Origin of the sequence: Nocardia inohanensis NBRC 100128 (assembly GCF_001612945.1) — a bacterium.
Classification (GTDB): Bacteria; Actinomycetota; Actinomycetes; order Mycobacteriales; family Mycobacteriaceae; genus Nocardia; species Nocardia inohanensis.
On record NZ_BDBK01000010.1, the window covers coordinates 286,620 to 344,290 of the forward strand.

The window sequence follows — 57,671 nt, forward strand, 5'->3', positions numbered from 1 at the left end:
TCCGGCCAGCAGCCCCAGCGCACCACCTATGCTCAGCGCCAGCAACGTCTCCGTGAGGGTGGCCGACAGATGGGTCCAGACGGTGCCGGACCCGAACCAGTCGGTCAGCCGGAGTGCGATCTCACTCGGTTGCGAGAAGAAGAACGGATCGAGAATTCCCTTCCGGGACAACCACTCCCAGGCAGCGATGGTGCCGACCGCCACCACGACTCTGCCGACCAGCACCCGATAACGGCGCGCGCGAATGCTATCGCCGGCCATAGCTCTTCAGCACCTCGAGACGCAGCGTCCGCCAGATTTCGCGGTGAATGGCGGCAAAGGCCGGATCGGTCCGGATCTCCGGCAATGCGCGCGGGCGCGCCAGATCCACCGGGAATCGGCCCCGGAAGCTGCTCTCCGGCCCGGCCGAGAGCAGCACCACCTCGTCCGCCAGCGCGATGGCCTCGTCGAGATCATGGGTCACGAACACGACGGTCATCGCGCTGCCGGCCCAGAGGGCGAGCAATTCCAGGTGCATCATTGCCCGCATCTGCGCATCGAGCGCGGCGAAGGGCTCGTCCATGAGCAACAACTGAGGTTCGCGAATCCAGTTCTGCGCCAAAGCGACCCGCTTGCGCATACCGCCGGACAGCTGGCGTGGATAACGATCCTCGAAACCACTCAGCCCCACCCTCGCAAGCCAGTCCCGCGCGCGCTCCCGCCGTTCCCGACGCGGCACGCCGCGCACTCGCAGGGGCAGTTCGACATTCGCCTGCACCGTCGCCCACGGCAGCAGCGTGTCCTGTTGGAACAAATAGCCGGTCCGGCTGTTGAGACCCCGCAGGACGGTACCGTCGATGGTCACGGTGCCCGCCGTCGGCGCGGTCCGGCCGGCGATCAGGTCCAGCACGGTGGACTTCCCCGATCCGGTCGGGCCGACGATAGCGGTGAAACTCCCCCTGCGGACCCGCAGATCCAATCCGCTCAGCGCCGGGTAGCCGCCGTCGGATGTAGGGAAAACCTTTGTCACGCCTAGTAATTCGATGATGGGACGATCGGCGACGAAGCGGTTGCCATCGAGTGGGAGGTGAGGCGATTCCGCTTGCCCCCGGGCCGCCGTCACGACGGGTCGATGCTTCGGTTCAGCCGCCATGGCTCCACCATGCCGGGCAGAGCCGGCCGAATACCCCGTGCGTCGACAATTTGTCCGGTGCTGCCCCCGCACCGCCGCGGCGCGGTCATGCCGGCGCACGACATTCGCCGCTCTTGTCGCAGGGCACTTTCGGTCACCTCGGGTTGACTTCGGCCAACTTTTCCGCCGCCGTCCCAATGCGATTCCCGTCGCGACACTCTCGTCCCAGAGACCTCTCGCGCAATGGAAGTGGGACTGCATGACCGAACCGATCGTCACCCAAGCCACCGAGAAATTCCCGACCCGCTACGAGATCAGCATGAACGGCATCCTCGCCGGACACACCGACTACGTGGACAGCGGCGCACAGCGCATCTTCTTCCACACCGAGATCGACGACAGCTTCGCCGGAAAGGGATTGGCGAGCAAGCTGATTCGCGCCGCGCTCGACAGCACCCGCGCGCAGGGCAAGCGCATCGTGCCGGTCTGCGCGTTCGTGAAAGCGTTCGTGGCGGAACATCACGAATTCGATGACATTCTCGACAAGGTGACGCGCCAAACCGTCGCGACCCTCCGGGCGGCACTGAACTGAACGGAGAGCCTGTCCGGGTCCTTTTCGCCACCGTTGTCGTTCAACGTGGCGGCGAGCGGGACCCGGACCCGGCTATCGTGTCGTGTAGCCGCCGTTGGCGAAGATCGTCTGGCCGTTGATCCACCAGCCGTCGCCGATGAGAAATTCCACCAGCGGAGCGATGTCTTCGATGCGTGTGAGCTGATTGCCCATCGCCTGGGATTTGTGGAACTCCACCCGTTCGGGTGTTTCTTGCGGGTAGAAGAACGCGGTATCCATCGGTCCCGGCGCCACACTGTTGACCGAGATTCCGCGGTCGCCGAACTCCTTGGCCGCGGCACGAGTGAAATGCTCGACCGGGCTCTTGGCGCCGGCATAGGTGGAATACCCGTCGGTGAACGCCGCCAGGAGCGAGGTCACCAAGGTGACGATCCGGCCGTTGTCGTTGAGCCGCTTGCCCGCCTCCTGGATAAAGAAGTAAGCCGCCTTCGCGTTGATGTCGAACATCGCGTCGTACTCGGCTTCGGTGGTCTCCACGATCGGTTTGCGCAATACCTTGCCCACCGTATTGACCGCGATGTCCACGCCACCGAACGCGTCCGCCGCCGCGTCGAAAAGCCTGACGACGTTGGCTGGTTCGGTCAGGTCGGCCTGAAACTTGATGGCCCTGGCCCCGGCCGCCTCGATCGCGGCGACCGTTCTGTCGGCGTCGGGCTCGGTGCTGTCGCTGTTGTAGTGCACGGCGATATCGACTCCACGCCCGGCCAGGCTCGTGCTGATCAAGCCGCCCAGGTTCTTTGCTCCGCCGGCGACGACCGCCGATCTTCCCTCGAAACGCGTCATGGCACTTTCCTCGGTTCGGGTGTTCGGTCTCGGCTCGCGAGTCGGTGCGTGGCTCAGTCGGTGAGGCGGGGGTAGTCGGTGTAGCCGTGTTCGTCGCCGCCGTAGAACGTCGCGGGGTCTGGCGTGTTGAACGGGCCGCCAGCGGCAAGCCGGACGGGCAGGTCGGGGTTGGCCAGGAACAGCGCGCCGAAGGAAAGCATGTCGGCGATACCGTCTTCGATCAGCGGCAGTTGCTCGGGTCCGGTCATCGCCCCGGGGGTGGCCGGATTGAGGATGAGCGTGCCGGTGAAGAGTTTGTGCAGCTCTACACTGAGATCCCGGTCGGCAGCCGAGCCCATCTCGATGACGTGCAGATACGCCAGACCCAGCGGTTCGATCGACTGGACGAGAGCGCGGTAGGTGTCGCGGGGGTCGTTTTCGACGATGTCGTTGTACGGGTTGGACGGGGAGATCCGCAGTCCGACGCGGTGGGCTCCGATCGCGTCGGCGACCGCACCGACCACCTCGACCGGGAACCGGATACGCGCGTCGATGGAGCCACCCCAACTGTCGGTGCGCTGGTTGGCGTTGGTGCACAGGAACTGGTGCAGCAGATAACCGTTGGCTCCGTGGATTTCCACCCCATCGAATCCGGCGTCGATGGCGTTGCGCGCGGCACGGGCGAAGTCGGCGACGGTCTCCCGGATGCCTTGCTCGGTCAACTCCTCAGGAGTGACGAAGTCCTGCAACCCGGTGAGCGTGAAGGTCTGTCCGGCGGCGGCGACCGGAGAGGGGCCGACCGGGGTGAGCCCGTCGGGCAGGAGACTGGGGTGGCCGATGCGGCCGGTGTGCATCAACTGAGCGAAGATCGTGCCGTCGGCCTCGTGGACCCCGTCGGTCACCCGCCGCCACGCGGTCACCTGCTCCGGGGAGTGCAAGCCCGGGGTGTTGGGGTAGCCCTGCCCGACCGGTGAGGGCTGAATGCCCTCGGTGATGATCAGCCCGGCACTCGCGCGCTGTGTGTAGTACTCCGCCATCGCCGCGGTCGGGCTCGCACCGGGCCCGTAGGCGCGGCTGCGGGTCATGGGAGCCATCACGATTCGGTTGGGCAGCAGGCGCCCCGCCAGCTGGATCGGATCGAATGCCGTGGTCATCGGAATGCCACCCGGGTCTTCGACATCGATGGAGCGGGGGCCTTCGCTGGGCTGTCGAACATCGTTCAATCCCTTCGGATTCGAGGACACACGACCTTTGAACATGACGATGCCGCCGCCGCGAACAGCGGTAAGCGGCGACGGCATCATGTGGCCCGGCCGGTGGGGGGTCGACCGGACCGATTGTGAGTTGGGTTGAACCGGTGGGGGTTCGACCTGTCAGCGACGCTATCGGGGCGCGTGCCCGCCGGTCGAGATCCGCCCGTGACGATGTCCGCTCATGCCATCGTTATGTCCGCAGGCAACCCATTTCGGCGTCCGCAGGCCATGCGCGCCGGTCGATGCCCCTGACCTGCGAGCATTTGCCTCTCGGACAAACGGGGCCTAGTTAGTCTGTAACACGAGTTCGCCCCGTCGCGGAGGGGCCGCAGGAGGTGTTGCGTGGTCGTGGTTTTGGATACCGGCCTGCTTCCGTTGAACGAGCGCATCGACGCGGGGCAGGATCTGCTGGACGACCACGAGATTCCGTCGATCAACCAGCTCGGTGCCTATGCCGGTCAACTGTGGCACCGCTTCACCGTGTGGGACCTGGGCCTCGGGGTTCACGTGACGCAGGTTGTCGGCACCGGCCTGCGCGTGCTGCGCGGCGATAAACAGCTGCGTGCCGCCGCACCCGAACGCGTCGGCATCGGTGTACACCTGAGGGGACCCTGCACCTTCTCGCACTGCGGCGCGGAGCAGGTCATCGGCGTCGGGGAACTCTCGCTTACCGATGGCACCAGCACCTCGGACCTCTCGATCCCCGGTATCGGCGGTGCCAAGGTGGTGATCTTCGACTACGAGCAACTCGCTTTGCCTGTCGAAACCGTCCGCAATGCGGCTCCCCGACTCAAATCGAGTCCTTTGTACGGATTGGTCGCCGCCCATATCGCCGCGCTCGGCGAGGAGGGCGCTCTGGACCCTGGCCCCGCGCGCATCATGCTCCAATCGGCTACCACCCAATTGATGCGGGCACTGATCACCACTGCCGCCGCCGACCCGCGTCAGCAGGAGGACCTGCACAACACGCTCTATCTGCGGATCGCCGCCTATATCGAGCAGCGGCTCTGGGACCCGGCTCTCAACCCCGAACACATCGCACGGGCACACAATATTTCGGTTCGGCACCTGTACAATATCTGGTCCACACGGGGAATCTCCTTGAGCCAGTGGATCATCGGCGCCCGCCTCGAGGGCGCGCGCGCCGACCTGGCTCGTCAGGGCCGCGCCGTACCGATCACCGTGGTAGCGCATCGATGGGGCTTCACCAGCCCCGCCCACTTCGCCCGCCGCTTCCGTGCCGCCTATGGCATGTCTCCCCGGGAATGGCAGCAAACCAACGATCGCCAGGCCCCTTGACAGTTTGACTGTGGCGGCACAACGCTGTTCTGTGCGTGCACGATTCGATAGCGAATGGTTTTTGCCCGCCGCACCGTCGCTCTAGTGTGAAAAACAGGCCACACGATGCGAAGGAGGCGCGATGAGCATCGCGGTCCTCGAACCAAGGCAGCGCTGATGACCGCGATCCGCGACCGATCGACCGCCCCGGATCGAGCACCGAGCGCATCCCTCGTCGGAAGGGAGGCGGAATGCCTTGTGCTGGAAACCTTTACGACCACGGTCCGATCGGGTCTGAGTGAAGCGCTGGTACTGGCCGGGCCTCCCGGTATCGGAAAGACCCGGTTGCTCGATCATCTGGCCGATACGACGCAGGACCTGCTGGTGTTGCGCACCTCGGGCATCGAATCGGAACTGCCCCTGGCGTTCGCCGCGCTGCATCGTCTGCTGCGGCCGTTCCTCGATCGTCGCGAACACCTCCCGGAACCGCAAAAGGCGGCTCTGGGTGCGGCTTTCGGATTTGTCGCGGGCCCAGCGCCCGATCGCTTCCTGGTGGGCCTCGCGACGCTGAGTCTCTTCGCGGACCTCGCGGCCGAAGGTCCGCTGCTGTGCCTGGTCGATGATGCGCAATGGCTGGATCGCGAGTCCCGCGAGGCGTTGACGTTCGTCGCACGTCGACTGCACGCCGAGGGCGTCGGATTGGTGTTCGCGGTGCGCGAATTGGGCTCCGGCAGCCAGGCTTTCGATGGTTTGCGGGTTTATCCCGTGGCCGGCCTGCCGGCGTCGGCGGCCGAGGAGCTGTTGGCCCGCACCGTCCGCGGCCCCCTCAGCGAGGGAGTCGCGCGACAACTTGCCGAGCAGACCCGGGGCAACCCGCTCGCGTTGGCAACCCTGGTTTCCGCACTGACTCCCGAACAACTGGGTGGCACGATGGCGCTGCCCGAACCGCTGCCGATCGGCGCGCGCCTCACGGCGTCCTTTCTCGCGCAAATCAGGGCGCTGGCGAAACCCACCCAGGATCTGCTCCTGCTCGCTTCGATCAGTCCGATCCGGGACGCGGCGCTGCTGTGGCGCGCAGCGGCGCTGCTCGGGTTGTCGGAGGACGACGCCTACCCCGCGATCGAGGCCGGAGTGCTGGCGCCGGGCAATGATCTTGCCTTCTCCCACCCGTTGATTCGTTCCGCCGTGTACAACGCGGCGCGCCCGAGCGGGTTGCGGCGAGCGCATCAGGCGATCTCCGCCGCCTGCGACCCGGACCACGACCCCGACATCCGAGCCTGGCATCTGGCCGCGGCCACGGCGGGACTGGACGAATCGGTAGCCCGTGATCTGGAGAACTCCGCCGCGCGCGCCCGAGCACGCGGCGGATACACGGCCGAGGCCGTGCTGTTGGCACGAGCCGCCGAGTTGACCCCCGCGGTCTCGCGCCGCGACGAGAGACGACTGGCCGCGGCCCAGGTCTATCTGATGTGCGGTGACCCCCAGTCCGCCCAGCGCCTGTTCCGCGAGTCGCAACCGGAGAGCAGGGTGCCCGCGGTGCGAGGGCGGGCCCGCTGGCTGCGGGCGGCGATCGAGGCCTACTTCTGCCGATTCGAAGACCAGCCCGCACTGATGCTGGCCGCAGCGGCGGAGCTGGGCTCGCAGGACGGAGATCTGGCCTGGCTCATGCTGTCACACGCATTGAGTTCGGCGATGCTGTCCAGAGAAGACGTCGTGGGCACGACCTTGACGGAGGTCGCCCACGCCACGCTACGTGCGCTCGAGCACAGGTCGTCGGCGCTGTCCGTGCACGACCTGTTCATCGCCGCCTTCGCCACCCGGATCAGCGCAGGCCACTCGGCGGCGCTCCCCCGGTGGCGCATCGCGCTCTCGGCCCTCTGCGAGGGCGAACTCGCCGAAGAGGGAATGCCTTTGGCGGTCTTCGCGCATTTCGCGTGCGACGAGTTGTGGGACGACAGCATCCGGCAGGTCGTGTTCGCGCGGCTGCAATCCTTCGACAGGGCCTACGGCGCGCTGGTCGGACTGCGAGTCGTGCTGGAATGTCAGGCCGCCGACGCACTGCGAGCGGGTCGGCCCGAGGAATGCGCCGGCTATTTGACGGAGTCCCAGGAGCTGCTCACGGTGATCGGGCTGCCCGACGACCACTACCTGCAACGGCTGGAGTTGCTGGTCTGGAGCGGCGCGGAAGCCGAGGCCCGCGCCCTGGCCTCGAGTGTCCAGGGAGCAGACGTCCCGTCTCGGGCCATTCTGGCCGCGCAGGCGGCACGCTATCTGATCATCCTCGAGGTGAGTCTCGGGAACGATCGGGCGGCACTCCGACACGCGCGATTCCTTTACGACGAGGACGTACCCGGTCTCAGCAACCTGATGCTCGCCGACATGGTCGAGGCGGGAGTCCGCGCACAGCACAACGAGCCGGCGTTGCTCGCCTACGCCAGGTTGGAAACACAGGCACGAGAGAGCGGAACGCCCTGGGCGCTGGGGTCTTTGGCTCGAGCGCGGGCATTGCTGACGAACGACGACTCCGCCGCTTCGGCATATCAGGAAGCGATCGACCAGCTCGGACAGACCACGATCACCGTTGATCTCGCCCGAACGCACCTGCTGTACGGCGAATGGCTCCGCCGCCGAAAACAGCGGTCGGAAGCCCGAATTCAGCTGCGGATCGCCTACGAAATGTTCACCACGGCCCGCGCGCCGCTCTTCGCCGAGCGCGCCCGCGCCGAGCTGGCCGCTACCGGCGAGAGAGTACGACGCAGCAGCCCGACGCCCGGCCCACAGCTGACACCCCAGGAATCCAAGATCGCCGCGCTGGCCGCCGAGGGGGCGACCAACACCGAGATCGCGGCTCGGCTCTACATCAGTGCCTCCACCGTCGAATACCACCTCACGAAGGTGTTCCGGAAGCTCGCGGTCACCTCCCGCAGGCAACTTCGTTCGGCACTGGGGTCGGTGGACTAGGAAACCGCTGGGGGGTTTCTCCGATTCGCCGGATGGTCGGTGCGGGTTCTCATGAACGAGTCACCTACACCGAAATCGAAGGGCGACATCATGTCCGACACCCCGGTCATCTTCATTCACGGACTCTGGCTGCACTCGACATCCTGGCAGCCCTGGCTCGACCTGTTCCGCGACCACGCCTACCCGGTTTCCGCGCCGGGCTGGCCCGGAGAACCCGATACCGTCGCGGCGGCGCGGACCGCGGCGGACGGTGTCGCCGGTCACGGCATCGACGATGTGGTCGAACACTATGCCGCGATCATCGCCGAGTTGCCGGCGCCGCCGATCCTCATCGGGCACTCCTTCGGCGGCATGATCGCCCAGAAGCTACTCGGGCAGGATCGCGCCGCCGCGGCGATCGCCATCGACGCCGCACAGATCAAAGGCGTACTGCCACTGCCACTCTCGGCACTGCGCTCGACGACGCCGGTATTCAAGAATCCCGCGAACCGCAACAGGGCGGTGTCGTTGACGTCCGCGGAATTCCGGTACGCGTTCGGCAATGCGATTCCGCCGGAAGAATCCGACGACCTCTACGAGCGGTGGGCCGTCCCGGCCCCCGGCAAACCGCTGTTCGAAGCGGCAGCCGCGAATTTCAACCCGCACTCAGCGGCCAAGGTCGACACCGCCAACGCCGGTCGCGGCCCGCTGCTGCTGATCACCGGCGGTAAGGACCATACGGTTCCCGAATCCGTCACCAGGGCAACGCTGAAGCAGTATCGCCATTCCGACGCGGTCACCGATCTGCTGGAGTTCCCGGACCGGGGACATTCGCTGGTGATCGATCACGGTTGGCGTGAGGTCGCCGATGCGTGCCTGTCGTGGTTGAAGAGCCGGGAGCTCTGAGAACGCGATGTTCGATCTCAACCTCGCGGGCAAGGTCGCCGTGGTGACCGGGGCGGGCCGGGGCATCGGCCTGTGCGTGGCGAAAGCGCTTGCCGCCGAAAGTGTCTCAGTCATAGCCGGCTCACGCACCGGGAGTCCGGATCTGACTGAATTGGCTGCGCACGATGGAGTGCGGGCGCCGTTGATCGACCTCACCACTCCCGAGGGACCCGCGGAGCTGATCGACGAAGCGGTGTCCGCGTTCGGCGGAATCGACGTCGTGGTCAACAACGTCGGCGCTGTCATCCCGCGTGTGCAGGGGTTCCTCGCCGTGACCGACGAGGACTGGCAGTGGTCGCTGACCACGAACCTGCTCGTCGCGGTCCGCACCGCCCGCGCGGCGCTGCCGTACCTGATCCAGCGCGGCGCGTCCTCGATCGTGACGATCAGCTCGGTCAACGCGTCGCTGCCCGATCCCGGCGTCATCGACTACTCCGCGGCCAAGGCCGCGCTGTCCAATTTCAGCAAATCGTTGTCGAAAGAGTTCGGCCCACAGGGCGTCCGGGCGAACACCATCTCGCCGGGACCGGTTACCACGGGGTTGTGGCTGGGCGATCAGGGCGTCGCCGCCGTGGTCAGCGCCGCCGCGTCCGCAGATCCCGACGAGGTGGTCAGGCGGGCCGCGGCCGAGAGCGTCACCGGTCGGTTCACCCACCCGCAGGAGGTCGCCGACCTGGTGCTGCTGCTGGCCAGCGAACGCACCGCGAACGTCACCGGCGCCGACTTCAGGATCGACGGCGGACTCGTCCGAACGCTCTGACCCGCACGCCCAAGGGCCGCAACCACTTTCGAAAGGCAAGCCATGACACCCGAACCCACCGTGCATCGATGCCGGCGAGAGCGCGCTGGGGGATCTACCGGACAGCGTCACCGCCCTCGGCGCGGTCAGCCAGCGCTCAGGTGCTGACCGAGCTGCCGATGGCCACCACCGGCGACCTCGACGACGCCTACGCGAACGCTCGAGCCGCACAACGCGACTGGGCCGACCGGCTCCCCGGCGAACGGGCCGCGGTCATGCGCGCCGCGGGATGGCGGCTATCCCGCGACTGAACTTCGGTCGGCCTGTCGAGAAGAAGCCGGCACATTCGTGGCGCACCGAGCAGTCGTCACACTCCGCGACGTACGCGTTCTTCCAGTCCGAGATCGACTGCACCGCGAACGGCCGGATGCCGGCATCGAGGACGCACAGGGGCAGGTTGTAGATCGAAACATGCACCCCGGCGACGGACAGGGCGTCGACACCTGCCTTCAACTGCTCCTGGTAATCGACGGGATCGATCCACAGTGTGGCGTCGTTGGCGACCGCGAAGCCGGTGTTTTCCATGCCCATCAGAGCCACATGATCGACGAATGGGAGGTTACGCGCGATCCAGGAGCAGGTCTCACGGAGACGCGGTGCGGTGATGGCGTGCAGAACAATACGAATCTCGACCCGTTGCCCTAGGTTCTTGAGTCGGAGCACGCCGAGAACAGTTTCGTCGAACGCGCCCGCGGCCTGAACCACATAGTCGTGAATGTGATCCACCGCCGCATAGATCGGTATCCCTGCCGAGAGCTGCGGATGCCCGATCTCGGCCCAGGCGTGCGCGACCTCGGGAACGGAGAAGGCACGCCCGTTGGTCAACACGTGGATCGCGGTGCCCGGGAGCCGATCCCGCGACAGCTCGAGCAGCCCGATGAATCGGCGCCATTCGGTGAGCGGTTCCCCGCCGGTGAATGTCAGTGCGGGAGTCGCCGGGTCGAGCAGCGGCAGTGCCTCCGCGATCTCGTCGATCAGCCAGCCATCATCGACCTTCTTCGGCGGCTGCGAACACATCAGGCAGTAGTTGTTGCAGCGTTCGGTGACGAGGAAGAAGTTGTGTCGCGACGACCGGCGGTAGAGCAGCCGCACTCGGCCCGACCGCGGGTAGATGCTCATCACATCGCCATCGCCGACCTCGGCGAACCCGGCCGGAAGTCTGAGGTAGCTCGGCGATGCGCCGTCCGGGCACGCATCGCGCCCGACCGCGATCCGGAATCCATTCGCCTGCGCCGCCGTCCAGTCGCCATCATCGACGATCAGCGCGGCATCGCGATCATCCGACGGGGCACTGTTCGGGAGGCGGAGCCGCACGATCCGGTTCTCGTCACCGAGTCCGACGTTGTCCGCCGCAGGTGATCGTCCTACAAGCAGCAGAGGTTTCACGACGCCCACTCCCGAAGAACGGCGGCGTCTTCGGGTGAGTGTTCCAGCAGTTCGAACAAGTGCGTGATCACGCCCTTCTGTCGCTCACAGAACTCGGATAGCGGTTTGATTCCCAGCAGATCCCCCTGCGTCGCGTGGTGATACACCGGGTCCGCGCCGCAGTTGGGCTCGAAAACGCACGTCGAGCACTGTGGAGCCGTCTGGGTCAGCGAATTCGCAACTGCCGACACCAGCGTGTCGGACAACACCATTTCTCGGTAACCATGTTCATGAACGTTGCCGAGTTCGAAGCTGCGGTCCCCCATTTCGGCGAGCATCCGCGCCTCGTCCGAGGCGAATACGGTGCCGTCATAGTTGTAGACCAGCGCACCGAGACCGATCCCCGCGGGACTTCTCAGATCGACATACCCGATGGGCTCATCACTCAGCATTCGGCGAAGTATCAGGGCCGAATAGAACTCGGGAAACCGGCGGCCGGACTTGTTGATCTCCAGGATGTAGCGAAGACCGCGCTTCCAGAATTCGAGCCATTCTCGCGCACCGTACTTATGGAACTGTTTGGTCTTGATCGCATGACCGTACGGAGACAACGGCCGCAGGAAGATGCCGTCGAGACCCTGTGCGAGGTATTCGTCGACTATCTCCTCCACACGATCCAGACTCGCTTCGGTGGTGGTCATCAACGCACCAACCCGGTCCGGACCGAGCCGCTCTCGAATCCGCCCGATTCCGGCCACCGCGAGCTCGTAGCTGTTCTGGCCACGGCGGGGCCGATTCCTGTTGTGCAGATCGCGTGGCCCGTCCAGTGAGGTACTGAGCAGAACATCGTGCTCAGCGCAGAATTCGAGCACTTCGTCATCCAGGAGTGCCAGGTTCGTCGCGATCACGAATTGCAACTGCTTGCCCAGGGGCAGCGCCCGCTCCTCAGCGGTCACGACGATCCATCGGATGAGCTCGAAGTTCAGCAGCGGCTCGCCGCCTTGAAACTCGATTTTGATCATCGGCGCCGGCGCGGACAGAGCGATATCCAGTGCTCTGGACGCCGTGACGCGATCCATGTCGTAGCGGACGCGGTCCTTGCTCTGACGCGACACCTGGCAGTACGGGCAGGCGTGTTCGCATCGCAGCGTGACGACGAACAGGTGCAATGGCGTGGCGGCGCGCAGGAAGCTCAGACGGCTACGCAGACGAAGAGCGAGCAGCTGCTGCGGTGCGCGTTGATCGGCCGATGCGATGAAGAGCTTCTCGAAAGCCCTTTCATAGAGTCCGTCACCAGGGGTGAGATCGAGTGCGCACAACCGGTCCAGCTCGATTGCCGTCATTTCTGCCATGTCGCCAACCATGTTGCCGACGAGGAAGCGGTCTGCACCGAGCCGTTCGAACCGAATGGGCAGGAGTCGCAGCCGGGATGTATCGGGACGGAACGAGTCCGCTGAAGCGAAGCCGGCCAACGGTTACTCCCCCTCGGCCAGCGAGCCGAATGCCAACGCGACGATGACATCGCGAAACCGGCCGGTCTCGCGACCGACCTTCTCGCGCAGGTTCTCGTCCGTCACGAGATTCAAGAAGTGAGTGCGCAACTCATCGTCTCGAAGCTGTGACTGCGTTGGTGAGAGCCGACAGACGTATCGCCCGTCCGCTTCGTCGATCTGGCATGCCGCCTGTCCGATCAAACGGTAAGCGGCCTCCCGCAGCGCGTCGAGCGACTGCACCGATCTGCTGAAGTCGACAACCAAATCAGACACTGATATCACTCGATCCCATCAGAACGCGGAACCCGCACGCGCCGAGAACACCTGGCATAGTCCGAAGGAAACTGCACTGCTCGGTCACTGCGGGGGCACCGCAGTCGTGCCGGCCTCCGTACACAGGTCCAATGCTCGCTGGGCAAGATCCTCAGCCTCGGTCGCCGTGAGGCCGAAGATATCTTGCAGTTCGCGCGCGATCTCATTCAGGCCGAGACCCTCCTTTGCCCGGGTGCACGCGTAAGAGAACGGATCGGCAGCAGGCTGCGAGCTGGTCGGTGGGGTCGTGGTAGTCGGCGGAGCGGCCGGTGGGGTCACAGCAGGCGTTGGAATGTAACTCGGCTTCGGGACATTCGGTCCGCCGAACCCCGGACTGGAAGACGCATGAGATGCATGAGACGAATGGGATGAATGAGATGAATGAGAACCATGCCGCGCGAACAACGTGCCATCGTCGGCGCGATGCGTCGTGAAGCTCATCAACTCGAGGTCGTCCGGCACGGCAACCCGAGGCTCCGGCCGCGCCTCCTCCCGTGCCGCCGTGACGTGAGGTTCGTCCGTTCCCGTCGAGACGGACGTCTCCGCGACTGTCTGTGCGGCAGTGGGGATCGCGAGGGCGGCGAGGGCCGCGGTCAGACTCACGATCTTCGGCGTCTCACGCATTCGTCCCTCCCACAACCGAACCCGAGATGACCACAGCGAACGAAATACCCGCGCATTCCATCGTCAATCCCCCTTCCATCGCCACACCGACGAACTTCGAAACTTGTTGCCGCAAAGAGTATCTCGCCGTCCGCCGGACCGTTACACATCGAGGCCTGGTCTCCGGACTTTCCGGGCAATTCATGACAACCGCGGGGACGGCAACCGTCTCGAGTCGACCTTGATCATGGCGCCGATCTGTCCGGGTAGCCGATACCGGTGGCGCCCCACCGATTTCATCCCCACCCAATGTCGTGGGCCGAGCTTGCCAAGCGTGTCAGTGACCGTCGATATGGTGGCACTGCAATTCAAGATCGAAAGGTGCAGCATGAAATTGGCCATTGCCGGGGTCTTCGTGGCCCTGTCCACCCTCACCCTCGGCACCACCGCAAACGCGCAGTCCTATGCCGCGGACACGATCGTCATCGACAGCGGGACCGGGTTCACCGTCAACTTTGCGCAAGCGACGAAGATGTTCGCCGGCTTCGCCGCTGAGGTGCGCGAGGCCGGCGGGTGCAAGACCTATGTCCTGGGCAGATACAACACACGCGCCGACGGCACCGCCAGCGACAAGAATCACCTTCCGCTCGGTGTGGATCCGCTGGTCGCGGCCTGTGAGGCGGGTATCGCATCGCGGTGAGGTAGGCGAGCGTCGGCGCTCCGAGTCACGCTGGGGCACTAGCGGTTTCGCGCCGGGAGACATCGTGGAACACGGTGATCCTGCGGTACTTTCTGGTACTGCGCAGGAGTTGAACTTCACCCACGCAGCCGCCCGAATCGGAATCGCGCAGCCCCCGCACTAAGTGCCCGGATGCGCCGCTTGGAGACAGAACTCGGTACGAGCATGCTGGTTCGCAGCACGCGGAGCATCGAATTGACCACAGCCGGTACGGCTTTGGCGGAATCCGCGCCGCCGGCCCGTGCGGCGCTGGACCGAGCCTGGGATACCGCCCGACATGCGAGGCGTCGGTGAACTGTGCACGCTGCACCGCCAGGCCGAGCGCAAGGGCGGCGCTCCCCCGCGCACGGTGTATCTGCCCAAGCTGACGGTCGAAGCGCTGACGGTGCTGTTCGCCGAGGCGGCGAGTCCGGATGCTCCGGTGTTCCGCAATCGCGACGGCGGCTGGATGAGCCTGGCCGATCTGCGGCGGGCGTGGCCACGACCGAGCGTCATTATTTCGAGCGCCGGACCGTCGGCCCGGATACCCGCGCGGCGCTGGACCGCTACGCCTCGGGAAAGTAGTCACCGGAAAGTAGTCGGAAAGTAGTCGATTTCCGCCGAATGACCTTGAAAACGAATTCAGCCCCTACCAACGGTGCTGGTAGAGGCTGAATCAGGCTCCCCCATCTGGACTCGAACCAGAAACCTGCCGATTAACAGTCGGCTGCTCTGCCAATTGAGCTATAGGGGATTGTTCTTGGCTGGCTGGCCCTTCCGGACCGGCCGGAGAAAACTTTAGCGTATTGGTTGTTCACTTCCCAAATCGTGCTTCTACCTGCGGACATGCGGGTGGGAGGGTGGAGTGACAAGGGGTTGGGGGGTCGGGCAGGATGTAGGGGCGGACGGGCCAACGGGAGGAGCTTCTCGGAATGTTGCGGTTGATCATCGGTGTCGCGGCCGGGTATGTGCTGGGTGCGAAGGCCGGGCGGGTTCGGTATGAGCAGATCAGTAAGACGACCCGGGCGATCAGCGAGAGTCCTGTCACGCGGAAGCTGGTGTCGGTGAGCCGGCAGAAGCTGGCTGACAAGTTGAGCACGCAGCCGAAGTTGGAGCCGATGGTTCCGATCGATGAGCGGACCACGATTCTGGTGCCGCACGATCAGTTGCGGCGGTAGGTAGGGCGAAACCGTCAGTGCTGGAGGGTCATTCCGTCTCTTTGGGATGACCCGAATGCGCTGCGACGACCCATACGACTCGCTTGTCGGGGTCGGGGCAGTACCAGATGCGGCCGCCTGCCGTTACTTCGTACTGCCACTGTTCGAGGGACACGCCTCTGATCTCATAGCGCGCAAAATCGCCGCGGAGCCGGTGCTGACGGGCAGGATTCTCCGGTGCCGTGGGTCGTTCGGTGAGCACTATCCAGGCTTCCCAGGTGTTGGATCGTGCTGTGCGACAGAGGTCTTCCCAGCCTTTGGCCGCGGCGTTCGTCGCGAAGCGGGCTTCCCACATTCCTGGCTGTGATGGTGGGGCGACACGGTCGCCGCGTTTGGCCGGCACCTGTCATTCCCCTATCGGTTCGGGGACGGGGCCGAAGTCGTCGTCCGACGGGCCGGAGAGTTGCTGGGCGAGAACCGGATCGGCGTGGATGGCGGCGGTGGCGCGCCATTCGCGGATGGTCTGAGCGAGAACAGACCATTCGCCCAGCTCAGCGGAGGCTTGAAAAGCCCGGGCGAAGTCGGCGACGAATTGCACCTGGGAATGCTTGGGCAGCACGTCAACCCAAGGGAACTCGTCGAGGAGCGCGCGAGCGGCGATGTCGTGCGGCAGATGCACCAGGACATTACGGAGGGCGCGTGCCGCTGTGACCGAACCTTCGGACAGGGCTTCCGCACGGTCCTCGCGGATCAGCAGGAGCGGGACACCGTCACGTCGCCGTACGCGCACGGCGCCTTCATCCGCGAGCCTGGCCACCTGCTTCGGATCACGCTGTAGCTCACTCCATTGGACTTCGGTAACCACGTCGCCGCACCTCTCCTGAGGGTTCGGGCATGGCGCTTGCCTGCCCGTCAACCTCATTGTAGATCCGAGTTCTGAATTTTTTCAGAACTCGAACCGGAGGTTCGAGGCTCAGGCTGCGCCGAAGTCGTCGGAGTTGCCCATGGCTTGGGTGAGCAGGCTTTTGCGGTATTGCTCGAGGGCTACCAGGTCGCCGAATAGGGCCATGTAGTCGTCGGTTTGGTCGGTGGAGGAGATGCGCTGGAGTTTGGACTTCAGGGCGGCTATCTGGCGGCCGACGAGGGCTTCCTGGGTGCGGGCCAGGACGCCGGTGACGAAGCGGGGGATGTCGTTGGCGGATTTGACGGGGAGGGGTTCGGCGGCGAGTTCGGAGACCAGGGCTCGCATGGTGAGGTCTTCGGTGTTGTCGGCGACGGTGTTGACCCATTCGGCGCCGCCCAGGCCCGAGGATGCGCCGCCGGCTTCGATTACGGCGGCGTGCAGGGCGAGGTAGGCGGGGTGGGTGAAGGCGTCGGCATCGAGGGAGTCGAAGAGGGGGCCGGCGTAGGCGGGGTATTGGAGGGCCGCGGCCAGGGCTTGGCGCTGGACCATGAGGGTGGGGTCGTTCGGGTTGGGGCGGGCGGCCGGTTGGGCGGTGACCGCTTGCCGGGCTTCGCGTTCGGGGATGCCGGGCTTGGCGCCGGTGCGGGCGGATTTGCGGGCTTCGTCGCCGACGCGGCGGACCACCAGCTGGATGTCGTCCCAGCCGACCCAGCCGGCCAGTTTGGTGGCATAGGCCTTGCGGAGGGCGAAATCCTTGATCTGGGCGACCACGGGGACGGCCCGGCGCAGGGCTTCGACCTGGCCTTCGGGTGAGTCCAGATTGTGTTCGGCGAGCAGGCCGCGAATGACGAACTCGTACAAGGGGACTCGGCGGGCGACCAGGTCGCGGACCGCGCCGTCGCCGTTGCGCTGCCGGAGTTCGCACGGGTCCAGGCCGTCGGGGGCGACGGCGATATAGGTCTGGCCGGCGATCTTCTGGTCGCCGGAGAAGGCTTTGAGGGCGGCGGCCTGCCCGGCGGCGTCACCGTCGAAGGTGTAGATGATCTCGCCGCGCCAGAAGCTATCGTCCATGAGGAGGCGGCGCAGGATGGCGAGGTGTTCGTCGCCGAAGGCGGTGCCGCAGGAGGCGACCGCGGTTTTGACGCCCGCCAGGTGCATGGCCATGACGTCGGTGTAGCCCTCGACCACCACTGCTTGATGGCCCTTGGCGATCTCGCGCTTGGCGTGATCGAGGCCGAACAGCACCTGGGACTTCTTGTACAGCAACGTTTCCGAGGTGTTGATGTACTTGGCGGTCATGGTGTCGTCGTCGTACAGGCGGCGCGCGCCGAAGCCGATCACCTCGCCGCCGAGATTGCGGATCGGCCACAGCAGGCGGCGGTTGAAGCGGTCCATGGGGCCGCGCTGGCCCTGCTTGGACAGGCCGGCGGCTTCCAGCTCCTTGAACTCGAATCCCTTGCGCAGCAGGTGCTTCGTCAAGGTGTCCCAACCGCCGGGCGCATATCCACAGCCGAACTGGTGGGCCGCGTTGTGATCGAAGTTACGGTCGGTCAGGTACTTTCGCGCCGCCTCGGCTTCGTGTTCGCCGAGCTGCGCCATGTAGAACTCGTGGGCGGCGGCATTGGCGGCGACCAAACGCGCGCGCGTGCCCCGGTCACGCTGGACCGACGTCCCGCCGCCCTCATAGTTGATCTTGTAGTTGAGCCGGTCCGCCATCTGCTCGACAGCCTCGACGAACCCGATGTGCTCGATCTTCTGGAGGAAGGCGAAAACGTCCCCGCCCTCACCACATCCGAAGCAATGGAAATGCCCGTGATTGGGCCGCACATGGAACGAGGGCGACTTCTCGTCGTGGAAGGGACAGAGCCCCTTCATGGAGTCGGCGCCCGCGCGCTTCAACGCAACGTACTCACCAACCACATCCTCGATCCGAACACGTTCACGAATCGCCGCGATATCGCGGTCAGGAAGTCGGCCGGCCACGCAGCGAGTCTAGCTGTTCCGCCTCTCCGCGACTTCAGCGCACAACTGAGATCCGTACACCGTCCTGCACGCGGGCCGGCGGTTGGGCGCCGACCCGATTTCGGGCGTACCCGACGAGTTACCCGACCCGCGCGAAATCAGTGGGTCACGCCTGCCAGGATCTACCGAGTGCTCAGCCTGTACCACGACGCCCGGACCCCGGTGCATACCGTGCCCGCCGGGGCGAAGCTGCTGGTGCTGGCCGTCACCGGCACCGGGTTGTTCTTCGTGCACTCGATCGCCTGGCTCGCGATCGCCCTCGCGGTGGTGTTCGGGCTCTACGCCGTCGCGCGGATCCCCTGGCGGGTGACCGGCAAGCAGCTCCTCACCCTGACCCCGGTACTCCTGCTGATCATGCTGGCCCAGCTGCTGTTCGTCGGCCGCGACAGCGCGATCACCGTCGGTCTCCGGCTGCTGACGCTGATCCTGCTCGCCAACTTGGTGACTTTGACCACCCGCACCTCCGCCATGATCGACACCATCGAACGCGCGCTCACCCCGCTGCGGCCCCTCGGCGTGCGCCCCGACCGAGTCGGCCTGCTGGTGGCCATGACCATTCGATTCGTCCCGGTCATCCGCGAACAAGCCGAACTGGTCCGCGCCGCCCAGCGCGCCCGCGGCATCGAGCGCAGCACCGTGTTCCTGGTCCCGCTACTCATCCGCACCCTGCGCATGGCCGATGGCGTCGGCGAGGCCCTGGACGCCCGCGGCCTGGACTGAAACCGCTACTGTGCCCGGGTGCGTAGTAGGGATTTGGCCCAGATCGCGCTGTTCGCGGCGATCATGGTGGTACTCGGCTTCTTTCCGTTGATCCAATTGCCGGGGACGACGGTGCCGTTCACTTCGCAAACTCTCGGCGTCATCCTGGCGGGCTCGATCCTGGGTGCGAAGCGCGGCGCGCTGGCGATCCTGCTCTTCGATGTCCTGGTCTTCGCGGGCCTGCCGGTGCTGCCGGGCGGGCGCGGCGGCATGTCGGTGATCATGGGCGCGACCGGCGGATTCGTCATCGCCTATCCGATCGGCGCGCTGGTGATCGGCCTGCTCACCGAGCGGCTGTGGAAGCACTACAACCTGCCCATCGCCCTGGCCGTCAACTTCCTGGGCGGCGCGGTCGTGCTGTACGCCATCGGAATTCCGTGGATGGCGACCGTGCTGAACCTGCCGCTGTCCAAGGCGATCACCACGTCGGTGGCGTTCCTGCCGGGCGATGTGTTCAAGGTGGTCATCGGTTCCCTCGCGGCGCTGGCGGTGAAACGCGCCTACCCGCTGATGCCGGCCCGCGCATGATCGAGATCGAAGGCGTCTCCCACCGCTTCGGTGAGCGGGAGGTGCTGCGCGAGCTGGACCTCACCCTGGACGAGCGCCGCATCGCCGTCATCGGCTCGAACGGCTCGGGCAAATCCACCTTCGCGCGCCTGCTCAACGGCCTCCAGGTGCCCAGCGCGGGTCGGGTCCGCGTCGATGGTCTCGATACGCGCAAGCAGGGCAAGCAGGTTCGCCGACGGGTCGGTTTCGTCTTCCAGGATCCCGACGTGCAGATCGTGATGCCGACCGTCGCCGAGGATCTGGCGTTCGGGCTCAAGCATCACGGCTTCGGCAAGGCGGAGATCGCCGATCGCGTGACCGAGGTGCTGGCCGAGTACGGGCTCGCCGAATTCCGTGATCACCCCGCGCATCTGCTCAGCGGCGGCCAGAAGCAGATGCTCGCCATCGCCGCCGTGCTGTCGGTGCGCCCGGAGTACGTCATCTTCGACGAACCGACCACGCTGCTCGATCTGCGCAACAAGCGCCGGGTGACGAAGCTGCTGGCCGAACTGCCGCAGCGCCTGGTGGTCATCTCGCACGACCTGGAGCTGCTGGCCGATTTCGATCGCGTGCTGGTCTTCGACGAGGGACGCATCGTCGCCGATGGCCCGCCCGCCACCAGCGTCGCCCACTATCTGGCCCGGCACGAGGCGCTCTGACTCACTCCGTCCGCCCGAAGTACCGCCGCCGCACCTGATCGTTGAGCCGCTGCCCCGGCCGGGAGTGGAACGCCATACTCACCACCACCCGCGGAATATGCCCGCGCACCATGGTGATTCGATGCCGCGCCCGCCGCCCCGGATACAGCACCAGCGCCCCGGGCGCGGTCGCCAGCAATTGCACGGTCCGCCGCCGCGCACCGGCCGCTCCGGCGGGCGGGAAATCCATCGGCAGCGGCGAATACTCCAGCACCCCACCCTGTTCCGGCGCGACCACATGCAATTCCAGGGTGTACTCCGACAGGTCGAAATGCCACTCCTGCCCCGTCCCCGGCGGGTCCACCTGCACGGTCATGGCGCCCAGCGCATCCGCGGACCGATGCACCGGCTCCCCCACCACCCGGGATACGAAGCCCAGCAACGGTTCCCAGCGATACAGCTGCTTGACCGCCGCCGTTGCCGGTATCCGGTCATAGGGCGTCAGACGCGGCACGGACGCGTCCAGCAATGCCTCCGCCGCGATGGCCACCACCGCTTCCGGCCGCAGGAACTCCGGCACCACCACCAAACCCGTTGCCGCGAGTTCGTTGCGGGCGTGTTCGATGACGCCGAGCAGGCCGGGCACATCCCGGCTGTCCAGGGGATATCGGTCGAGATCGACCGTCTGCTCCACGCCGTACAGCATTGCCACCCCCATCCGGCTCACGAATCCGGTGCCGTCACGGGTCCCCTGCCGACCGGTTCGTCACCACCCTCAGGGTATCGCCGCGGCGATCCGCTCGAGGCGGCTCTCGGTGAGCGAGGCGATCTGATCCACCACCACCCGCACCCGGGCGCTGTCGTCCACCGCCTCTTCCCACCAGGGCAGCAGCAGCCGGTCCAGCCCGCGCGGGGCGGCCGTCAGCAGGCGATCGGCGACCAGCAGGATGCGTTCGCGCTGGGTGGCCTGGCGGACGCGATGGATGGGATCGTCGAGCACGAAGCGCAGCGCCATGGTCTTGAGCACCGCCACCTCGGCCGCCACCACCGGCGGCACCTCCAGATCGGCTGCGTAACGGGACAATTGGCGGCCGCCCCAGGCCGCGCGCGTCGCCTCCACCGCGGCCGTGGCGAAGCGGCCGACCAGATCGCTGGTGAGGCGTTTCAGCGCGACCGAGGCGGCCAGCGAACCGTCGTAGGCGGCCGCGGCGGCCACCACCGGCAGCTCCGAGAGCCGTTGCGCGGCGGCCACCAGTTCCTCGGAAGTCAACGAACGATGCTGTGCCGCACCGAGTTTCGCGAGCGTGTCGCGCTCCGCCGGGTCGGCGAGGATGCGCAGGTCGATGCGGCCCACGATGACGCCGTCCTCGACATCGTGCACCGAGTAGGCGACATCGTCGGCCCAGTCCATGATCTGCGATTCCAGGCACTGCCGCCGCTCGGGCGCGCCCTTGCGGACCCAGGCGAGCCGGTCCAGATCCACGTCGTAGGCCCCGAACTTGGTGCCCGGACCCGTTCTGCCCCAGGGATATTTGATCACCGCGTCCAGGGCCGCCCGGGTCAGGTTCAGCCCGCAGCTGTGGCCGCGCTCGTCGAGCACCTTGGGTTCGAGCCGGGTCAGGATGCGCAGGTTCTGCGCGTTGCCCTCGAAACCGCCGTGCGCGTCGGCGAATTGATCCAGGGCCTTCTCGCCGTTGTGCCCGTACGGCGGATGCCCGATATCGTGCGCCAGCCCGGCCATATCCACCAGGTCCGGATCGCACCCCAGGCTGTCGGCGATACTGCGCCCGATCTGCGCCACTTCCAGCGAATGGGTGAGCCGGGTGCGCGGCGTGTCGCCATCGCGCGGACCCATGACCTGCGTCTTGTCCGCCAGCCGCCGCAGCGCCGCCGAATGCAGCACCCGGGCCCGATCCCGCGAGAAGTCGCTGCGCCGCGCCGGGCACGGCGACCAGCTCAATCCGGCGGTACCGGCGGTCTCCGGGACCAGGCGCTCCCGGTCCGCGTCGGAGTACACCCGGTCGTAATCGATGCGCGCGTTCATGACTTCACTGGTCCGCCGTGTATTTGAAATCCGCCGAGTAGTGGCTCAACTGGTACCACAGCAGAGCGAAGGTCTCGCGGAAAATGCCGTGCGCCTGTGATTCCCGCGTGTAGACGGCGGGCCCGGTGCGGGTGGGCGCGGTCCACGCCGAGAGCCCGGCATCGCGGGCCATGGTGCGGGTGCGCAGCGAATGCCACGGATCGCTGACCAGCACCACCGAGGATTTGCCGCGCGCCAGTAGCGCTTTGGAGACCGCTTCCACGCTCTGCAAAGTGTCCGAACCGGTCTCCACCGCCAGAATGCGATCCGCCGGAATGCCCTGGTCCTCCAGGTACTTCTTGCCGGACGCGGCCTCGGTGTAGTTGTCGCCCACCTGTTTGCCGCCGACCGTCACCACCATCGGCGCGATGCCCTTCTTGAACAGCCGGTTCGCCTGTCCCAGCCGGGCTTCGAAGACCGAGGAGGGGGTGCCGTCGTACTGCGCGGCGCCCAGCACCACGATGGCGTCGGCCTGCGCGTAGTCGCTGATCCGGGCCACCTGCCAGACCCGCACCGCGGTGCCGCCCACCACCAGCAGCGCCATCAGCAGCGCGCCGATCAGCAGCCGGCGCGCCCAGCGCAGGGTGCCCGAGACGCAGCCGCCTCGGGGTTTCGGCTCGAATTCGCTGGTCATCCAGTCGGGTTCGGGAGCACGGTTCCGGAGTTTCACCAACCGCGCCGCCGCCACTCGGGCAGTTGCGGGCGCTCGGCGCCGAGGGTGGTGTCGTCGCCGTGGCCCGGGTACACCGCGGTGTCATCGGGGTAGCGGGCGAAGAGTTTCGATTCGACATCGCCGATCAGCGATGCGAAAAGGTCCGGATTGCCGGTTTTTCCGACGCCGCCGGGGAACAGCGAGTCACCGGTGAACAGGTGGGTGCGGCCGTCGCCGTCGGTGAGGGCGAGCGCCACCGAACCGGGCGTGTGCCCGCTCAGGTGGATCGCCTCCAGCTCGAGTTCGCCGATCTGGATCTTCTCGCCGTCGGCCAGCAGCCGATCCGGCGCCACGGGTAGCGGCTCGGCGTCCAGGGGATGCACGGCCGTGGGAGCCTTGGTGCCGGTCGCCACGTCCGCCAGCGCCCACCAGTGATCCGGATGCTGATGCGTGGTGACGATGAGCGCCACCCCGGCCGGGGCCTGCTGCCCGATCAGCTCGAGAATTCGCTCCGCCTCGTTGGCCGCGTCGATGAGCAGGGTCGCGCCGGTGTTCGCGCACTGCACCAGATAGGTGTTGTTGTCCATCGCGCCGACGGACATCTTCACGATGCGCGCGCCGGGAACCTCGCGTAGCTGCGCGTTCGAACCGGGGGCGACATGACCCGTGTAGGGGGTTTCGATCGTGATCACGTCCTCGATCGTAGTCATCGCCGCCGACACGGGTGCGCGGAAGAATCTCCGGCGCCCGGTACGGGCGGATAGATTCGTGGAATGCGGCAATCGAATCGGCCCCTGACGCTGATCGTCACCGGAATTCTGCTGGCTCTGGCCGGGCTCGGTCTCGGCGCGGGCGTGGCGGGCGCGGAGCAGCCGCAGCGGTTGCCCACCTATGTGACCGATCAGGCCGGGGCCTTGCGTGGCGGGCAGGCCGCGGAGCTTCAGGCGGCCATCGACGCGCTGTACGCGAAAGACCATGAGCGGCTGTGGGTTGTGTACGTGCGGGACTTCTCCGGCATGGATGCGCAGGCGTGGGGTGAGCAGACGGCGCGGCTCTCCAACTTCGGCGATCGCGATGTGCTGCTGTCGGTGGCGACCGAGGATCGGGCCTACGCCTTCACCGGGACCACGCCGGAATCGGTGAGCGACAAGGAAGTCGACCGGCTGCTGGTCGACAAGGTGGAACCGGAACTGCGCGCCGGTGATTGGGCCGGTGCGGGATTGGCCGCGGCCGACGGGCTCTCCGCCGCCATGAACGGTTCCGGCGGCGTGAGCTTCCTGACATTGACGGTGATCGCGCTGGTCGTGATTCTCGCGGTCGTCGGGCTCTGGCTCTGGTCGCGCGGCCGCCATGCCCGCCGCGCCGAGGCCGAACTGGAGGCGGCGCGCAAGGTCGATCCCACCGATACCGCGGCCCTCGCCGCGCTTCCGCTGGGCAGCCTCGACACCCGGTCGAAGGAGGTGCTCGTCGATGCGGACAACGCGATTCGCACCAGCATCGAGGAATTGCGCTTGGCCACCGACGAATTCGGCGCGTCCGCGACCTCGCCGTTCACCTCGGCCCTGGAAGCCGCGAAAACCGCGCTCGCCAAAGCGTTCTCGATCCGTCAGCAGCTGGACGACGACATCCCGGAGACGCCGGACGAGCAGCGCCGCATGCTGGTCGACCTGATCAGCACCTGCGGCCGCGCCGATCGCGAACTCGACGCCAAGGTCGCCGAGTTCGATGCCATGCGCAACCTGCTCATCAATGCCGGCCAGCGCCTCGACGCCCTCACCCAGGCGGTCGTGGAATTGACCACTCGCGTACCGAATTCCGATGCCACCCTCGCCGGACTCGTTGCCGCGCAACCGGCGTCGGTGCTCGCGCCCGTGCGCGACAATATCGGCATGGCCCGCGAGCGCATCGCCTTCGCCGAGCGCGGGATAGCGGACGGCCGGGCCGCGATCGCCAAACCGGTCGGCCAGCAGGGCGCGGCGGTGGCGGCCATTCGCGGCGCGGAATCGGCCGTGGACGCCGCCCGCAAACTCCTCGACGCCGTCGACACCGCCGCCACCGATATCGACCAGGCCCGCGCCGGATTACCCGGCATCATCGCCGAATTGGACCGCGACCTGGCCACCGCCGCCACCCTCACCACCCACGGCGGCCCCGAACTCGCCACCGCGACAGCCGCCGCCCGCACCGCCCGCGATCAGGCGAACGCCTCCGGCGCGACGAACCCCCTCGGCGCCTTCCAGCAGGCGGTAGCCGCGGACACCGACCTGGACAAGGCGATCGCCACCGCCACCGATCGCAAACTCGCCGACGACGAACTCCGCCGCCGCCTCGACCAAGCCCTCACCGCCGCACAAAGCCAGATCAACGCCGCCTCCGACTTCATCTCCACCCGCCGCGGCGGCGTAGACGCCGAACCCCGCACCCGCCTCGCCGAAGCCCAGCGCAACCTCGACCAAGCCACCCAGCTCGCGAATTCCGAACCCGCCCAAGCCCTCCCCTACGCCCAGCGCGCCGCCGAACTCGGCACCCGAGCCCTGCACACCGCCCAAGCCGCCGTCCAGCAATGGCAAGCCGCCCAATCCACCCCGAACTCCCAAACCGGAGCCATCCTCGGCGGCATCCTCATCGACGGCATGCTCCGCGGCATGAGCGGAACTCACCGAAGCGGCGGCTCAGGCGGCGGCTACGCCCCCGGCTCCTTCGGCGGCTCCAACGGCTCCCGCCGCATCAGCCGAGGCGGCCGCTTCTAACCTCCGCGAGCGTGAATTGGTTGCGGCGACACGCCGCAAATCCCCGCAACCAATTCACACTCGCGGGGTGGGGGTGGGGTGGGTTAGAGCCAGCCCAGGCGTTCGGCGGCTCGTGCGGCCTCGGCGCGGGTGCGGGTGCCCGTTTTGCCGATGGCGGCGGAGAGGTGGTTGCGGACGGTGCCTTCCGATAGGTGGAGGGATTTCGCGATGGCTCCCGCTGTTGCGCCGTCTGCGGCTGCGGCGAGTACTTCGCGTTCGCGGGCGGTGAGCGGTGAGGTTCCGGCGGTGAGGGTTTCGGTGGCGAGGGCGGGGTCGATCACGCGCAGGCCCATATTTACGCGGCGGACGGCGTCGGCGAGTTCGCGGGCGGGGGTGTCCTTGACGACGAAACCGCTCGCGCCGGCGTCGATGGCGCGGCGCAGGTATCCGGGGCGGCCGAAGGTGGTGACCATGAGGATGCGGACCGCCGGGAATTTCGCGTGTACCTCGGCGGCGGCCGAAATGCCGTCCATGCCGGGCATTTCCACGTCCAGGAGCGCGACGTCGGGGGTGCTGCGTTCGACTGCCGCCAGTACTTCGTCGCCGCGCCCGACCTCGGCCACGATCTCCAGATCGGGTTCCAGGCCGAGCAGGGCCGCGAGCGCCCCGCGCACCAGGGCCTGATCGTCGGCGAGCAGCAGTTTTATCATTCCTTCTCCTTGTCCGCCGGAAAGCTTGCCAGCACTCGCAATCCGCCTTCGGGACGGTCGGCCAGGGTGAGGGTGCCGCCGGTGGCGCGGACGCGCTCGCGCAGGCCGGACAATCCGGAGCCGAATTTCGCGCCGTCCCCCAATCCCACACCGTCATCGGCGATTTCGATGCTCGTCGGGGTAACGCGCACGACCGTGTGCCGGGCTCCGCTGTGCCGCACGATATTGGTGACCGATTCGCGCAGCACCCAGCCGAACACCACGCTGTTGCGGATCGGCAGGTCGTCGCTGTCGGGCAGTTCGGCTTCGATTCCGGCCGCGCGCAGGGCCGTTCGCGCATTCGCCAGTTCGCCGGCCAGGGATACCTCGCGCAGGCCGCCGACGGTGGTGCGCACGCTCGCCAGCGATTCCCGGGCCAGCTTCTCGATATCGGCCAGCTCGGTTTTGGCGCGTTCGGTGTCGATATCGATCAGCCGTTGCGCCAGTTCGGTTTTCACCGTGATGACGGTCAGCGAATGCCCGAGGATGTCGTGCACGTCGCGCCCGACCCGCAGGCGCTCCTCGGCCACCGCCAGCTCGGTGAGCCGTTTGCGCGCCGCCTCGAGCTGCTGGTTGCGGGTGATCACCTGCCGGACGCCGCCCACCGCGAACGATCCCATCGCGATGGACTGCATGGTCGAATAGTCCGGCGGCGCACCGGCGATCAGCTGCGGCAGCACCGTCGCGGCGAGCAACAGCACGACGATCAGCGGCACCGCGCGGGTGAGCGGCAGGTTGAACACCACGAACGTGGCGATATAGACGGTCAGCGGGACCACGTCCCATCGCAAGGTCACCGCGGCCGCCAGCACCAGCACGCTCAGCACGGCCACCGGCACGAACACCAGCCGCTCGTCCGGGCTCGGCCACGACTCCCGCCGCGACGGGCTGCGCAGCATCACCCAGAACGCGCCGATGTAGCAGACCCCGAAGGCCGTGACCACCAGCAGGCTGTAGACGCGGGCCACCGGATCGTCCAGTTGCCAGGCTTCGTGCAGCGGGTTGTACAGGTACACCGACCAGATGGCCGCGAATACCCAGCCGATCCGCCGCCGCCGCGCGATTACCTCATCCACGATGCCGGACGCTACCGCAGGCAGCGGCCGGGCGAGCCGCCGCCGCGGCCCGGTGCGCGGGTCCGCGGCGATCGGGGCGGCCGGCATGTCAGCGTGCCGTGTCGCGGCGGAAGAGCAGGACCGCGCCGGCGGTGAAGACGCTCGCCCAGACCAGCACGTTGAGTACGGCCAGCGCCACCGAGCCCGCGCCGGGTTCGGCGAACGGGGCGCGGGCCAGCACCGCCACACCGTTCGTGGGGATGAACTTCGACAGGGTTTCGAACCAGCCGTGCAGCGGCATGAACAGCCCGCCCGCGAAGGACAGCAGCGCCAGCGCGGGGCCGAGCAGCTGCATGACGTTCTCCGAGGGCAGCAGGTAGCCCATGAACAGGCCGAAGGCGGCGAAGACCAACGCGCCGAGCCAGGCGACCAGGAAGCAGGCGATCCAGGCCGAGGCGGGCAGTTGCGCACCGGCGAACGCGCCGACCGCGAAAACCACGGCGACTGAGAATAATCCGAGCGTCATGGCCAGGGTGATCTTGACGGCGATATAGGTGAGTGGCCGCAGCGGGGTCAGCCGCAGCTGCCGGGTCCAGCCCAGCGCGCGTTCGACCGCGACCGCCGCCCCGCCGCTGGTGGTGGCCAGCAGCGCGCCGTAGACGGCCATGGAGACCATGACGTAGCCGGTCACATTGCCGGATCCGAACTGCTGGGTTTTGTAGTCGCCCTGGGTGCCGAAGATGACGAAGAACAGCGGCGGCAGGATGAGCGAGAAGATCAGGGTGCGCTTGTTGCGCAGCATCCGCCGCATCTCCAGCACCAGGAATGCGGGTGAGATGCCGCCGGGCCGGATCGCCAGGGTGGTCATCGGTGGTCTCCCGTCGTGGTGAGGGCCAGGAAGGCATCCTCGAGGTTGTGCCCGGAGATCTCCAGGTCGACGGCCGGGGTGGCGGTCAGCAGATAACGCGCCACGCTGTCGGATTCCTTGGCGCGCACGATGATCCGGTTGCCGCGCTGCTCCACGTGGTCGACGCCGGGCAGGCGCAGCAGCGTGGCCACATCCGCGTCCGGCAGAGTGGCGCTGACGGTGCGGCCCGCGGCGAGGTTCTTGATCTGCGCGGCGCTGCCGTCCGCGACCACCCGGCCCGCGCGCACCAGCACGATGCGATCGGCGTAGGCGTCGGCCTCGTCGAGGTAGTGGGTGGCGAACAGCACGGTGCGCCCGGCGCCGGCGTCCTGCCGGATGGCGTGCCAGAAGTCGCGCCGCCCTTCCACATCCATGCCGGTGGTGGGTTCGTCCAGGACGATCAGATCCGGGTTCGGCAGCAGGGCGAGGGCGAAGCGCAACCGCTGCTGCTGGCCGCCGGAGCATTTGCCGACCGGGCGATCGGCGATATCGTCGATGCCCGCGCGGACGAGGACCTCCGCGACCGGGCGGGGCGCGGTGTGCAGGGTGGCGATGAGCTGGACGGTCTCGGCGACGGTGAGATCCGGGAGCAGCCCGCCCGATTGCAGCACCGCCGAAACCCGGCCCGCCGCAATGGCATCGGCGGGGTCGCCGCCCAGCACCCGGACCTCGCCCGCATCCGGACGGGTCAGGCCGAGCATCATGTCGATGGTGGTGGTCTTGCCGGCTCCGTTCGGGCCGAGGAAGGCGACGATCTCGCCGGGCCGCACGGTCAATTCCAGGCCGTCGACCGCCCGCACCTCCCCCGTGCCGGAGCCGAAAACCTTGACCAGCCCCCGGATTTCGACCGCCGGGGTCAGCGACTCACCGGTCGCCGCCGCGGCGGGCCGGTCAGCAGTAGATTTCATACCTCCACTGTCGGCGGTGTGGGTCGCCGAGACCTCGGCCGACCGTCACGACCTGCCCATGACAGATGTCATGGGCAGCTCGCCGTCCCGGCACGCTGCCTCCTCCCCGTCCCGGCACGCTGCCTCCTCCCCGTCCCGGCACGCTGCCTCCTCCCCGTCCCGGCACGCTGCCTCCTCGCCGGCCCCGCACGGTGCCTCCTCGCCGGCCCGGCACGCTGCCTCCTCGCCGGCCCGGCACGATGCCGCCTCGCGGTTTCGGCCCAGGATGCCGGAACCGCGGGAGGTCGGAATCGACCCGGAACCCGGACGACGGGGTTGTCAGGCGAACATCGTGACGGAGTGGAAGCCGCCCGGGCCGAGAGGGTAGGGCGGGCGGACATGGCCGTCCTGAACTTCGCCCGAGCGGCTGGTGACGCGCGCTTCGATGATGTGTTCGCCGGGCGTCAGATCCACCACGGTGCGCCAGCGCCGCCAGGCCGCCGGGGCGATCTCGGAGCCGAGTTCCACCGGGAGCCAATCGGTTTCGTCGACGCGAATCTCCACCCCCGACACCCCTTGCGGCGGGGCCCAGGCCACGCCGGCGACGGTGCATTTGCCGCCGAATCCGGGTGTGGCACAGGCGGCGACGTCGATGCGGGCTTGCGGGCGCACCCAGATCGGTTCGCTGGGCCAGCCCCGCTTCCACCAGTAGTCGACCTGGCTGTCGTCGGAGAGTTCCAGTCCGGCAAGCCATTTCGCGCCGGTGTACTGGCCGTAGAGGCCGGGGACGAAAACCCGGGCCGGGAAGCCGTGCTCGGGTGGCAGCGGTTCGCCGTTCATGCCGATGACCAGGTAGCCGGGCCATTCGCCGGTGCGCAGCGGTTCCAAGGGCAGCGAGATGGTGTAGCCGTCGACGGCGCGGGTGACCAGGCGGGTGGCGCCGGGTTCGGGCATGGCGTGGTCGAACAGGGCGGTCAGCGGGACACCCAGCCAGCGGGCGTTGCCGGCGCGGCCGGAGCCGGCGGTGTTGTGCACGCACACCATGACCGCGTCGAATTCCACCGCCTGCTCGGCCAGATCGGCGAGCGAGAGCCGCAGCGGGTGCGCGACTTTACCTCCGATGGAGAGCCGCCACTGGGCGGGGTCGATGCGCGGCGGGCGCGAATTCACGTCCGCCACATAGAATTTGCCCGCCCGGGTGATCAGCGGCGACAGGCCCGGTTCGGTGCCGAAGCCGTCCTCGGGGATCGGGGTGTGCGAGCCCATCGGCCCCACCTTCCGGACCCGTTCGGCATGCGCGCGATCGGCGCGGCGAAGCAGGACTTCGGCTCCGGCGAGCAGCCCGGCACCCGTTGCCGCCCACAGCAATCCGCCGCCGAAGCCCACCCGTTCGCGTCGCAGCCCGGCCCGCAGTACCGCCGCCGCGGCGAGCCCGCCGACGGCCCCGGCCACCGGCTGGTTCGCACCGCGCGATGCGACCGCGGCGGCTCCGGCGCCGAATCCGCCCACGGCGAGCCCGCGCAGTCGATCCGGGAGCGCCGCCATGCCGGCGGTCGCCGCCACCGCCCCCAGCACCACACCGAACCGGGTGGTCTCCTTGTCGTGCCTTCCGGCCGTGGCGACGGTCGCCTCGACCACCGGCGTCGGCGCGGTATCCGCCAGCAGTCGCCCGACCCCGTCGATCACCGAGCCGCCCTGCGCGGCGGCGATCAGCTCACCCGCGCCGAGCGCGCCCAGCCCCACCGCCGCCGAACCCAGTAACGACCGCTTTCCCTTGACCGACACAGCACGACCTTCCGTCACTCCCCGATTGTCACTGCCATTCTTCCCCAGCCCGAAGGTGTGCCAGCGGGATTCGCCGAGTGGATCCGCGCGGGATCGGTCAGCCGCGGCGCAGATAGGCGTCGATCAGCGGGCCGATCCGCTCCCATGCCTCCGGTGTGATCAGGCGATTGTGACCGAATTCGAGTGGCCGGTCGTGGATCTGCCCGGCGATATAGGGCCGCCAGGTCTCCACGTTCGACACCGCTTCGGGATTGCCCGCGGCGGTGAAGAACAGCAGTTCACCGTCGAACACCTCCGGCCGGTGCACCGAGATCTGCCGCAGCAGGTGGCGTAGATCGCTGTAGAAGTTCTCCAGTTCGGTCGCGGTGAAGGAGATCCCGGCCGCGGCGAGCAGTTCGGCGGCCCGGCCGGGGGTGAGGTCGGCGTGCTCGGGCGGGATGTCGATGCCGCCGAATTCGGCGAGCAGCACCGCGAGCGGGGGCAGGTCGCCGTCATCGGCGATCGAGACGTCGGCGCGGGCATCCATCATGATCAAGGACGGGACTTCGGCACCGCGACGGCGCAATTCGATGGCGACGGCATGCGCGATGGGACCGCCGGCGGAGTAGCCGAGCAGGTGGTAGGGGCCGTGCGGCTGCACGCCGCGGATCTCCTCGGCATAGCGCACCGCCAGTTCGTGAATGGTGCGATCGGCGGTGCCGCCGTCGACCACGCCCGGCGATTGCAGGCCGTACACCGGGCGGTCACGATCGATGTGGCGTACCAATCCGCCGTAGCACCAAGCCAATCCGACGGCCGGGTGCACGCAGAACAGACCCGGCTCGGCACCGCTGGATCGCATGGGCAGCAGCACCCGGAAGGACGCCTCCACACCCGGTTGCGCGGCGGCCTCGGTGAGGCGTCGGGCTAGGGCGGCGGGGGTCGGATCGAGGAACATCCACTGCAAGGGCAGGGGGACGCCGGTGCTCTCGCGCACCAGGGTGACCAGTTGCACGGCGGCCATGGAGTTGCCGCCGGCGTCGAAGAAGTTGTCGTCCACGCCGATTCGAGGATGCTCCAGGACGTTCTCGAACGCGGTGGTGATCAGGCGTTCGGTCTCGGTGCGCGGGGCACGGTAGCCGTGGTGGCGGGGTTCGGGGGCGGCGGGTACGGCCCGGGGCGCGGTATCCGCGGTGAGGGCGGGCAATACGTTCGAGGCGGCGATCGCACCGACTGCCGCCTCCGGTGCGGCGGTGAGCGCGGTCAGCAACGTCACCAGGCCATCGGCCATGGCGTGTGCGGTGGCGTGGTCGAACAGGTCCGTCGCGAAGGTCAACGCGCCGGTCACGCCCGCCGGTTCACCGCCCGGGCCGAACTGTTCGGCCAGCATCCACTCCAGGTCGAATTTGGAACCGGGGGCGGGGGCGGTCAGTGGGCGGATCGTCAAGCCGGACAGCTCCGTCGCGGGCATCTCCAGATTCTGGAAGGCCAGCAGCACCTGGAACAGCGGGTGGTGAGCGGTCGAGCGAGTGGGTGCGAGCGCCTCCACCAGGCGTTCGAAGGGCAGCTCCAGGTTGCCGTAGACGGCGAGGTCGTCGGCGCGGACGGCGTCCAGGGTGGTAGCGAAGTCGGCTGCCGGATCGACCTGTGTGCGCAGCACCACCGTGTTGACGAACATGCCGACCAGATCATCGAATTCGCCGTCGCCGCGACCGGCCACCACGGTGCCGAGAGCGATGTCCGGGGTGCCGGAGAGCCGAGCGAGCAGGACCGCCAGCGCCGCGTGCACCACCATGAAGGGGCTGGCGCCATGCGTACGGGCCAAGACCTGCAATTCGTCGTGAACCGGTGCGGGAACCGTGAATTCGATGCGGCCGCCGACGCCGGAGGGCATGGCGGGCCGCGGCCGGTCGAGGGGCAGCGAGTGCACCGGGGGCAGTCCGTTCAGGCGCTGCCGCCAGAAGTCCAGCTGCCGGTGCGCGAGGCTGTCGGTGTCGGCGTCCTCGCCGAGCAGTTCGCGCTGCCACAGGGCGTAATCGGCGTATTGCAGCGGTAGTTCGGTCCAGGTCGGCGGTTGCCCGGTGGCGCGCGCGGCGAAGGCGGACATGATGTCTCGGGCGAGCGGCGCCATCGACCAGCCGTCGGCGGCGATATGGTGCACGGCCATCGCCAGGACGGTGCGTTCGGCCGAGACGTGCAGGACACAGACGCGCAGCGGGGTTTCCCGGGTGACATCGAAGCCGACCGCGAGCTGGTCGGTGAGCGCTTTCGCGACTTCGCTCTCCTGCACGGCGATTTCGATGATCGAGGCCGGGCCGGCGGGCAGAATCCGCTGGTACGGCAGGCCATCCGGGCCCGCCGGATAGATGGTGCGCAGGGTCTCGTGCCTGGCGATGACATCGGACACCGCGACGCCGAGCACCGAGATATCCAGTGCGCCTGTGATTTCGAAGGCACCGGGAATGTTGTAGACCGGTGAGGCCGGGTCGTAGCGGTTGAGGAACCACATGCGTTGCTGGGCGGCCGACAGCGGAATCCGTTCGGGTCGCGGGCGCGGTCCGGGGCGCGGGCGATCGCTCGCACCGCCTGCGGCGAGGAACGCGGCGAGTTCGGCCACGGTCGGGGCATCGAACAGGGCGCGCACCGGGATCGCCGTATCCGAGGCGGCGGCCAGCCGGGCCACCACCCGGGTCGCGATCAGGGAATTGCCGCCGAGAGCGAAGAAGTCGTCGTCGCGCCACACCCGGTCGATGCCGAGCACTTCGGCGAATACGGCGGCCACGGCCTCTTCGTGCGCACCCATCGGGGCCTGCCGGGCGGCGGTGGAGCGTTCCGGGACAGGCAGGGCGTCGCGGTCCAGCTTGCCGTTGGCGGTGCGCGGGAGCGCGTCCAGCAGCATGATGACCGCGGGTACCAGATAAGACGGAACCCGTTGGGCCACCGCCTTCTTCAGCTCGGCCGGGTCCGGGCGCGGGCCGGGCGCGGGCACCACGTAGCCGGCCAGGAGGCCGCCGCGATCATCCGCGCGGACCAGCGCGACGGCCTGTGCGACAGCGGGATCGGCGGTGAGCGCGGCCTCCACATCACCGAGTTCGATGCGCAGGCCACGCAATTTGACCTGGGTGTCGGTACGGCCCAGGTACTCCAGGCCGTGCTCGCGCCGGCGCACGAGATCTCCGGTGCGGTACATGCGCTCGCCCGGCGCACCGTACGGGTCGGCCAAGAACCGCGCCGCCGTCAGGTCGGCGCGAGCGTAATACCCACGCGCCAAAGCGATCCCGGAGAGGTAGAGCTCACCGACCACGCCGTCTGGAACGGCGCGCAGACGATCGTCGAGGACCAGTGCACGCATACCGGGTCCGGCGGTACCGATGGTGATCGGATCGCCCGGTGCGAGCGGATCGCTGCCGGTCGCCCACACCGTGGTCTCGGTCGGGCCGTAATCATTGAAATGCTTGCGGCCCGGCATGTTCCACGCCTGCACCAACTCGGGCGGGCAGGGCTCACCGCCGGTGATGATCATGCGCAGCTCGGTCAGCCCGGCCGGATTCACAGTGGCCAGCGCCGAGGGTGTGATCGCGACATGCGAAACCCGTTCCCGAGCCAGCAGTTCGGCCAGATCCGGACCGGCGAAGACGGTCGGCGGCGCGACCACCAGCGTCGCGCCCGCGCTGACCGCCATCACCAGCTCCAGGACCGAGGCGTCGAAGCTCGGCGACGCCACGTGCAGCACCCGCGAATCCGCGGTAATCCCGTCGCGTTCCCGTTGCGCTACAGCGAGATTCGCCAGGCCGCGGTGCGTGACGACGACCCCCTTGGGCGCACCCGTCGATCCGGAGGTGAAGATCACGTAGGCCGGATTATCGGCGTACACCCGGCACTCGACAGGCGCGGCAGGCATCTCTGCCGACTCAGGCATCTCCCCCGACTCAGTCGCCTCCGCCGGCTCGGTCGCCTCCGCCGGCTCGGTCGCCTCCGCCGGCTCGGTCGCCTCCGCCGGCTCGGTCGCCTCCGCCGGCTCGGTCGCTTCCGCCAGCTCGGTCGCCTCCGCCAACTCGGTCAACTCCGCCAACTCGGTCAACTCCGCCAGCTCGGTCAACTCCGCCAGCTCGGTTATATCCGCCAGCTCGGTTATTTCCGCTGGCCCGAGCTTCTCGGTGGATGGGGTGGCCTCGTCCACGCTCCACCAATCGACCGTTTCGGGCAGGCGGTCACGCTCGGTGGTCACGGTCAGCCCCAGGCGCACCCCGGACACCTCGACTATGCGGGCAATGCGGTCCGCCGGGTAGGCCGGGTCCACGGGCACGAACGCGGCTCCGGTGCGGGCGATCGCCCAGACCGCGAGCACGGATTCGATCGAACGCGGAATTCCGATTGCCACCAGGGTTTCCGGAGCTGCACCGGCCCGTCGCAGGCGGTCCGCGATCTGCTCGGCACGCGCATCGAGCTCACGGTAGGTCAGGCGCCGGTCACCGCAGACCACTGCGACGCCGTCCGGATTCTCGTTTACCACGTCGTGCATCAACTCCGCCAGCGTGCGGGGTGGCGCGGCGGGCGGAGCCACGGCGAGCAGGTCTTCCCGCTCGTGGGCGGTGAGCAGATCGATATCGCCCACCGGCACAGTGGATTCGGAGGTCGCGACCGTCAGCAGCCGGACCAGGCGCTCCGCGAAGGCGGCCACGGTCGATGCGTCGAACAGGTCGGTGGCGTAGCACCAGCGCAGTTGCAGACCGTCGGCGTCCCCGATCACGGTCAAGCTCAGATCGAATCGGCTGTTGGTCTGCGGCAACTCCAGTGGCGTGACCATCGCATCGGGCAGCTCCAGGCGGGGCATGGCCAAGTTCTGGAACACCAGCATCACCTGTGCGAGGGGATGCCGCGCCTCCGACCGCGCCGGCGCCAGCACCTCCACCAGCCGCTCGAAGGGCACATCCGCGTGCTCGAACGCCGCGAGATCGGCATCCCGTACTCGTCCGAGCAACGCCCCGAACGCCTCGCCGCCGCGAATCCCGGTGCGCAACACCAGCGTATTGACGAACATGCCGACCAGGTCGTCCAGCTCCCGCACGCCGCGACCGGCCACCGGCGTCCCGATCACCACATCGCCGCTGCCGCTCGACCGCGCCAGCAGCACCGCCAGCGCGGCGTGCATCACCATGAACGGCGTCGCCCGATGTGCCCGCGCACACCGCTCCAGCGCGGCCGACAGCGCACCTTCGACTCGCACCACGTATTCCGCGGCCCGATGCGAGGCCCGAGCCGGGCGCGGGCGATCCGAGGGCAGGTCCAGATGATCCGGTAGTCCCGCCAAAGTCCTGGTCCAGAAGTCGATCTGCCGGGCCTGTAGCGACTCGGGGTCGTCGATGGCACCCAGGCGTGCGAGCTGCCATCGCGCGTAATCCGCGTACTGCACCGGCAGCGGCTCCCACACGGGCTGTTCCCCGGCCGCGCGTGTCGCATACGCCGCCACCACATCCCGCGTCAGCGGTGCCATGGAGAAGCCGTCCGTCGCAATATGGTGCGCGACCAGCACGATCACATACTCGGCCGCTTCCGGATCACCGCCCGCCGGCTCGGGCGCGGCATTCCGTCCTGGAGCGCCCTGGTTCGTCGCCCGCACGTAGTCGGGAAGCTGCTCGGACCCGAGGCCGCCCCGGATCGCGGCAGTCGATGCCGCGCCGGTCGCCGACAGTCGAAACACCCTGAGCCGCAACGGTACCGAGGCGGTGACGTCGAAGCCGGTTCCGATGGTCTCGGCGACCGCGTGCGGGAGATCCGACGCGGTGATCGACGCGGGTTCCAGGTCGAGGTGGACTTCGCCGGGGTCGAGAATGCGTTGCACTCCCACGCCGTCGATGTCCGGGTAAACGGTGCGCAGGGTTTCGTGCCGGGTGATGACGTCACGGAGCGCCGCACCCAGCGCCGCCAGATCCAGGCGGCCGGAGAGCCGAAGCGCGACCGGGACGTTGTAGGCCGGAGAGGCCGGGTCGTAGCGGTTGACGAACCACATGCGCTGCTGGGCTGGGGACAACGGCTCGGTGTCGTGGCGCGGTGCTGGAACCAGCCGCTCGCTCTCGTGACCTGCGGCGGTCACCGGCGCGGCGGCGGTCGTGTCGCCCGACGCCATGCGGCGAGCGAGTTCCGCGACGGTCGGCGCTTCGAACAACATCCTGACCGGTACCTGGGTATGCAGTTCGGCGCTCAGCCGGGCCGCGACGCGGGTGGCGATCAGCGAATCGCCGCCCAGGGCGAAGAAGTCGTCGTGCGCCCCGACCCGCTCGTGACCGAGTACCTCCGCGAAGGTCGCCGCGATCGGAATCTCGTCACCCACCGGCGCTACGTAATCCGCCTGCGCCAGCACGGGTTCCGGCAGTGCACGGGTATCGACCTTGCCGCTGCGAGTGCGGGGCATCTCCGCCAGCACCTGGATGCTCGACGGCACCAGGTAGCGGGGTAACCGCTCACCCAGCCAGGCCGTCAACTCCCGGATGACGGACGCGCCGCGAGGTTCGCCACCTATCGGTGCGAGTACGGTTCCAGCGCCGGGGAATTCGCGCGGCGGCGCACTATCGTCCGCGATTTCGCCGATCCGGGCATTGTCCGAAAGGGTTACATAGGAGCAGAGGGCGGTGGCACCGGCCGGGGTGCGGTATGCGGTGGTGACGGCTGCGGTTACCTCGGGGTGGGTCAGGAGGGCGGCATCGACCTCGCCGGGTTCGACGCGGATGCCGCGGATCTTGACCTGGAAGTCGGATCGGCCGACGTATTCGAAACCTGCTGGGGTGCAGCGCATCAGGTCACCGGTGCGGTACAGGCGGGAGCCGGGTTCATGGGGGTCGGCGATGAATCGGGTGGCGGTCAGGTCGGGGCGGCCGGTGTAGCCCTGAGCTACGCCTGGGCCTCGGACGTACAGTTCACCGATCGCGCCGACCGGGACGGGGCGCAGCCAGTCGTCCAGTAGCAGGAGCGTCGTGCCCGGCACGGGAGTGCCGATGAGACCGGCGGTTTCGGGGGTCATGGGGTCGCCGAAGCTGGCGGCGACGGTGGTTTCGGCGGGCCCGTAGGAGTTCACCAGGATGCGGCCGGGGCGCAGGCGGCGGATCAGCGCCGGTGGGCACGGTTCGGCACCGGTGATGATGGTGTGGACGGTGTCGAGGGTGTCCGGTTCGAGGGTGCCCAGCACGGTGGGCGTGCAGATCAGATGTGTCGCAGCGCCTTCCAGGACGGCGGCGGACAATTCCGCGCCCGCATTGGCGTCCGGCGCCGCAAGGATCAGGGTGCCGCCGGCGGCGAAGGTGGACAGCCAGACCAGGATCGCGGCGTCGAAGGCCGGGTTCAGGCAGTGCATGACTTGCGAGTCGTGAGTGAAGCGGCAGCGTTCGGTGGTGGCGGCGACCATATTCGACAGTCCGGCGTGGGTGACCACTACGCCCTTGGGGGTGCCGGTGGAGCCGGAGGTGAAGACGATGTACGCCGCATGGCCGGGCAGCAGGCGGGTCGCGCGCTCGGCATCCGTCATCGCGGACTCCGGCAGTGCGCGAATCGATTCCGTGAGGTCCGGACTGTCCGAGCACAGCCAGGGCAGGTCGGGGGGCAGTTCAGTCATGACCTGACCGGCCGTAATACCCAGTACCGCATCGCATTCCGAGATGATGGCAGCGGTACGCGCCGTTGGTTGCGTGACATCGATCGGCACGAACGCGGCCCCGGTCTTCGCGATCGCCCACAGGGCGACCATCGCATCGACCGATCTCGGCAGCGCCACCAGGATCGCGACGCCCGGCCGCGCGCCCGCACGAATCAACCTGCGCGCCAGTTGATTCGATCGCGCATCCAGTTCGCCGTAGCGCAGCGAATCGGCGGCACCGCCGGTGGCGACGATCGCCACGGTATCCGGTGTGGCCTCGGCGGTGAGCAGGTCGGGAAGCAGGCGAACGGGTCTCGCGGGGGTGCCCCGGCGGACGGCATCATCCAGGTCGATGCCGCGCAGGCCGGCGGTCCGGCGGGTCCGGCTTTCGGTCAGAGCCGTCAACAGCCTGGCGAAGCGGGCGCAGATCGATTCGGCTTGCGCGGCGGTGAAATAGCGCGGCGATCGAGTCAGTTCGAAGCGCAGTCCGTTGCCCGCGTACGTGGCCAGCGACAGCGGGTAGTGGGTGCCGTCGAAGGTGCGGATATCGGTGACGGTCAGGTCCGCGCGGCGGGTGGCGGCGGTGAGCGAGGCCGTATCGACGGGATAGGACTCGAAGACGGTGGCTGTGTCGAACAGTGGGCCGAGCGCTGTTCGGGAGTGGATTTCGTCGAGGCCGAGGAACTGATGCTCCGCGAGAGCTGCCTGCTCGCGCTGCACCCGGGTGAGCAGGTCCCCCACCGGCTCGGCGGGATCGACGGTGATGCGCACCGGGACGGTATTGACCAGCATGCCGACCATACGTTCCGCACCGGGCAGCTCCGGCGGGCGGCCGGAGACGGTGGCACCGAAGACGATATCGGCGGAGCCAGTGAGTTCGGACAGCTGGAGCGCCCAGGCGACCTGGACGAGGGTGTTGAGCGTGACCTGGCAGGCGGCGGCCGTCGCGCGCAGTCGCTCGACAATTGTTTCGTCCACCGGGATTTCGTGTGCTTCCGGGGTGGTCGCGGCATCCGCGCGGGGCGCGGTCGGCGCGACCAGCGTCGGACCGGACAATCCTTCGAGCGCCGTGGCCCATGCCTGTGCGGCGCGTTCCCGGTCACGGGTGGACTGCCATTCCAGATAGCGCGTGAACGGCACCGGTGGGGTGAAATTCCGGTCTTCGCCGTGTGTTTCGTAGAGGCCGATCAGCTCGGCGAACAGAATCGGCATGGACCAGCCGTCGAGGATCAGGTGATGGTTGGTGATGACGATGCGGAATCGCCTGCCGCCCAGCGCGATACACAGGAATCGCAACAGCGGCGCTTCGTCGACGGCGAAGGGGGTACGCAGCTCGCGTGCCGCGATCTCGTCCAATTCGGCCGCGGTGGCGTCGAATGCCTCGATGTAGGTGCACGGCGCCTCAGCCCGTGCGGCGATCACCTGCACGGCCCGTTCACCAGCGGATACGAATGCCGCGCGCAGCACCTGATGGCGGCGCACCAGCGCGTTCGCGGCCGCGGTCAGCCGATCCGGGTCGAGGTCGGCCTCCACATCGATGACCGCCTGCACCGAATACCCGTCGGACGCACCCGCCGCCAGCTGCGCCTGGAACAGCAGTCCACGCTGTAGCGGCGTCAACGGCAGAACATCCTCCAGCCGACCGTAACGCTTTTCCCAGCAGTTGATTTCGCGCTGCGTAGTCGACAGCAGCGGCAGATCCACGGGGGTGAACCCGCCCGCCTCCGGGTCACTCACCAACCCGGCGAGTTCCTCGACCACCGCGACCCACTCCCCCGCCAGCGCCTCCACCTCACCGCGATGCAGCGCCCCGTCGGCGAATTGCCAAACCGCGCGAATCCGCTGCCCCGCAGCCGATTCCAAAATCACCGCATCCACGGAAAGCACCGCCGCCAACGGCATCTCCGGATCCGCGTGCCCACCCAGCCGATCCGCCACCGACACCGGCAGCCAATCTCCCTCGGCCTCGATATCCGGAATCTGGCCCAGATAGTTGAACCCGACCTGCGGTTCCGGCAACGCCGCCAGCTGCGCCCCCGTCTCCGAGTTCAGATACCGCAGCAGCCCGAAGCCGAATCCGCCCCGGGGCACACTCCGCACCTGTTCCTTGACCGCCTTCAAAGCCGTCGCCACCGAATCGATCACCACCGGCCCCAACCGCATCGGCACCTGGGCGGTGAACCATCCCACCGTCCGCGACAGGTCCGCCCCCGGCACCGCGACCTCATCCCGCCCGTGCCGCTCAACCATCACCACAACGGGTTCGGCCGCATCCGCCAGCCGTCCGCGCGCCGATCGCCGCCGCGCCAACGCCACCGTCAACGCGGTGAGCAGCGCCTCCTCCACCCCGCACCGGAAAGCGCTCGCGACGCCCGCCACCAACGCCTCCGAAGCATCGGCGGACACCTCGACCTCGACCTGCCCGGCCGACCCATGCGTATCCACCCGCGCATCCAGCCGCCGCCGGCCCACCAGCGGGTCGGGAGCCAGCACACCGCGCCAATACGCGACCTCACCCATCGGCCATTCCGCGCCGAGGTGGCTTGCGCCTGTGGATGTTTCGGTAGCCGACCGCGCGCTTGCCTGCTCAGCCGGAGTCGCGTCAACCGCGCCGTCCTGTGACGTCGCCACTGCGGAAACCGGGGGAACTTCCAGTTCCGCCGCAGCAGGTTCAGGGTTCGCCAGGGCTCTCAGGGCGTGCGCCCATGTCCGTGCCGAAGTGCCGGTGGGCGGCAGCTCCGGATCCGCTCCGGCCGATGCCCGCGCCCACGCGGACATCAAGTCCGGCAACAGGATCCGCCAGGAAACCGCATCGCACGCCAGGTGATGCACTGCCACCAACAGCCGGCCCGGCTCGCCCGCACCCGCGTCCAGCCAAGTCAGGGCGATCATCACTCCAGCGCGCGGATCGAGCCGCGCCACGGTGTCCGCCAGCGCCCGATCGAGGACGCCCGCCCGTGCCACTACCGGCCGGGACTCCGGTGCACCACTCCGCGAGTCCGCTACCTCGAGAGGCGAGTCGGCGGCGACTGACACAGCGTTACCCGCCGCGGCAGCCGATGTACTTGGGGCGCAGTCGATTCGGGCGAGGAGGTGGGTGGCGTCGGTCAGATGACGCGGCGGTACCTCGAGCTCCGGGCCGGTCTCGCCGTCGATCACGCGGGCGCGCAACATGTCGTGGCGGTCGAGGAGCGCCTCGAGCGTGCGTCGCAGGGCTACGGGTTCGACGCCGATCGGAAGACGGACCACCATGGATTGGGCGAAATGCTCCCAACCGGGGCGGGCGAGCAGCCAGGCGGCGACCGGGGTCAGGGGCATGCGGCCGGTGCCGCCGCCGGGCAGCTCGGGCAGGCGGGCCGGGGTTTCGTCCAACTGGCCCACTACGGCCGCCAAGGCGGCGGGAGTGCGGTGTTCGAAGACGTCACGGGCGGAGAAGACCAGGCCGGCGGAGCGAGCACGCGAGACCAGCGTGATGGCCATGATGGAATCACCGCCGAGGGCGAAGAACGACGCGTCGGGGTCGATACTCGCGGCCCCGAGCACCTCGGCGAAGAGACCGCACAGGGCACGTTCGGCGGCGGTACTCGCCGTGCGCGCGGGAACCTGCTGGACGGCAACGGGTTCCGGCAGGGCGCGGCGATCGACCTTGCCGTTGGCGGTGAGCGGGAGCGCACCCAGGACGGTGACGGTGGCCGGAACCATATAGGGCGGCAGGCGCCGCGCGGCGTGGTCGAGCAGGTCCGCTTCGCTGAGAGTGACCCCGGCGTGCGGGACGACGTACGCGGCGAGCAGGGTGGCACCGCCGGGGCTCGGTCGCGCGACCGTCACGGCGATCTCGACATCGGGGTGATCGTGCAACGCCGCATCGATCTCACCGAGTTCGATCCGCATACCGCGCAACTTCACCTGGAAGTCGCCGCGGCCGACGTACTCGAGGACTCCGGACTCCGTCCAGCGCACCAGGTCTCCGGTGCGATACATGCGGGATCCGGGCGGACCGGCCAAGGCGGGGACGAAGCGCTCGGCACTCAACCCTGGACGGCCGACGTACCCGCGCGCCACCCCGGGACCGGTCACATACAGCTCCCCGGCGACACCGGTCGGCACCGGCCGCAGCCGGCGGTCCAGCACCAGCATGCCCGCACCGGGAATCGGATCACCGATTCCGGCGTTCTCACCGGGCACCAGCCCGCGCGTGTAGGTGACGGCCACCGTGGATTCGCTGGGACCGTACGAATTGAGCAGCTCCCGCCCGATCCCGAAGCGCGCCACGATATCCGGCGGCGTCGGCTCGCCACCGGAGGACACCGCCCGTACTCCCTCGAGCGCATCCGGCTCCAGCGTGGACAACACCGCGGGTGTCGAACACACCTGCGAGATCCCGTAATCCCGCACCAGAGCGGCCAATTCGTCACCGAGCACCGGATCAGCCTCGGCCACAACCAGAGTCGTGCCGGAGGCGAACGCCATCAGCCATTCCAGCACCGAAGCATCGAAACTCGGATTCAAGCACTGCAAGACCCGCGCACCCGGCTCGACCCGATATGCCCGCACGATCGCCTCGGCCAACCCGGACAACCCGGCATGCGTCACCACAACGCCTTTGGGCACGCCCGTCGACCCCGACGTGAACACGATGTACGCCGGATTCCCCACCCTGGGCTGCCCGCACAGCTCCGCGACCGCCAGCGGCGCGTACGAAGACGGCGCGGAGTCGATATCTGCGACAACGGATTCACCGCATCCGCCTGGAACCGGCCCCGCAGCGGGCTCCGACGAAATGGGCACGGCGCGACCGGCAGCGGCTTCGGGAACCGGCCCCGCAACACGCTCCGATCGCACGGGTACGGAACTTCGGTCTTCCCGATCGGAGACCGCCCCGGCGATACGCTGAGTCGACCACGGCATCGCATCGACACCGGACAACAGGTCATCGAGGGTGAGCCAGTGCACCGAACCGGGCAGGTCCACAGCCTGCTCGGCGAACGTGAGGCCGACGCGGGCGCCGCATTCCGCGGCGATACGGGCCACTCGTTCACCCGGCAGGCCGACCCCCAGCGGCACGAAGGCCGCACCGGTCTTGGCCACCGCCCACAGCGCCACCATCGCCTCCGCCGAGCGCGGAAGGGCCAGCAGGACCGCATCTTCCGGACACACGCCCGCGCCGGAGCGCAGCAACATTCGGGCCACGCGATTCGACATCGCGTCCAGCGCGGCATAAGTGAGCTGCCGCTCCCCGGCGATGATCGCAATCCCCTCGCCCCCTGCGCGTTCCATACCCGCGGCGAGAATCTCGGGCAGCAGCATCGGTTCGGGCGGTGGCGCGCCGTGTGCGCCGGTGAGCAACCCGCGTTCGTCGGGCGTCCAGTACTCGAGCGCGCCGACGCCCGTTTCCGGTTCCGCCGCCAGCAACGAGTCCAGCAGGGTCAGGAAGCGGCGGTGATGCCGTCCGAGCGAATCCTCCTCGTACAGGCGCGGATTCGCGGCGAAGTCGACGTGGATGGGCGCGCCCGCACCGTGCTGGTAGAAGTTGACGAACAGGTCCTCGATCGGGCCCGAGGTGAGCACGTTCAGGTCGGTTTCCAGGCCCGCGAACCCGATCGGCGCGGGGAACAGCATGATGTTGATGACCGGACCGACGAATCCGCGTGAGAGCTCGGCCCCGGATTCGGCCTCCTCGAACCGCATGTCCTCGTGCCGGAAACGCTGGTGCCGCAGCGCCCCGGAGGCCGCCACCCGCACCGCGTCCATCACCGCGCCGACGGTCCCGTCCCGCGGCACCCGCACCCGCAGCGGCACCACATTCGACACCATGCCGCCCGAGCGGCGCAGCACCGCGGTGGTGCGCCCGGACACCGGCAGGCTGATCACCACGTCCTCGGTGGCGGTGAGCCGCGCGTAGTAGAGCGCGACGGCGGCCATCACCAGCCCGGCCGGGCTGGTGCCGAAACGCTCGGCCGCGCGTTCCAGGCGCGTGGCCGTCCCCGCCGAGAGCTCGGCGCGCGCCTCCCGCCCGAGCGCGCACGCGGGTGCGGTGGCAGCCACCAGGCTGCACCGCCGCGGCATCCCGGCGGTGATCTCCCGCCAGTACCGCTCGTCGCCGGCGTATCGGGTGGAATCCCGGTACGCCAGCTCCGCCTCGTGCACGTCGAGCAGGGACGCCGCGGTGCCGGGAGGCGCCATCTGCCCGTGCACCGCGGCGTTGTACAGCTCGGCGACCCGGTAGAGCATGGTCACCGAACCGAATCCATCGATGAGGATGTGGTGTGCTCGGGTGTACCACAGGTGATGGTCCTGTCCGACCCGAATCACGGTTGAGAGACCTGCTTGTGTCCCGAGCAGGTCGATGGGCGCGGCGGCGTCGGCGCGCATCCACTCCAGTGCGGCGGCGATCGGGTCGGGCCGGTCGCGGAAGTCCAGGAAACCCACGGCGGGTACCAGATTGGGGTCCACCACCTGGTAGGGGCGACCCTCGATCTCCGCCAATCGCAGTACGCCGGAACCGAATTCACGGCCCGCGATCATGCCCGCGTTACGCAGTGCCGCCAGGTTCAGCGGCCCCCGCATCTCGATGTACTGGGCTTCGGCCAGCGGCACGCTCGGATCCAGTTGCTGCGCAAGCCACATGCCGTGCTGGGCCGGGGACAGCGGAAACACCGTCGCGGTCTGTTCCGCCGCGAGTTCGCGCGTCATGACCGGTCACCGTCTGCCGGTGGCGCACGAATCGTCTTCCGGCACCTCACGATAGGCCGGCACGAAGCTGTCGGGGCGAGAAGTCAAGCGCGCCACCATTACCGCGCGGACATGCGCGGGCAGCATAGGTGCGAACTTGCGCACGTACGCGTCCATCCATTCGCGGCGATCGACCAGGAAGGGGAAATCGGTTGTCATCATGCTTCGCACCACCAGCATCGGCATGGGCGCGTCCAGCGGCCGAAAGTCCTTGTTCCACAAGCCGGGTTGATCGCATCCCGGGTAGAATTGCCCGAACATCGTTCCGCGCTCGACGAATTTGCTCTTGAATTCGTCGTGCATCTCATCGATCAATGAATATTCGGTCAAATTCGGGAAGACCGTCACCAGCGTGCGCAGCACGGAGGTGGAACTGCCGTTCCCGGTGGGCAGTTCGGGATACAACTCGAGGGCGTCCTCGATGATGGCCCGCACCCAGACCCGGCGCGGCGCGGCGGCCGGCACCTGCGCCAACCACAGCAGATCGCGCCGGAGCGACGGCTTCACATACGGGCAGACGGGCCCGTCGCGGCCTAGATCGTCGTGGGGCCGAGTCAGAAAAGAATCAGCCCAAGATCGAAAATCCGCTACCGTGGAACGGGCAGCGGGACAAGAGGATCCGGTCTCCCCCAGAGAAACCCATTGCAGCCCCGAGCGGGGGCCGATAACACGCTCGCTCATGACTCACCTCGGCAGATCGACAAGCATCAACGCCAGAGCGCTGTGCTCGTACATATATAAATAGTGCCCGGGTCATGGGTCGTTAACACGAGTAGCGCGATACCCAATTTCGCTACAGCGCCCCAAATTTGGGGGGCAGGCGAATATAAAAAAGACCGGTCAATCTATGACCGGTCTTTCTCAGACAGCTGGAATTACGCGCCGAGCAGGCGAGTAGCCAGGTAGCCCTCTACTTGATCTAGAGCAATGCGCTCCTGGGCCATCGAGTCACGCTCGCGGACGGTCACCGCGTGATCTTCAAGGGTATCGAAATCGACGGTGATGCAGTAGGGCGTGCCGATCTCGTCCTGGCGGCGGTACCGGCGGCCGATCGCGCCCGCGTCGTCGAACTCGATATTCCAGTTCTTGCGCAGCTGCGCGGCCAGATCCTTGGCCTTCGGCGACAGCTCGGCATTGCGCGAGAGCGGCAGCACGGCGGCCTTGACCGGGGCCAGGCGGTGGTCCAGGCGCAGCGTGATGCGATCCTCCACGCCGCCCTTGGCCGTCGGGACCTGCTCGACGTGGTACGCGTCGACCAGGAAGGCCATCAGCGAACGGGTCAGGCCGGCCGCGGGCTCGATCACGTACGGGGTGAAGCGCTCGCCGGCGGTCTGATCGAAGAAGCTCAGATCCTGGCCCGAATGCTCGGAGTGGGTCTTCAGATCGAAGTCGGTGCGGTTGGCGACGCCCTCGAGCTCGCCCCACTCGCTGCCCGCGAAGCGGAAGCGGTACTCGATATCCACCGTGCGGGTGGAGTAGTGCGAGAGCTTCTCCTTCGGGTGCTCGTACAGCCGCAGGTTCTCCGGATCGATGCCCAGGTCGGTGTACCAGGCCAGGCGGGTGTCGATCCAGTACTGATGCCACTGCTCGTCTTCACCCGGCTTGACGAAGAACTCCATCTCCATCTGCTCGAACTCGCGGGTGCGGAAGATGAAGTTGCCCGGGGTGATCTCGTTGCGGAACGACTTGCCGATCTGCGCGATGCCGAACGGCGGCTTCTTGCGCGCGGTGGTCTCGACGTTCTTGTAGTTCACGAAGATGCCCTGCGCGGTCTCGGGGCGCAGGTAGTGCATGCCCTCTTCGGATTCGACCGGGCCCAGGTAGGTCTTCAGCATCATGTTGAAGTCCTTGGGTTCGGTCCACTTGCCCACGGTGCCGCAGTCCGGGCACACGATGAGCTCCATGGCGACCGAGTCCGGGTCGTCGAGCTTGTGCTTCTCGGCGTACGCCTCCTGCAAGTGGTCCTGGCGGTGCCGCTTGTGGCAGTTGAGGCATTCGACCAGCGGGTCGTTGAAGACCGCGACGTGACCGGAGGCGACCCACACCTGACGCGGCAGGATGATCGACGAGTCGAGACCGACCACGTCGTCGCGGCTGGTCACCATGGACCGCCACCACTGCCGCTTGATGTTCTCCTTGAGCTCGACACCCAGCGGCCCGTAATCCCACGCCGATCGCGTGCCGCCGTAGATCTCACCACTCGGGTACACGAGACCCCGACGCTTGGCGAGGTTGGCGACGGTGTCCACCTTCGACTTGGGTGCCACTCTGGATATCTCCATCCGGTCCGGAAGATTGCAGGGATGCTTCCAGCCTATCTGGCGGGGTCACGTGATTTTTCCCTGGCCCGCCGCAGTAGCGACGGGCCAGGGGTAGGCGGCGGTGGGCGCGGCCGACCGCTCCGCACGCGGGGGTTCGGGGGGCGTAGCCCCTGCGGGTCAAGGAGTGTCGGATTGACATGCGCACCCGTGCATATAAGAATGGCATCGGTTTCCAATAAGGAGTTGGTACTGATGACCACGGACAGCGGCGCTCCCCTGCGGCGTTCGCACGTCGCGACGGAACCCCCGGCTGCGATCCCGCACGACCCGTATCCCTACCGGTCTCCGATGCCGCCCGCGGTCCCCTCGCGGAACATCCTGGACTCCGCCGGAGAGCTGTTGCGCGCCCTGGCCGCGCCGGTGCGCATCGCCATCGTGCTCCAGCTCCGGGAATCCCCGAGATGCGTCCACGAGTTGGTCGATACCCTCGGGGTGACCCAGCCGTTGATCTCGCAGCACCTGCGGATCCTCAAATCGGCGGGTGTGGTCCGCGGCGAGCGCACCGGCCGCGAAGTCATCTACGAACTTGTCGACGAGCATCTGGCGCACATCGTCATCGATGCCGTCGCCCACGCCGAGGAAGGGTGATCCGTGGGAACAACCGAGAAGACGGTAGGCGTGCGCAGCACCCGCCAGCGCAGCGCCATCGCCGCCCTCCTGTCGGACATCGACGAATTCCGTTCGGCGCAGGAACTCCACGACGAGCTGCGCAAGCGCGGTGAGGGCATCGGACTGACCACGGTCTACCGGACGCTGCAATCGCTGGCCGAGGCCGGCCTGGTCGACGTATTGCGCACCGACACCGGGGAATCGGTGTACCGGCAGTGCTCGACCGGGCACCATCATCACCTGGTGTGCCGGCACTGCGGGCGCACCGTGGAGGTCGAGGGCCCGACGGTGGAAGCCTGGGCGGATTCCATTGCGGCCGAACACGGTTTCACCGATATCAGCCACACCATGGAGATCTTCGGCACCTGCCGGCAGTGCTCCCAGGCTTGATCCGGAAATGCTCGGTGCCCCTTGCGTCTCACGCAAGGGGCACTTCGCTTTTCGAGCCGCGATCAGCCGATCAGTGCACGGACACCGGTTCCGGCGCGACCGCCGCGGCCGCCGGGCGCGGGGTGCGCAGGTAACCGATGCCGAGCAGCACCACTCCGGCGAGCGCCCACACCAGCAGCACCGCGAGCGGACGCGCGATCGAGGCATCGCCGAAGTAGGCGACCGAGCGGAACAGGGTCGCGGCCGCACCCGGCGGCATCAACTGGCCGATGGTCCCCCACGGCTGCGGCAGCAGTTCCGGCGCGGAAGTGGCCGCGGAGAAAGGGTTGGCGACCAGCAGCATGGTCAGCGCCGCGACGCCGATGCCCGCCTTGCCGATTGCGGCGGCCAGACCGACGACCGCTCCGGCAGCCGCGAACGAGACCAACCCGGCGACCGCCGCGAGGGCCGGGTACGAACCGGGCAGCAGCGACAACCAGCCTTGCACGATGGCCATGCTGAGCAGGCCGCCGACGACCGCGAAGGTCAGCAGGCCGAGACCGCGGGCCGCGACGGACGGAACCAGCAGGGTCAGCAGCACACCGGCGGCGATGCAGGACATGACCAGCGGCAGCACCATCGCACCGAAACCGGCCCCGCGCGGGTCGTCGGAGTCGGCGGCGACCACATCCTGCACGGCGGCAGCGGGAGTCCCCGAGAGCTGCTGGGCGATGGCCGAAAGCTGCTGCGCCACCATCGGACTGGCGGCGGAGGCGACCATGACGCGGGGCTGGCCGTTGCCGGTGACGATGGCCCCGTACACATCTCGCGATTCGATGGCCGCCTGCGCCGCGGATTCGTCTGTGACGGTGTGGATGTCGAAGGCGTCGGCATCATGCTCGGTGAGCTTCTGGGCGACCATGGCGGCCTGCGGGCCGGCCACCGCGACGGGCAGATCACGCGGCCCGACATTGGCCGCGGGCCAGGCGAAGGCGATCAGCATGACGGCTTGGATGAGGGCGGCCACGAGGCCGAGGGCGACTGCGCGCTGGGTGATGTTCATCAGGCACTTCCAAGAAAGCGAATGTTCGTTCTTTGTTGTTGGGACAACCCTGACATCCGGCTGTCACCTTGTCAAGAACGGATATTCGTTTTACTTTGAGGTCATGCCCCGAGTCAGTGCAGAACACCTGGAACGCCGCCGGCAGCAGATCCTCGACGCCGCGCAGACCTGCTTCGCCCGCAAGGGTCTGCACACCACCACCATGCAGGACGTCTTCACCGAATCCGGGCTCTCGGCGGGTGCGGTGTACCGGTACTTCAAATCCAAGGACGACATCATCGCGGCCCTCACCACCGAGGCCACGGTCGACCTGCGCGCCGCGCTCACCGAAGCCGTCTACAGCGATCCGCTGCCCACTCCCCCGGAACTCATCCGCACCATAGCCGAAACCATCGTCCGCCTCAGCGAATCGGACGGACCGGTGCGACTGATCCCGCAGGCCTGGGCGCTGGCCCTCACCGACGCGAACATCGCCGACTACGTACGCACCAATATCGGCGGCATCCGGCGGCTCTGGCGCGAGTACGCCGAGCGGATGCGCGAGCTCGGCTGGCTCCCGGCCGATACCGATCTGGACGCCGTCGCCATGGCGTTCCTCGGGCTACTACCCGGGTTCATCCTCCAGCACCTCATCCTCGGCGACACCGACCCGGAGACCTTCGCGCGCGGCGTCGAACAGCTCTTGCCCGGTTACCGGCACGCCGCGACGTCCGCGGGTTGATACTGCTGAGGGGATCGCGTTGAACCGGAGGCAATGTGCTCAGCACACGACAGACCAACTCGGCGGCCGGCCGCCATCGCTTCGCCCGGTTCGCGGCCATCTTGCTGCTCGGGGTGACGCCGCTGCTGTTGGCGGGATGTAACGACAAAGAAGATCATTCGGCGCACGATCCGAACGGAACCGCCGCGGGACAACGGAATGTCAGCGGCACGGCTGCGTCCGGCACCGCCTCGGCGGGTCGGTCGGTGGTTCGCGAGATCGGCAAGACCGGCTGGTGGGACGGGTTCACCATCACCGTGAACAAGGCGACCGTGGTGCCCGGCGGGGCCAATGAGAACTCCAAGGTCCGTATCGACCTGACGTACAAGAACAACACCGGGAAAGCCGCCGCCGTGGACTCCTCGATCCTGTTCCTGGAGAACAACGGCAAGGTCGACAATGTCGCCAACTACGACATTCCCACCGTTCCGGGTAAGGGTTCGGCGGCCGGCACCATCAGTACCAGCGTGCCGCAGACCTCCGATTTCGAGCATCTGCTCGACAAGCTGACCGTAGTGTTCGGCCAGGGGTCGGACAATCAGACCAAGTTCCCGCTCGCCGCATCGGCCAAGGCGGAGAGCGTCCAGCCCAAGGCTTTGACCGTGACCGGCAAGCTGGTGCAGGCCCCGATCACCGTCGAGATCACCGGCGGGGAACTCGCGCCCAGCTACAAGAAGGGCGAGCAGGGCAAGATGACGGTCGCGCTCAATTTGAAGCTGTCCTGCGGAACCGGTTGCGCGGCAGGCGGATACAACGTGTGGGACGACGACTTCAAACTGGAGACCTCGAGCGGGACCATCGCGGCCGACGAGCGCGGCAATGTGAACGAGCTGCTGTCCTCGGAGAGCCGGACCATCGAGGCGCTGACGCCGGTGGTGTTCGTGCTGCCCGCGCCGGGGACCGGGACCTACACGCTCAGCTACAACAACAAGGTGCTGAGCAATCTCGGTGCGACGCCGGCCACGCTGGTGATCAACGTCGCCTGAGCCCTCTCGTCATCCCGGCATGCTTTCAGCCGGGATCCATACGTCGCGAATGCTCAACGAACCGTGTGGATTCCGGCCAAGAGCACGCCGGAATGACGGGTGTTTACGGCACCAAGCCTTGCCGGGCGCGCCCGACACCGGAGAGCACCAGCAGCAGCATGGTGGCGAGGGCCTCGTCCTCCAGGCCGGCGGCCGGGAAGGTGTAGCGCAGCATCACATCGGCCTGCTGGCCGCGCGTGATCACGGTGATCGAGCCGAACTGCAATTCCGCATTGCGCTCGGCGACCTTCTTGTGCAGCTGCGCCTTCAACGGCCGATCCCAGGCCAGCACGCTGGTCAGCGTCAGCACGTCAAGTCCCGGAGCCAGATTCACCCCGCGCAGCGAGCACAGCGCGCCGTCGAAGGTGAAGTCCAGGCCGCCGCCTTCCACACGCACGTTCACGTCGTAGCCCGCGAGGACGGCTCCGGCGCGCGCCTGAAGCTCCTCGGCCGCGCTGGGTTGATCGCTCACTTGACGCCTCCGAACCGGCGATCCCGCTTGGCGTACTCCAGGCAGGCGTCCCACAGGTTCCGGCGATCGAAATCCGGGAAAAGCGTGTGCTGGTAGACGAATTCGGCGTAGGCGGCCTGCCAGATCAGGAAGTTGGAGCTGCGCAGCTCACCCGAGGGCCGCAGGAACAGATCCACATCCGGCATATCCGGTTCGTCCAGGTACTGCGCGAAGGTGGTCTCGTTGATCTTCTCCGGATCCAGCTCACCCGCCGCCACCCGGCGCGCGATCTCCCGTGCGGCATCGGCGATCTCGGCCCGCCCGCCGTAGTTCACGCACATGGTCAAGGTCATCACCGTATTGTCCTTGGTGAGCTCCTCCGCGACCTCCAATTCCTTGATCACGCTGCGCCACAACCGCGGTCGCCGCCCCGCCCAGCGCACCCGCACCCCCATTTCGTTCATCTCGTCGCGCCGCCGCCGGATCACATCCCGGTTGAACCCCATGAGGAACCGCACCTCATCCGGCGACCGCCGCCAGTTCTCGGTGGAGAACGCATAAGCCGAAAGCCACTTCACCCCGATCTCGATGCACCCCTCCACCGCATCCATCAGCACCGCTTCCCCGCGCTCGTGCCCAGCGGTCCGCGGCAGCCCGCGCTCCTGCGCCCAGCGCCCGTTGCCATCCATCACCAGCGCCACATGCCTGGGCACGAACTCCGCCGGAATATTGGGCGGCGTCGCCCCCGAAGGATGCGGCGACGGCGGGCGCACAGTACGGGTGGCCCCGGCTTCGGACTTGCTGCGGTTACCGATCACGCCCCTATCCTGCCCGACGCCCCCGCCCCGCCGAACGAGACCACGGCCTTCCTCCCACCATCTCCACACCCCGCCCACATCCGGCCCCCGCCGTCGCGTCCCACAGCACCGCGCGGGCCCGGTGCCACCGGGTGCGAGCACCGATTAACACCGTTATCGCGCGGCGAGTATCGGCGTGCGTACGGATCCACCCCGGTCCGGCGCAGCATCGCTCGCGCCGGCGCCAACGGTCAGCGGCAGCATCATGATCGAGGTCGCGTACGCCGGGATCGGACTGTGCACCGCGAACGCGGCCCACGTGGTGAGCGCCGGACCGGCGTGACACCACCGCGGAGAGGGCCGCTCGCCACGGGCGAAGTCGGGTTCGGAATTGTCCGGGCCGGACGATCAGCCCAGGGCCGGGGCGGATTCGGGGCGGTCGGCCAGTTCGTGGGGACGAGCGCGCTCGATGAGCGGGAGGGTGCGGAGTTGCCGCTCCAGATGCCATTGCAGGTGGGCGGCGATGAGGCCGCTGGCCTGGCGGCGGTGGGAGTCGGGGACGGCGTTGACGCCGGACCAGTCGCCGCGATTCAACGCGCTCATGTGGTCGAGGACGCCGAGCATGGGGGTGGCGGCGCCGGGTGGGCGGCAGTGGACGCAGACCGCGCCGCCGGCGGAGACGTGGAAGGCGCGGTGCGGACCGGGGGTGGCGCAGCGCGCGCAGTCCTCCAGGGCCGGGGCCCAGCCCGCGAAACCCATGGCGCGCAACAGGAATGCATCGAGGATGAGTTCGGGGGGACGGTGTGCCAGGGCGAGAGCGCGCAGGGCTCCCGCGGTGAGGGTGTGCAGCCGGGGGGCCGGGGCGCGTTCCTCACCGGCGAGGCGTTCGGCGGTTTCGAGGACCGCGCAGGCGGTGGTGTAGCGGCCGTAGTCGGCGACGATATCGGCGGCGAAGGCTTCCAGCGTCGACACCTGGGTGATGGTGTCGAGGTTGCGGCCGGGGTGCAGCTGCACGTCGACGTAGGCGAACGGCTCGAGCCGCGCCCCGAACTTGGAGCGGGTTCGCCGCACGCCCTTCGCGACCGCGCGCACCAGGCCGTGCTGGCGGGTCAGCAACGTGACGATGCGATCGGCCTCGCCCAGCTTGTGCTGGCGAACCACCACCGCATGATCCCGATACAACCGCACCGAGACAGTCTCGCATGCGGCACCGACCGGGCGGCGCCGTGTCGGCCGCGAGTTCGCAAGCTGAGGCGCACTCACGTTGGACGTGTGACCAGGATCGCGCTACGTTTCACTTCGACGGCAGGGAGACGGGACTCACATGACGATGGCGGCTATCGGCGAACTCGGGTTGGCGGAGCTCGCGGCGGCACTGGCGACGGGCAAGGTCAGCTCGGTGCAGGCGACCACCGCGGCGCTGGATCGGATCGAGGCCAGTCAGGCCGGGCTCAATGCCTTCCGGATCGTGCGGCGGGCCGAAGCGCTGGCCGAGGCGGCCGAAGCGGATCGCAAGCTCGCGGCGGGTGCGCGGGCGCCGCTGCTCGGGGTTCCGCTCGCCATCAAGGACGACACCGATCTGGCCGGTACGCCAACGGCTTTCGGGTGCGGCGGGGATTTCCCGGTGCGGACCGAGGATGCCGAATCGGTGCGCCGGCTGCGTCTCGCCGGAGCGGTGATCGTCGGCAAGACCAATACCTGCGAGCTCGGGCAGCTCCCGTTCACCAGCGGTGACGCGTTCGGGCACACCCGGAATCCGTGGGGAGCCCAGCACACGCCGGGCGGTTCGTCGGGCGGCTCGGCCGCGGCGGTGGCGGCCGGATTGGTCCCCGCCGCACTGGGTTCCGACGGCGCGGGCTCGGTGCGCATCCCGTCGGCGTGGAACAACCTGGTCGGCATCAAACCGCAGCGCGGGCGCATCTCCACCTGGCCGCTGCCGGAAGCGTTCTACGGGCTCACCGTCAACGGCCCGCTCGCCCGCACCGTGGCCGACGCCGCGCTGCTGCTCGATGCCGCCGCCGGACCGCATCCGGGCGACCTGCACACCCCGCCCGCCGTCAACGCCTCCGATGCCGTCGGCCGCGACCCGGGCCGCCTGCGCATCGCCCTGTCGTTGCGAATTCCGTTCACCGGCACCAGAACCGCCCTCGACCACGAGGTGGAAGCCCGCGTCCGCGCCACCGCGAACACCCTGCGCGCCCTCGGCCACGAGGTGACCGTCGCCGATATTCAGTACGGCGTCCTCGCCGGCGCGACCTTCCTGCCGCGCTCCATGGTCGGCATTCGCGAAGCCCTGCAACGACTTCCGGGCGCGAAGGTGGATCCCCGCACCGACCACAATGCCCTGGTCGGCCGCATCCTCTCCCCCGTACTCTTCGCCGCACGCCAGGCAGAGCCGTTGCTACAGAAGCGAATCGGCGGAATTTTCAAGGACTTCGACGTGGTACTGGCCCCCACCACCGCCACGCCGCCCCCGCGTGTGCACGAAATCGACGGCATCGGCTCCTGGGCGACCGACGAACTCATCACCGCCGCTTGCCCTTACACCTGGCCCTGGAATGTCCTCGGCTGGCCCGCGGTCAACGTCCCCGCGGGCTTCACCGAATCCGGTCTCCCGGTAGGCGCGCAGCTCATGGGCCCCGCCAACTCCGAAGCCCTGCTGGTCTCCGTTGCCGCCCAACTGGAATCCGAACTCCAGTGGCACACCCACCGCCCCACCCCCTGGTGGAGCTGACCCATCGGTGAGTGGGAAATGGTTGCGGCATCGCGCGAGAGCACCCCGCAACCATTTCCCACTGACCGTGCGGTCTGCTCTAGAAGCCGAGTTTGCCGAGTTGCTTGGGGTCGCGCTGCCAGTCCTTGGCGACCTTCACGTGCAGGTGCAGGTAGATGCGGGTGCCCAGGATGTGCTCGATCTGCTTGCGGGCGTTGGTGCCGACTTCCTTGAGCCGGTTGCCGCCCTTGCCGATGATGATGGCCTTCTGGCTGGGGCGTTCGACGTAGAGAAGGGCGTGGACGTCGAGCATGTCCTCGTTCTCCTCGCGCGGCAGCACCTCTTCGATGACCACGGCGAGGGAGTGCGGGAGCTCGTCGCGCACGCCTTCCAGGGCCGCCTCGCGGATCAGCTCCGCCATGAGGGTTTCCTCGGGCTCGTCGGTCAGCTCGCCGTCCGGGTAGAACGCCGGGCCTTCGGGCATCTGCGAGGCGATGACGTCGATGAGCGTCTCGACCTGCTCGCCCTTGACCGCGGAGACCGGCACCAGTTCGGCTTCGGGACCGAGCAATTGGGAGACGGCCATCAGCTGATGCGCCACCTGGTCCCGGTTCACCTTGTCGATCTTGGTGACCACACCGAGCAGCTTGGTCTTGGGCGCCATGGTCCGGATCTGGTCGACGATCCAGCGGTCACCGGGGCCGATCTTCTCGTCGGCCGGGATGCAGATGGCGATCACATCGACCTCGGAGTACGTATCGCGCACCAGATCGTTGAGGCGCTGACCGAGCAGCGTGCGCGGGCGATGCAGACCGGGCGTGTCCACCAGGATCAGCTGCGTGTGCGGACGGTGCACGATGCCGCGGATGGTGTGCCGGGTGGTCTGCGGGCGCGAGGAGGTGATCGCGATCTTCTGCCCCACCAGGGCATTGGTCAGCGTCGACTTGCCGGTGTTCGGCCGGCCGACGAAACAGACGAAGCCGGAACGGAATTCGCCCGTGTCCTTGTTCCCCAGTCCGCTGTCGCTCATTCGAACACCTCCGATTCGGTATCGAGATCCAGTCCGGCCGGGACTTCACGTGCCCCGGCGAGGTTGTCGTGCTGCGCGGAGACCGGGTTCTCGACGCCGTATTCGTCGAGGGAGCTCTCGACGGTCTCGTAGACCTTGCCCGTCCGATCGGTGAAGATGACCTTGGCTCCGGCCGTCACCTCGCGCACGGCGAAGACGCCCGGGTCGGAGAACTTGCCCGCGACCACCACGGCGGCCTCGAAACCCGCTGCCCCACTGGAGATCGCGGCCGCCACGGCCGCCTGCAACGCGGTCAGCCGCAGCGTTTCCAGCGTCACCTCACCGGCCGCGTAGGTGCGGCCGTCGGTATCGCGTACCGCCGCACCGCCATTGCCGCCGGTGCGGCCCATCGCCCCGCGTGCCAAGACCAACAGCTTGTTGTCCTCGGCATCCAGTTCAGTCATCGCCTTCTCCGTCCTCGTGTGCACCGCGTCCCGGCATGTCTTCCGCCGGTTCGGTTTTCGTCTTCTCGGGCAGCGCCTGGCGCACCACGACCGTGTGCACCCGCACCCGGCCGCGCGCGTCCGCGCCGCCCTCCCCCTTCAATTGCAGACCGTGGATGACCGCCTTCGACCCCGGCAACGGGACGCGGCCGAGAGCGTGCGCGAGCAGGCCGCCCACCGTGTCCACGTCCTCGTCGTCGATCTCCATGCCGAACAGCTCGCCCAGGTCCTCGACCGGAAGTCGCGCCGAGACACGGTATTTCCCGTGCCCGATGTCCTGCACGGGCGCGACCTCGTGGGTGTCGTATTCGTCGGCGATCTCGCCCACGATCTCCTCGAGAATGTCCTCGATGCTCACCAGCCCGGCGATGCCGCCGTACTCGTCGACCAGCAGCGCCAGATGATTGCGGCGGCGCTGCATCTCGTCGAGCAGCTCGTCCAGGGGCTTGGAGTCGGGCATGAAGACGGCGGGGCGCATGACATCGCGCACCTTCACCTTCTTGCCCCGATCCGTGTACGGGACAAGGTCTTTCAGGTAGACGACGCCGAGGATGTCGTCCACGTTCTCACCGACCACGGGGATCCGCGAATGCCCGGACCGCACCGCCAGCGACATGGCCTGCGCGGCGG

General features: G+C 67.9%; 47 protein-coding genes, 1 tRNA gene and 1 pseudogene (2 of these 49 cut by a window edge). 19 read left to right on the plus strand and 30 right to left on the minus strand.

Features of this window, described 5'->3' with window-relative positions:
- Together NI1_RS20980 and NI1_RS20985 are read right to left on the minus strand one after the other, a co-directional pair.
- Positions 1-261, minus strand: partial view of an ABC transporter permease gene (locus NI1_RS20980; protein ID WP_067823457.1) — the beginning only. The gene continues 534 nt to the left of window position 1, outside the view; 261 of the gene's 795 nt are visible here — the first part of the coding sequence; the start codon lies at positions 259-261; the stop codon falls past the left edge of the window.
- Positions 248-1,132, minus strand: a complete 885-nt coding sequence (locus NI1_RS20985) for an ABC transporter ATP-binding protein (protein WP_084523487.1) — start codon at positions 1,130-1,132, stop codon at positions 248-250. Before NI1_RS20985 ends, NI1_RS20980 begins: the two co-directional genes overlap by 14 nt.
- Before the next feature lie 238 nt (positions 1,133-1,370).
- On the opposite strand from NI1_RS20985, the gene NI1_RS20990 reads away from it, so the two are divergent.
- Positions 1,371-1,703: a GNAT family N-acetyltransferase gene (locus NI1_RS20990; protein WP_067823460.1), complete on the plus strand. Its 333-nt coding sequence runs from the start codon at positions 1,371-1,373 to the stop codon at positions 1,701-1,703.
- 72 nt (positions 1,704-1,775) lie between these two features.
- Here the strand turns inward: NI1_RS20990 and NI1_RS20995 are convergent, their stop codons facing one another.
- Entirely contained in the window at positions 1,776-2,525 is a 750-nt protein-coding gene (locus tag NI1_RS20995; protein ID WP_067823462.1) for an SDR family oxidoreductase, read from the minus strand.
- Positions 2,526-2,578: 53 nt separating this feature from the next.
- Entirely contained in the window at positions 2,579-3,658 is a 1,080-nt protein-coding gene (locus NI1_RS21000; RefSeq protein WP_067823908.1) for an alkene reductase, read from the minus strand.
- A gap of 441 nt (positions 3,659-4,099) precedes the next feature.
- Here NI1_RS21000 and NI1_RS21005 point away from each other — a divergent pair, with 441 nt between their 5' ends.
- The 5 genes from NI1_RS21005 (at position 4,100) to NI1_RS38050 (ending at position 9,970) form a co-directional block, all read left to right on the plus strand.
- Positions 4,100-5,056: a helix-turn-helix domain-containing protein gene (locus tag NI1_RS21005; RefSeq protein WP_067823464.1), complete on the plus strand. Its 957-nt coding sequence runs from the start codon at positions 4,100-4,102 to the stop codon at positions 5,054-5,056.
- Positions 5,057-5,212: 156 nt separating this feature from the next.
- Positions 5,213-7,996, plus strand: coding sequence for a helix-turn-helix transcriptional regulator (locus tag NI1_RS21010; protein ID WP_067823467.1), 2,784 nt, complete (start codon positions 5,213-5,215; stop codon positions 7,994-7,996).
- A 90-nt stretch (positions 7,997-8,086) separates the two neighbouring features.
- The gene (locus tag NI1_RS21015; protein ID WP_067823910.1) at positions 8,087-8,881 is read left to right on the plus strand and encodes an alpha/beta hydrolase; all 795 of its coding nucleotides are present in this window, start codon (positions 8,087-8,089) and stop codon (positions 8,879-8,881) included.
- A 7-nt stretch (positions 8,882-8,888) separates the two neighbouring features.
- Positions 8,889-9,680, plus strand: coding sequence for an SDR family NAD(P)-dependent oxidoreductase (locus tag NI1_RS21020; RefSeq protein ID WP_067823469.1), 792 nt, complete (start codon positions 8,889-8,891; stop codon positions 9,678-9,680).
- 68 nt (positions 9,681-9,748) lie between these two features.
- Positions 9,749-9,970 carry an aldehyde dehydrogenase family protein gene (locus tag NI1_RS38050; RefSeq protein ID WP_157535236.1) on the plus strand — a complete coding sequence of 74 codons (222 nt, stop codon included), beginning with the start codon at positions 9,749-9,751 and terminating at the stop codon, positions 9,968-9,970.
- On the opposite strand, the gene hxsC is transcribed toward NI1_RS38050, so the two are convergent.
- The 4 genes from hxsC to hxsA2 all read right to left on the minus strand — a co-directional run bounded on the left by hxsC (position 9,933) and on the right by hxsA2 (position 13,513).
- The gene (gene hxsC / locus NI1_RS21025; protein WP_067823472.1) at positions 9,933-11,114 is read right to left on the minus strand and encodes a His-Xaa-Ser system radical SAM maturase HxsC; all 1,182 of its coding nucleotides are present in this window, start codon (positions 11,112-11,114) and stop codon (positions 9,933-9,935) included. The two genes, NI1_RS38050 and hxsC, sit on opposite strands and share 38 nt — an antisense overlap.
- Entirely contained in the window at positions 11,102-12,556 is a 1,455-nt protein-coding gene (gene hxsB, locus NI1_RS21030) for a His-Xaa-Ser system radical SAM maturase HxsB (protein WP_067823475.1), read from the minus strand. The genes hxsC and hxsB overlap by 13 nt, the downstream gene beginning before the upstream one ends.
- 3 nt (positions 12,557-12,559) lie before the next feature.
- The gene (gene hxsD, locus NI1_RS21035; protein ID WP_067823478.1) at positions 12,560-12,850 is read right to left on the minus strand and encodes a His-Xaa-Ser system protein HxsD; all 291 of its coding nucleotides are present in this window, start codon (positions 12,848-12,850) and stop codon (positions 12,560-12,562) included.
- A gap of 84 nt (positions 12,851-12,934) precedes the next feature.
- Entirely contained in the window at positions 12,935-13,513 is a 579-nt protein-coding gene (hxsA2, locus tag NI1_RS38895; protein ID WP_084523489.1) for a His-Xaa-Ser repeat protein HxsA2, read from the minus strand.
- A 367-nt stretch (positions 13,514-13,880) separates the two neighbouring features.
- Between hxsA2 and NI1_RS21040 the strand changes: the two genes are divergently transcribed.
- The 3 genes from NI1_RS21040 to NI1_RS39440 all read left to right on the plus strand — a co-directional run bounded on the left by NI1_RS21040 (position 13,881) and on the right by NI1_RS39440 (position 14,820).
- Positions 13,881-14,192 carry a hypothetical protein gene (locus NI1_RS21040; protein WP_157535238.1) on the plus strand — a complete coding sequence of 104 codons (312 nt, stop codon included), beginning with the start codon at positions 13,881-13,883 and terminating at the stop codon, positions 14,190-14,192.
- A 171-nt stretch (positions 14,193-14,363) separates the two neighbouring features.
- Positions 14,364-14,525 carry a LysR family transcriptional regulator gene (locus NI1_RS40260; protein WP_084523490.1) on the plus strand — a complete coding sequence of 54 codons (162 nt, stop codon included), beginning with the start codon at positions 14,364-14,366 and terminating at the stop codon, positions 14,523-14,525.
- Positions 14,509-14,820 (plus strand): site-specific integrase, encoded by a 312-nt coding sequence (locus NI1_RS39440; RefSeq protein ID WP_067823483.1) that lies wholly within the window; start codon positions 14,509-14,511, stop codon positions 14,818-14,820. Before NI1_RS40260 ends, NI1_RS39440 begins: the two co-directional genes overlap by 17 nt.
- A 71-nt stretch (positions 14,821-14,891) precedes the next feature.
- On the opposite strand, the gene NI1_RS21050 is transcribed toward NI1_RS39440, so the two are convergent.
- Positions 14,892-14,964, minus strand: a tRNA-Asn gene (locus NI1_RS21050).
- Positions 14,965-15,142: 178 nt separating this feature from the next.
- On the opposite strand from NI1_RS21050, the gene NI1_RS21055 reads away from it, so the two are divergent.
- Positions 15,143-15,388 carry a hypothetical protein gene (locus NI1_RS21055; RefSeq protein WP_067823486.1) on the plus strand — a complete coding sequence of 82 codons (246 nt, stop codon included), beginning with the start codon at positions 15,143-15,145 and terminating at the stop codon, positions 15,386-15,388.
- Between the two features lie 385 nt (positions 15,389-15,773).
- Here the strand turns inward: NI1_RS21055 and NI1_RS38065 are convergent, their stop codons facing one another.
- Both NI1_RS38065 and dnaG read right to left on the minus strand, forming a co-directional pair.
- Positions 15,774-16,232, minus strand: coding sequence for a hypothetical protein (locus tag NI1_RS38065; RefSeq protein ID WP_067823488.1), 459 nt, complete (start codon positions 16,230-16,232; stop codon positions 15,774-15,776).
- 108 nt (positions 16,233-16,340) lie between these two features.
- Entirely contained in the window at positions 16,341-18,254 is a 1,914-nt protein-coding gene (gene dnaG / locus NI1_RS21065; RefSeq protein WP_067823491.1) for a DNA primase, read from the minus strand.
- Positions 18,255-18,422: 168 nt separating this feature from the next.
- Here dnaG and NI1_RS21070 point away from each other — a divergent pair, with 168 nt between their 5' ends.
- The 3 genes from NI1_RS21070 to NI1_RS21080 are packed head-to-tail and all read left to right on the plus strand — an operon-like array spanning position 18,423 to position 20,257.
- A complete protein-coding gene (locus NI1_RS21070; protein WP_067823494.1) occupies positions 18,423-19,013 on the plus strand; it encodes an energy-coupling factor transporter transmembrane component T family protein in 591 nt (196 codons plus the stop codon).
- Between the two features lie 18 nt (positions 19,014-19,031).
- A complete protein-coding gene (locus tag NI1_RS21075; RefSeq protein ID WP_067823497.1) occupies positions 19,032-19,580 on the plus strand; it encodes a biotin transporter BioY in 549 nt (182 codons plus the stop codon).
- Positions 19,577-20,257: an energy-coupling factor ABC transporter ATP-binding protein gene (locus NI1_RS21080; protein ID WP_067823499.1), complete on the plus strand. Its 681-nt coding sequence runs from the start codon at positions 19,577-19,579 to the stop codon at positions 20,255-20,257. The genes NI1_RS21075 and NI1_RS21080 overlap by 4 nt, the downstream gene beginning before the upstream one ends.
- Before the next feature lies 1 nt (position 20,258).
- Here the strand turns inward: NI1_RS21080 and NI1_RS38070 are convergent, their stop codons facing one another.
- Genes NI1_RS38070 through NI1_RS21100 form a run of 4 tightly spaced genes read right to left on the minus strand, consistent with a single transcriptional unit; the run spans position 20,259 to position 23,681 of the window.
- Positions 20,259-20,954 (minus strand): HalD/BesD family halogenase, encoded by a 696-nt coding sequence (locus NI1_RS38070; RefSeq protein WP_439957288.1) that lies wholly within the window; start codon positions 20,952-20,954, stop codon positions 20,259-20,261.
- Positions 20,955-21,011: 57 nt separating this feature from the next.
- Positions 21,012-22,280 carry a deoxyguanosinetriphosphate triphosphohydrolase gene (locus NI1_RS21090; protein ID WP_067823505.1) on the minus strand — a complete coding sequence of 423 codons (1,269 nt, stop codon included), beginning with the start codon at positions 22,278-22,280 and terminating at the stop codon, positions 21,012-21,014.
- A gap of 4 nt (positions 22,281-22,284) precedes the next feature.
- Positions 22,285-22,953, minus strand: coding sequence for a YdcF family protein (locus NI1_RS21095; RefSeq protein WP_067823913.1), 669 nt, complete (start codon positions 22,951-22,953; stop codon positions 22,285-22,287).
- A gap of 32 nt (positions 22,954-22,985) precedes the next feature.
- Positions 22,986-23,681: an MBL fold metallo-hydrolase gene (locus NI1_RS21100; RefSeq protein WP_067823508.1), complete on the minus strand. Its 696-nt coding sequence runs from the start codon at positions 23,679-23,681 to the stop codon at positions 22,986-22,988.
- A 63-nt stretch (positions 23,682-23,744) separates the two neighbouring features.
- Here NI1_RS21100 and NI1_RS21105 point away from each other — a divergent pair, with 63 nt between their 5' ends.
- Positions 23,745-25,721, plus strand: coding sequence for a TPM domain-containing protein (locus NI1_RS21105; protein ID WP_067823512.1), 1,977 nt, complete (start codon positions 23,745-23,747; stop codon positions 25,719-25,721).
- Positions 25,722-25,804: 83 nt separating this feature from the next.
- Here the strand turns inward: NI1_RS21105 and NI1_RS21110 are convergent, their stop codons facing one another.
- From NI1_RS21110 to NI1_RS21145, 8 genes are all read right to left on the minus strand, one after another.
- Positions 25,805-26,410, minus strand: a complete 606-nt coding sequence (locus NI1_RS21110; RefSeq protein ID WP_067823515.1) for a response regulator transcription factor — start codon at positions 26,408-26,410, stop codon at positions 25,805-25,807.
- Positions 26,407-27,525, minus strand: coding sequence for a sensor histidine kinase (locus NI1_RS21115; RefSeq protein ID WP_245663332.1), 1,119 nt, complete (start codon positions 27,523-27,525; stop codon positions 26,407-26,409). Before NI1_RS21115 ends, NI1_RS21110 begins: the two co-directional genes overlap by 4 nt.
- Positions 27,526-27,613: 88 nt before the next feature.
- Positions 27,614-28,372, minus strand: coding sequence for an ABC transporter permease (locus NI1_RS21120; protein WP_067823520.1), 759 nt, complete (start codon positions 28,370-28,372; stop codon positions 27,614-27,616).
- Positions 28,369-29,319, minus strand: coding sequence for an ABC transporter ATP-binding protein (locus NI1_RS21125; RefSeq protein WP_067823523.1), 951 nt, complete (start codon positions 29,317-29,319; stop codon positions 28,369-28,371). The genes NI1_RS21120 and NI1_RS21125 overlap by 4 nt, the downstream gene beginning before the upstream one ends.
- 318 nt (positions 29,320-29,637) lie before the next feature.
- On the minus strand, positions 29,638-31,083 hold the full coding sequence (locus NI1_RS21130) for a molybdopterin-dependent oxidoreductase (RefSeq protein ID WP_067823526.1): 1,446 nt from the start codon (positions 31,081-31,083) through the stop codon (positions 29,638-29,640).
- A 97-nt stretch (positions 31,084-31,180) separates the two neighbouring features.
- Positions 31,181-45,382 carry a non-ribosomal peptide synthetase gene (locus tag NI1_RS21135; protein WP_067823529.1) on the minus strand — a complete coding sequence of 4,734 codons (14,202 nt, stop codon included), beginning with the start codon at positions 45,380-45,382 and terminating at the stop codon, positions 31,181-31,183.
- 6 nt (positions 45,383-45,388) lie between these two features.
- Positions 45,389-46,102 (minus strand): DUF6875 domain-containing protein, encoded by a 714-nt coding sequence (locus NI1_RS21140; RefSeq protein WP_245663333.1) that lies wholly within the window; start codon positions 46,100-46,102, stop codon positions 45,389-45,391.
- Positions 46,103-46,296: 194 nt separating this feature from the next.
- The gene (locus tag NI1_RS21145) at positions 46,297-47,688 is read right to left on the minus strand and encodes a glycine--tRNA ligase (RefSeq protein WP_067823532.1); all 1,392 of its coding nucleotides are present in this window, start codon (positions 47,686-47,688) and stop codon (positions 46,297-46,299) included.
- Between the two features lie 342 nt (positions 47,689-48,030).
- Between NI1_RS21145 and NI1_RS21150 the strand changes: the two genes are divergently transcribed.
- Together NI1_RS21150 and NI1_RS21155 are read left to right on the plus strand one after the other, a co-directional pair.
- Complete coding sequence (locus NI1_RS21150) at positions 48,031-48,330, plus strand: ArsR/SmtB family transcription factor (protein WP_067721488.1); 300 nt, start codon at positions 48,031-48,033, stop codon at positions 48,328-48,330.
- 3 nt (positions 48,331-48,333) lie between these two features.
- Positions 48,334-48,741, plus strand: a complete 408-nt coding sequence (locus tag NI1_RS21155; RefSeq protein WP_067823535.1) for a Fur family transcriptional regulator — start codon at positions 48,334-48,336, stop codon at positions 48,739-48,741.
- A 70-nt stretch (positions 48,742-48,811) separates the two neighbouring features.
- Here NI1_RS21155 and NI1_RS21160 read toward each other — a convergent pair whose 3' ends face one another.
- Positions 48,812-49,783 carry a hypothetical protein gene (locus NI1_RS21160; RefSeq protein ID WP_084523495.1) on the minus strand — a complete coding sequence of 324 codons (972 nt, stop codon included), beginning with the start codon at positions 49,781-49,783 and terminating at the stop codon, positions 48,812-48,814.
- 103 nt (positions 49,784-49,886) lie between these two features.
- Between NI1_RS21160 and NI1_RS21165 the strand changes: the two genes are divergently transcribed.
- Both NI1_RS21165 and NI1_RS21170 read left to right on the plus strand, forming a co-directional pair.
- Entirely contained in the window at positions 49,887-50,504 is a 618-nt protein-coding gene (locus NI1_RS21165) for a TetR/AcrR family transcriptional regulator (protein WP_067823538.1), read from the plus strand.
- Positions 50,505-50,539: 35 nt separating this feature from the next.
- On the plus strand, positions 50,540-51,529 hold the full coding sequence (locus NI1_RS21170) for a hypothetical protein (protein ID WP_067823541.1): 990 nt from the start codon (positions 50,540-50,542) through the stop codon (positions 51,527-51,529).
- 103 nt (positions 51,530-51,632) lie between these two features.
- Here the strand turns inward: NI1_RS21170 and NI1_RS21175 are convergent, their stop codons facing one another.
- The 3 genes from NI1_RS21175 to recO form a co-directional block, all read right to left on the minus strand.
- The gene (locus NI1_RS21175; RefSeq protein ID WP_067823544.1) at positions 51,633-52,040 is read right to left on the minus strand and encodes a hypothetical protein; all 408 of its coding nucleotides are present in this window, start codon (positions 52,038-52,040) and stop codon (positions 51,633-51,635) included.
- On the minus strand, positions 52,037-52,837 hold the full coding sequence (locus NI1_RS21180; RefSeq protein ID WP_084523496.1) for an isoprenyl transferase: 801 nt from the start codon (positions 52,835-52,837) through the stop codon (positions 52,037-52,039). Before NI1_RS21180 ends, NI1_RS21175 begins: the two co-directional genes overlap by 4 nt.
- Positions 52,838-53,224: 387 nt before the next feature.
- On the minus strand, positions 53,225-54,004 hold the full coding sequence (recO, locus tag NI1_RS21185) for a DNA repair protein RecO (RefSeq protein ID WP_067823547.1): 780 nt from the start codon (positions 54,002-54,004) through the stop codon (positions 53,225-53,227).
- Positions 54,005-54,140: 136 nt separating this feature from the next.
- Here recO and NI1_RS21190 point away from each other — a divergent pair, with 136 nt between their 5' ends.
- A complete protein-coding gene (locus NI1_RS21190; RefSeq protein ID WP_067823550.1) occupies positions 54,141-55,550 on the plus strand; it encodes an amidase in 1,410 nt (469 codons plus the stop codon).
- 79 nt (positions 55,551-55,629) lie between these two features.
- Here NI1_RS21190 and era read toward each other — a convergent pair whose 3' ends face one another.
- The 3 genes and pseudogenes from era to NI1_RS21205 all read right to left on the minus strand — a co-directional run.
- Positions 55,630-56,559: a GTPase Era gene (gene era, locus NI1_RS21195; RefSeq protein WP_067823552.1), complete on the minus strand. Its 930-nt coding sequence runs from the start codon at positions 56,557-56,559 to the stop codon at positions 55,630-55,632.
- A gap of 131 nt (positions 56,560-56,690) precedes the next feature.
- A pseudogene (locus NI1_RS21200) lies at positions 56,691-57,002 on the minus strand (cytidine deaminase-like protein); the annotation flags it as partial.
- Positions 56,995-57,671 carry the 3' portion of a hemolysin family protein gene (locus NI1_RS21205; RefSeq protein WP_067823558.1) on the minus strand. It continues 652 nt past the right edge of the window, so the window shows 677 of its 1,329 coding nt (coding positions 653-1,329); the start codon falls outside the window, past its right edge — the gene reads right to left on this strand; the stop codon is at positions 56,995-56,997. The pseudogene NI1_RS21200 and the gene NI1_RS21205, both read right to left, overlap by 8 nt.

Bases quoted from the DNA above. Each gene is read 5' to 3' on its own strand.
- NI1_RS20985 (WP_084523487.1), bottom strand. From the start codon at position 1,132: ATGGCGGCTGAACCGAAGCATCGACCCGTCGTGACGGCGGCCCGGGGG.
- NI1_RS20990 (WP_067823460.1), top strand. From the start codon at position 1,371: ATGACCGAACCGATCGTCACCCAAGCCACCGAGAAATTCCCGACCCGC.
- NI1_RS20995 (WP_067823462.1), bottom strand. From the start codon at position 2,525: ATGACGCGTTTCGAGGGAAGATCGGCGGTCGTCGCCGGCGGAGCAAAG.
- NI1_RS21000 (WP_067823908.1), bottom strand. From the start codon at position 3,658: ATGACCACGGCATTCGATCCGATCCAGCTGGCGGGGCGCCTGCTGCCC.
- NI1_RS21010 (WP_067823467.1), top strand. From the start codon at position 5,213: ATGACCGCGATCCGCGACCGATCGACCGCCCCGGATCGAGCACCGAGC.
- NI1_RS21015 (WP_067823910.1), top strand. From the start codon at position 8,087: ATGTCCGACACCCCGGTCATCTTCATTCACGGACTCTGGCTGCACTCG.
- NI1_RS21020 (WP_067823469.1), top strand. From the start codon at position 8,889: ATGTTCGATCTCAACCTCGCGGGCAAGGTCGCCGTGGTGACCGGGGCG.
- NI1_RS38050 (WP_157535236.1), top strand. From the start codon at position 9,749: ATGCCGGCGAGAGCGCGCTGGGGGATCTACCGGACAGCGTCACCGCCC.
- hxsA2 (WP_084523489.1), bottom strand. From the start codon at position 13,513: ATGCGTGAGACGCCGAAGATCGTGAGTCTGACCGCGGCCCTCGCCGCC.
- NI1_RS21040 (WP_157535238.1), top strand. From the start codon at position 13,881: ATGAAATTGGCCATTGCCGGGGTCTTCGTGGCCCTGTCCACCCTCACC.
- NI1_RS40260 (WP_084523490.1), top strand. From the start codon at position 14,364: ATGCGCCGCTTGGAGACAGAACTCGGTACGAGCATGCTGGTTCGCAGC.
- NI1_RS39440 (WP_067823483.1), top strand. From the start codon at position 14,509: ATGCGAGGCGTCGGTGAACTGTGCACGCTGCACCGCCAGGCCGAGCGC.
- NI1_RS21055 (WP_067823486.1), top strand. From the start codon at position 15,143: ATGTTGCGGTTGATCATCGGTGTCGCGGCCGGGTATGTGCTGGGTGCG.
- NI1_RS21080 (WP_067823499.1), top strand. From the start codon at position 19,577: ATGATCGAGATCGAAGGCGTCTCCCACCGCTTCGGTGAGCGGGAGGTG.
- NI1_RS38070 (WP_439957288.1), bottom strand. From the start codon at position 20,954: ATGGGGGTGGCAATGCTGTACGGCGTGGAGCAGACGGTCGATCTCGAC.
- NI1_RS21090 (WP_067823505.1), bottom strand. From the start codon at position 22,280: ATGAACGCGCGCATCGATTACGACCGGGTGTACTCCGACGCGGACCGG.
- NI1_RS21095 (WP_067823913.1), bottom strand. From the start codon at position 22,953: ATGACCAGCGAATTCGAGCCGAAACCCCGAGGCGGCTGCGTCTCGGGC.
- NI1_RS21100 (WP_067823508.1), bottom strand. From the start codon at position 23,681: ATGACTACGATCGAGGACGTGATCACGATCGAAACCCCCTACACGGGT.
- NI1_RS21105 (WP_067823512.1), top strand. From the start codon at position 23,745: ATGCGGCAATCGAATCGGCCCCTGACGCTGATCGTCACCGGAATTCTG.
- NI1_RS21110 (WP_067823515.1), bottom strand. From the start codon at position 26,410: ATGATAAAACTGCTGCTCGCCGACGATCAGGCCCTGGTGCGCGGGGCG.
- NI1_RS21120 (WP_067823520.1), bottom strand. From the start codon at position 28,372: ATGACCACCCTGGCGATCCGGCCCGGCGGCATCTCACCCGCATTCCTG.
- NI1_RS21125 (WP_067823523.1), bottom strand. From the start codon at position 29,319: ATGAAATCTACTGCTGACCGGCCCGCCGCGGCGGCGACCGGTGAGTCG.
- NI1_RS21135 (WP_067823529.1), bottom strand. From the start codon at position 45,382: ATGACGCGCGAACTCGCGGCGGAACAGACCGCGACGGTGTTTCCGCTG.
- NI1_RS21140 (WP_245663333.1), bottom strand. From the start codon at position 46,102: ATGAGCGAGCGTGTTATCGGCCCCCGCTCGGGGCTGCAATGGGTTTCT.
- NI1_RS21150 (WP_067721488.1), top strand. From the start codon at position 48,031: ATGCCGCCCGCGGTCCCCTCGCGGAACATCCTGGACTCCGCCGGAGAG.
- NI1_RS21160 (WP_084523495.1), bottom strand. From the start codon at position 49,783: ATGAACATCACCCAGCGCGCAGTCGCCCTCGGCCTCGTGGCCGCCCTC.
- NI1_RS21165 (WP_067823538.1), top strand. From the start codon at position 49,887: ATGCCCCGAGTCAGTGCAGAACACCTGGAACGCCGCCGGCAGCAGATC.
- NI1_RS21190 (WP_067823550.1), top strand. From the start codon at position 54,141: ATGACGATGGCGGCTATCGGCGAACTCGGGTTGGCGGAGCTCGCGGCG.
- era (WP_067823552.1), bottom strand. From the start codon at position 56,559: ATGAGCGACAGCGGACTGGGGAACAAGGACACGGGCGAATTCCGTTCC.